This is a genomic window from Actinomadura mexicana, from assembly GCF_900188105.1.
In the GTDB taxonomy this organism is placed as follows: Bacteria; Actinomycetota; Actinomycetes; order Streptosporangiales; family Streptosporangiaceae; genus Spirillospora; species Spirillospora mexicana.
The window spans coordinates 173015-230294 of record NZ_FZNP01000001.1 but is presented as its reverse complement, the minus strand read 5'-3'; the positions used below and the strand labels follow the sequence as shown (position 1 = coordinate 230294).

The 57280-nt window shown below is 73.3% G+C and carries 50 protein-coding genes and 1 pseudogene (2 of these 51 cut by a window edge); 36 read left to right on the top strand and 15 right to left on the bottom strand.

All coding sequences use genetic code 11. The features are described from left to right. The 16 genes from CHC11_RS00985 to CHC11_RS00910 all read left to right on the top strand — a co-directional run. Positions 1-407: the 3' portion of a hypothetical protein gene (locus tag CHC11_RS00985; RefSeq protein ID WP_089309639.1), read on the top strand. It extends 73 nt beyond the left edge of the window; the window shows 407 of its 480 coding nt (coding positions 74-480); the start codon falls outside the window, past its left edge; the stop codon is at positions 405-407. A gap of 2 nt (positions 408-409) precedes the next feature. Then, positions 410-1657 carry a precorrin-6y C5,15-methyltransferase (decarboxylating) subunit CbiE gene (gene cbiE / locus CHC11_RS00980; RefSeq protein ID WP_089309638.1) on the top strand — a complete coding sequence of 416 codons (1248 nt, stop codon included), beginning with the start codon at positions 410-412 and terminating at the stop codon, positions 1655-1657. Continuing rightward, positions 1654-2250 (top strand): precorrin-8X methylmutase, encoded by a 597-nt coding sequence (locus CHC11_RS00975; protein WP_089309637.1) that lies wholly within the window; start codon positions 1654-1656, stop codon positions 2248-2250. The genes cbiE and CHC11_RS00975 overlap by 4 nt, the downstream gene beginning before the upstream one ends. Beyond that, a complete protein-coding gene (gene cobC, locus CHC11_RS00970; protein ID WP_089309636.1) occupies positions 2247-3272 on the top strand; it encodes an Rv2231c family histidinol phosphate aminotransferase CobC in 1026 nt (341 codons plus the stop codon). Before CHC11_RS00975 ends, cobC begins: the two co-directional genes overlap by 4 nt. A 16-nt stretch (positions 3273-3288) precedes the next feature. Beyond that, positions 3289-4368, top strand: a complete 1080-nt coding sequence (gene cobT, locus CHC11_RS00965) for a nicotinate-nucleotide--dimethylbenzimidazole phosphoribosyltransferase (protein ID WP_089309635.1) — start codon at positions 3289-3291, stop codon at positions 4366-4368. Between the two features lie 127 nt (positions 4369-4495). Continuing rightward, positions 4496-5734: a uroporphyrinogen-III C-methyltransferase gene (gene cobA / locus CHC11_RS00960; protein ID WP_089309634.1), complete on the top strand. Its 1239-nt coding sequence runs from the start codon at positions 4496-4498 to the stop codon at positions 5732-5734. Beyond that, entirely contained in the window at positions 5731-7791 is a 2061-nt protein-coding gene (locus CHC11_RS00955) for a GTPase family protein (protein WP_245918641.1), read from the top strand. The genes cobA and CHC11_RS00955 overlap by 4 nt, the downstream gene beginning before the upstream one ends. After that, positions 7788-9503: a GTPase family protein gene (locus tag CHC11_RS00950; RefSeq protein WP_089309633.1), complete on the top strand. Its 1716-nt coding sequence runs from the start codon at positions 7788-7790 to the stop codon at positions 9501-9503. Before CHC11_RS00955 ends, CHC11_RS00950 begins: the two co-directional genes overlap by 4 nt. Positions 9504-9587: 84 nt before the next feature. Beyond that, complete coding sequence (locus CHC11_RS00945) at positions 9588-10052, top strand: single-stranded DNA-binding protein (protein WP_089309632.1); 465 nt, start codon at positions 9588-9590, stop codon at positions 10050-10052. A gap of 467 nt (positions 10053-10519) precedes the next feature. Further along, positions 10520-11809 carry a GGDEF domain-containing protein gene (locus CHC11_RS00940; protein ID WP_089309631.1) on the top strand — a complete coding sequence of 430 codons (1290 nt, stop codon included), beginning with the start codon at positions 10520-10522 and terminating at the stop codon, positions 11807-11809. A gap of 47 nt (positions 11810-11856) precedes the next feature. Beyond that, positions 11857-13521 (top strand): energy-dependent translational throttle protein EttA, encoded by a 1665-nt coding sequence (gene ettA / locus CHC11_RS00935; RefSeq protein WP_089309630.1) that lies wholly within the window; start codon positions 11857-11859, stop codon positions 13519-13521. Positions 13522-13696: 175 nt separating this feature from the next. Then, positions 13697-15232 carry an aldehyde dehydrogenase (NADP(+)) gene (locus tag CHC11_RS00930; RefSeq protein ID WP_218825888.1) on the top strand — a complete coding sequence of 512 codons (1536 nt, stop codon included), beginning with the start codon at positions 13697-13699 and terminating at the stop codon, positions 15230-15232. Then, a complete protein-coding gene (locus CHC11_RS00925; RefSeq protein ID WP_245918640.1) occupies positions 15229-16572 on the top strand; it encodes an enolase C-terminal domain-like protein in 1344 nt (447 codons plus the stop codon). Before CHC11_RS00930 ends, CHC11_RS00925 begins: the two co-directional genes overlap by 4 nt. A gap of 40 nt (positions 16573-16612) precedes the next feature. Next, positions 16613-17044: an acyl-CoA thioesterase gene (locus tag CHC11_RS00920; RefSeq protein ID WP_089309629.1), complete on the top strand. Its 432-nt coding sequence runs from the start codon at positions 16613-16615 to the stop codon at positions 17042-17044. Beyond that, complete coding sequence (locus CHC11_RS00915; RefSeq protein ID WP_089309628.1) at positions 17041-17634, top strand: GNAT family N-acetyltransferase; 594 nt, start codon at positions 17041-17043, stop codon at positions 17632-17634. Before CHC11_RS00920 ends, CHC11_RS00915 begins: the two co-directional genes overlap by 4 nt. Positions 17635-17963: 329 nt before the next feature. Beyond that, positions 17964-19373, top strand: coding sequence for a S28 family serine protease (locus CHC11_RS00910; RefSeq protein ID WP_089309627.1), 1410 nt, complete (start codon positions 17964-17966; stop codon positions 19371-19373). A gap of 82 nt (positions 19374-19455) precedes the next feature. Here CHC11_RS00910 and CHC11_RS00905 read toward each other — a convergent pair whose 3' ends face one another. The 4 genes and pseudogenes from CHC11_RS00905 to CHC11_RS00890 all read right to left on the bottom strand — a co-directional run bounded on the left by CHC11_RS00905 (position 19456) and on the right by CHC11_RS00890 (position 23105). Next, the gene (locus CHC11_RS00905) at positions 19456-21027 is read right to left on the bottom strand and encodes a glycoside hydrolase family 13 protein (RefSeq protein ID WP_089309626.1); all 1572 of its coding nucleotides are present in this window, start codon (positions 21025-21027) and stop codon (positions 19456-19458) included. Positions 21028-21051: 24 nt separating this feature from the next. Continuing rightward, a pseudogene (locus CHC11_RS00900) lies at positions 21052-21417 on the bottom strand (globin); the annotation flags it as partial. A gap of 73 nt (positions 21418-21490) precedes the next feature. Next, on the bottom strand, positions 21491-22522 hold the full coding sequence (locus CHC11_RS00895; RefSeq protein WP_089309624.1) for a mechanosensitive ion channel family protein: 1032 nt from the start codon (positions 22520-22522) through the stop codon (positions 21491-21493). A gap of 298 nt (positions 22523-22820) precedes the next feature. Further along, the gene (locus CHC11_RS00890; RefSeq protein ID WP_089309623.1) at positions 22821-23105 is read right to left on the bottom strand and encodes a hypothetical protein; all 285 of its coding nucleotides are present in this window, start codon (positions 23103-23105) and stop codon (positions 22821-22823) included. A gap of 392 nt (positions 23106-23497) precedes the next feature. On the opposite strand from CHC11_RS00890, the gene CHC11_RS00885 reads away from it, so the two are divergent. Next, positions 23498-25147 (top strand): NsdA family TPR-like regulatory protein, encoded by a 1650-nt coding sequence (locus tag CHC11_RS00885; RefSeq protein ID WP_245918639.1) that lies wholly within the window; start codon positions 23498-23500, stop codon positions 25145-25147. A gap of 5 nt (positions 25148-25152) precedes the next feature. Then, on the top strand, positions 25153-25755 hold the full coding sequence (locus CHC11_RS00880) for a GNAT family N-acetyltransferase (protein WP_089309621.1): 603 nt from the start codon (positions 25153-25155) through the stop codon (positions 25753-25755). Positions 25756-26142: 387 nt separating this feature from the next. Here CHC11_RS00880 and CHC11_RS00875 read toward each other — a convergent pair whose 3' ends face one another. Next, on the bottom strand, positions 26143-26925 hold the full coding sequence (locus tag CHC11_RS00875; RefSeq protein ID WP_089309620.1) for a class I SAM-dependent methyltransferase: 783 nt from the start codon (positions 26923-26925) through the stop codon (positions 26143-26145). Then, a complete protein-coding gene (locus CHC11_RS00870) occupies positions 26922-29024 on the bottom strand; it encodes a prolyl oligopeptidase family serine peptidase (protein ID WP_089309619.1) in 2103 nt (700 codons plus the stop codon). The genes CHC11_RS00875 and CHC11_RS00870 overlap by 4 nt, the downstream gene beginning before the upstream one ends. 261 nt (positions 29025-29285) lie before the next feature. Between CHC11_RS00870 and CHC11_RS00865 the strand changes: the two genes are divergently transcribed. Next, positions 29286-29795, top strand: a complete 510-nt coding sequence (locus CHC11_RS00865) for an HNH endonuclease (RefSeq protein WP_089309618.1) — start codon at positions 29286-29288, stop codon at positions 29793-29795. An 18-nt stretch (positions 29796-29813) separates the two neighbouring features. After that, positions 29814-30032 (top strand): FmdB family zinc ribbon protein, encoded by a 219-nt coding sequence (locus CHC11_RS00860; RefSeq protein ID WP_089309617.1) that lies wholly within the window; start codon positions 29814-29816, stop codon positions 30030-30032. A 4-nt stretch (positions 30033-30036) separates the two neighbouring features. On the opposite strand, the gene CHC11_RS00855 is transcribed toward CHC11_RS00860, so the two are convergent. The 3 genes from CHC11_RS00855 to CHC11_RS00845 form a co-directional block, all read right to left on the bottom strand. Next, positions 30037-30384 carry a DUF1330 domain-containing protein gene (locus tag CHC11_RS00855; protein WP_089309616.1) on the bottom strand — a complete coding sequence of 116 codons (348 nt, stop codon included), beginning with the start codon at positions 30382-30384 and terminating at the stop codon, positions 30037-30039. Between the two features lie 95 nt (positions 30385-30479). Then, positions 30480-32342, bottom strand: a complete 1863-nt coding sequence (gene ilvD, locus CHC11_RS00850; RefSeq protein WP_089309615.1) for a dihydroxy-acid dehydratase — start codon at positions 32340-32342, stop codon at positions 30480-30482. Positions 32343-32593: 251 nt separating this feature from the next. Next, positions 32594-33406 carry a nuclease-related domain-containing protein gene (locus CHC11_RS00845; RefSeq protein WP_089309614.1) on the bottom strand — a complete coding sequence of 271 codons (813 nt, stop codon included), beginning with the start codon at positions 33404-33406 and terminating at the stop codon, positions 32594-32596. A 222-nt stretch (positions 33407-33628) separates the two neighbouring features. Between CHC11_RS00845 and CHC11_RS00840 the strand changes: the two genes are divergently transcribed. Both CHC11_RS00840 and malQ read left to right on the top strand, forming a co-directional pair. Then, entirely contained in the window at positions 33629-35050 is a 1422-nt protein-coding gene (locus CHC11_RS00840; protein WP_179278624.1) for an amidase, read from the top strand. Positions 35051-35078: 28 nt separating this feature from the next. Continuing rightward, positions 35079-37181 carry a 4-alpha-glucanotransferase gene (gene malQ / locus CHC11_RS00835; protein WP_089309612.1) on the top strand — a complete coding sequence of 701 codons (2103 nt, stop codon included), beginning with the start codon at positions 35079-35081 and terminating at the stop codon, positions 37179-37181. Here malQ and CHC11_RS00830 read toward each other — a convergent pair. Then, positions 37153-38154 carry a hypothetical protein gene (locus CHC11_RS00830; protein ID WP_089309611.1) on the bottom strand — a complete coding sequence of 334 codons (1002 nt, stop codon included), beginning with the start codon at positions 38152-38154 and terminating at the stop codon, positions 37153-37155. The genes malQ and CHC11_RS00830 overlap by 29 nt on opposite strands. A gap of 95 nt (positions 38155-38249) precedes the next feature. Next, positions 38250-40784: an aminopeptidase N gene (gene pepN / locus CHC11_RS00825; protein ID WP_089309610.1), complete on the bottom strand. Its 2535-nt coding sequence runs from the start codon at positions 40782-40784 to the stop codon at positions 38250-38252. Between the two features lie 165 nt (positions 40785-40949). Between pepN and CHC11_RS00820 the strand changes: the two genes are divergently transcribed. From CHC11_RS00820 to CHC11_RS00790, 8 genes are all read left to right on the top strand, one after another. Continuing rightward, on the top strand, positions 40950-41564 hold the full coding sequence (locus CHC11_RS00820; protein ID WP_089309609.1) for a mycothiol-dependent nitroreductase Rv2466c family protein: 615 nt from the start codon (positions 40950-40952) through the stop codon (positions 41562-41564). A 134-nt stretch (positions 41565-41698) separates the two neighbouring features. Next, the gene (locus CHC11_RS00815) at positions 41699-42409 is read left to right on the top strand and encodes an energy-coupling factor ABC transporter permease (RefSeq protein WP_218825887.1); all 711 of its coding nucleotides are present in this window, start codon (positions 41699-41701) and stop codon (positions 42407-42409) included. A gap of 11 nt (positions 42410-42420) precedes the next feature. Beyond that, positions 42421-42777, top strand: a complete 357-nt coding sequence (locus CHC11_RS41935) for a PDGLE domain-containing protein (protein ID WP_218825886.1) — start codon at positions 42421-42423, stop codon at positions 42775-42777. After that, the gene (gene cbiQ, locus CHC11_RS00810) at positions 42777-43541 is read left to right on the top strand and encodes a cobalt ECF transporter T component CbiQ (protein WP_089309608.1); all 765 of its coding nucleotides are present in this window, start codon (positions 42777-42779) and stop codon (positions 43539-43541) included. Before CHC11_RS41935 ends, cbiQ begins: the two co-directional genes overlap by 1 nt. Beyond that, a complete protein-coding gene (locus tag CHC11_RS00805; RefSeq protein WP_089309607.1) occupies positions 43538-44290 on the top strand; it encodes an energy-coupling factor ABC transporter ATP-binding protein in 753 nt (250 codons plus the stop codon). The genes cbiQ and CHC11_RS00805 overlap by 4 nt, the downstream gene beginning before the upstream one ends. Positions 44291-44442: 152 nt before the next feature. After that, entirely contained in the window at positions 44443-45387 is a 945-nt protein-coding gene (locus CHC11_RS00800) for an ATP-binding protein (RefSeq protein ID WP_089309606.1), read from the top strand. A 61-nt stretch (positions 45388-45448) separates the two neighbouring features. Next, positions 45449-46426, top strand: a complete 978-nt coding sequence (locus tag CHC11_RS00795; protein ID WP_089309605.1) for a hypothetical protein — start codon at positions 45449-45451, stop codon at positions 46424-46426. 43 nt (positions 46427-46469) lie between these two features. Further along, positions 46470-46946 (top strand): ribose-5-phosphate isomerase, encoded by a 477-nt coding sequence (locus tag CHC11_RS00790; protein ID WP_089309604.1) that lies wholly within the window; start codon positions 46470-46472, stop codon positions 46944-46946. A gap of 19 nt (positions 46947-46965) precedes the next feature. On the opposite strand, the gene CHC11_RS00785 is transcribed toward CHC11_RS00790, so the two are convergent. Then, positions 46966-47199 carry a hypothetical protein gene (locus tag CHC11_RS00785; RefSeq protein WP_089309603.1) on the bottom strand — a complete coding sequence of 78 codons (234 nt, stop codon included), beginning with the start codon at positions 47197-47199 and terminating at the stop codon, positions 46966-46968. Positions 47200-47331: 132 nt separating this feature from the next. Here CHC11_RS00785 and CHC11_RS00780 point away from each other — a divergent pair, with 132 nt between their 5' ends. Then, entirely contained in the window at positions 47332-48450 is a 1119-nt protein-coding gene (locus CHC11_RS00780; RefSeq protein WP_089309602.1) for a PP2C family protein-serine/threonine phosphatase, read from the top strand. A gap of 27 nt (positions 48451-48477) precedes the next feature. Here CHC11_RS00780 and CHC11_RS00775 read toward each other — a convergent pair whose 3' ends face one another. Then, the gene (locus tag CHC11_RS00775) at positions 48478-49800 is read right to left on the bottom strand and encodes a serine/threonine-protein kinase (protein ID WP_089309601.1); all 1323 of its coding nucleotides are present in this window, start codon (positions 49798-49800) and stop codon (positions 48478-48480) included. A gap of 333 nt (positions 49801-50133) precedes the next feature. On the opposite strand from CHC11_RS00775, the gene CHC11_RS00770 reads away from it, so the two are divergent. Continuing rightward, the gene (locus tag CHC11_RS00770) at positions 50134-51495 is read left to right on the top strand and encodes a sensor histidine kinase (protein WP_179278623.1); all 1362 of its coding nucleotides are present in this window, start codon (positions 50134-50136) and stop codon (positions 51493-51495) included. Here CHC11_RS00770 and CHC11_RS00765 read toward each other — a convergent pair. Further along, positions 51492-52913, bottom strand: a complete 1422-nt coding sequence (locus tag CHC11_RS00765; RefSeq protein WP_179278622.1) for an amidase — start codon at positions 52911-52913, stop codon at positions 51492-51494. The two genes, CHC11_RS00770 and CHC11_RS00765, sit on opposite strands and share 4 nt — an antisense overlap. Positions 52914-53013: 100 nt before the next feature. Between CHC11_RS00765 and CHC11_RS00760 the strand changes: the two genes are divergently transcribed. Then, positions 53014-54477 carry a carboxyl transferase domain-containing protein gene (locus tag CHC11_RS00760; protein WP_089309598.1) on the top strand — a complete coding sequence of 488 codons (1464 nt, stop codon included), beginning with the start codon at positions 53014-53016 and terminating at the stop codon, positions 54475-54477. Then, positions 54474-55088, top strand: coding sequence for a class I SAM-dependent DNA methyltransferase (locus CHC11_RS00755; protein WP_089309597.1), 615 nt, complete (start codon positions 54474-54476; stop codon positions 55086-55088). The genes CHC11_RS00760 and CHC11_RS00755 overlap by 4 nt, the downstream gene beginning before the upstream one ends. Positions 55089-55141: 53 nt before the next feature. Here CHC11_RS00755 and CHC11_RS00750 read toward each other — a convergent pair whose 3' ends face one another. Beyond that, positions 55142-55714, bottom strand: coding sequence for a MarR family winged helix-turn-helix transcriptional regulator (locus tag CHC11_RS00750; protein ID WP_218825885.1), 573 nt, complete (start codon positions 55712-55714; stop codon positions 55142-55144). Positions 55715-55909: 195 nt separating this feature from the next. Here CHC11_RS00750 and CHC11_RS00745 point away from each other — a divergent pair, with 195 nt between their 5' ends. After that, positions 55910-56530, top strand: a complete 621-nt coding sequence (locus tag CHC11_RS00745) for a hypothetical protein (RefSeq protein WP_089309596.1) — start codon at positions 55910-55912, stop codon at positions 56528-56530. Positions 56531-56691: 161 nt separating this feature from the next. Further along, positions 56692-57280 carry the 5' portion of an alpha/beta hydrolase gene (locus tag CHC11_RS00740; RefSeq protein ID WP_089309595.1) on the top strand. The gene runs 461 nt beyond the window's last position, so the window shows 589 of its 1050 coding nt (coding positions 1-589); it begins with the start codon at positions 56692-56694; its stop codon lies beyond the right edge, outside the window.

Genomic DNA, 57280 nt, shown 5'->3' with positions numbered 1-57280 from the left:
ACCTGCCGGACGCGTGCTTCGTCCCGGTCGCGGCGGAGCGGCTGCGGGAGGCGGTCAAGGCCGGGCTCGCGCAGGTCGTCATGGTCGCCCGCATGCAGGAGCAGGCGGCCTTCCTCGGCGGTGCCGCGGGCCTGCTGGAATCGATCACGCTGGACATGGACTGCGGGCCGGCCCTGGCCGGCCGGGTGGCGCAGGCCCCGGCCGTCCAGGACGTCTACGACATGTGGGACGCCGCGGGCAAGCTCGGCCCGTGCGGGCGGGAGCTGTGCCGCAGGACGGCCGGGGGCCTCGAACGCCTGGCCGCCGAGGCGGAGGGGTCGGCGGACAGTCCGGTCGCCGCCCAGGTGGTGCTCCTGGACGCGGCGGGAGAACGCATGGTCGGCATGTACGGGCGGATGGCCCGATAGCGATGCTGACGGTCGTCGGCCGCGACGGGACGCCCCTATCGGAGGGGGCCAGGGCGGCTCTGGAAAGTGCCACGCTGGTCATGGGCGCCCAAGGCCATCTGGACGGGCTGCCCATGGCATCGGATGTCCGCACGGTCGCCACCACGGCGTTCGCGGAGGCGCTCGAAGGCGTCGATGTCGCCGAAGAGGACGTCGTACTCGTCGTGGACGGCGACCCCGGCTACTTCGGCGTCGTCCGCGAACTCCTCGAAAAGGGTCACGCGCCAGAGACCTTTCCCGCGACGACCCTGGTAGCGCGTGCTTTCTCCCAAGCAGGACTGCCCTGGGACGACGCCCTCGTCGTCTCCGCCAAGGGCGGGCACCTGAGGCAGGCCGTCAACGCGTGCCGCGCCCATCCGAAGGTGGCCGTCCTGACCGAGCCGGGCGCGGGACCGTCCGAGCTGGCGCGCGCGCTGTTCCCCGTCACGCCGCGCTCCTTCGTGGTCTGCGAGGACCTGGGCGGGCCCAAGGAACGGATCGTCTACGTCCGTCCGGCGGAGGCGACGACTCGCCCGTGGAACGACCCCGAGGTCGTCCTCGTCCTGGACAACCGCCACGCGCTGGGCGAAGCGAGCTGGGTCCCCGGGCCCGTGCTCGGCCCCGCCGGATGGGCGCTCCCGGCGGAGGCCTTCGGCGACGGACCGGGCCCGCGCCCTGACGTGCGCGCCTTCGTGCTGGCCAGGCTCGGCCCCAGGGTCGGCGACATGGTGTGGGACGTGGAGTCCGGTGACGGCTCGGTCGGCATCGAGTGCGCCCGCTTCGGCGCGGCCGTCGTCGCCGTCGACCGCGACCATTCCGCGTGCGCCCGGGTGCGGGAGAACGTCCGCCTGCACGGCGTCAAGGTCGCGATGGCGTCCGGCGACATCCGGTCCAGCGCCGAGCACCTTCCCGAGCCCGACGCCGTCTTCCTCGGCCGCGGCGGGCCGGAGGCCGTCCAGGTCTGCGCGGCGCTCCGCCCGTCCCGGATCGTCGTCCTCGCCACGGCCGGCGAGGCTCAGGCCATACTGGACGAACTGGGCGGGCAGGGCTTCGCCGCCGACGCCGTCCGGCTCCAGGCCGCTCCGCTGACCCCGCGGCAGGAGGCCGCGGAGCCCGTGATCGTCGTCTGGGGCGAACGCGACGCCCGCACCCCCGCGTGGCGGCCGTCCCGGACCGGCCGCCCCATCGAGACCACTCCCGCGTTGCCCGGAGTTGTGGAGGAGCGCAGTTGACCGTCCGCCGGCCCCACCCGATCGAGGTGCGCTCGTATGAGATCCTCCGGTCCCGCGTCGACCTGTCCCCGATGCCGCCGCTGTGGCGGGCGGTGGCCGAGCGGGTGATCCACGCCACCGCCGACCTGGAGTACGCGGTGGACCTGGTGACCACGGAGGAGGCCCTCGTCCAGGGCTGGTCGGCGCTGCGCGCCGGTGCGCCGATCGTCACCGACGAGGGCATGGCCGCCGCCGGGATCAGCGCCCGCGAGGCGGTGTGCCACGCCGCCGACCCGGCCGCCGCCCGGATGGCGCGCGCCGCCGGCATCACCCGGTCGGCCGCGGCCGTCCGGCTGTCGTACTCGGAGGTGGGGCCGGGGGCGGTCTGGGTGGTCGGCTCCGCGCCCGAGGCGATCTTCGAGATCGTCGCCCGCAGGGTGAACCCCGCCCTGGTGGTCGGGATGCCGGTGGGCTTCGTCGGCGCGTGCGAGGCCAAGGAGGCCCTGCGCGCGAGCGGGCTGCCGCAGCTCAGCAACGTCTCGGAGAAGGGCGGCTCGGCGGTCGCGGCCGCCGCCGTCAACGCGCTGCTCTACTACGAGGCGGGGCGGCCGTGACCGGGCCCGCGGAGGTCGACCTGCGCCACCACGGGGACACCGAGGTCGGCGACGGCCTCGCCGACTTCGCCGTCAACGTCCGCACCGGCACGCCCCCCGAGTGGCTGGCCGAGCGGATCCGCGCGTCCGTCGGCGGCCTCGCCGCCTACCCCGACCCCCGCCCCGCCCGCAAGGCGGTCGCCGCGCGGCACGGCAGGTCCGCCGGGGAGGTGCTGCTCACCGCCGGGGCCGCGGAGGCGTTCGTGCTGCTCGCACGCGTGCTCGTCCCGCGCCGGGCGGTGGTGGTGCATCCCCAGTTCACCGAGCCGGAGGCGGCGCTGCGGGCCGCCGGGCACGAGGTGGAACGGCTGATCCTGGAGAAGGACTTCACCCTCGACCCGGGGGCCGTCCCGGACGGCGCCGACCTCGTCGTGGTCGGCAATCCGACCAACCCGACGTCGGTGCTGCACCCGGCCGAGGCGATCGTCGCGCTGGCCGCGCCCGGACGGACGGTCGTGGTCGACGAGGCGTTCATGGACTGCGTCCCGGGCGAGCCGGAGAGCCTCGCCACGCGGCTGCCCCCGGGGGTGGTGGTCATCCGCTCCCTGACCAAGACGTGGGGGCTCGCGGGGCTGCGCGCCGGGTACGTCCTGGCCGACCCCCACCTGATCGGACGGCTGGCGGAGGCGCAGCCGCTGTGGGCGGTGTCCACGCCCGCGCTCGCCGCGGTCGAGGCGTGCTCCACCCCCGGGGCGGTCGCCGAAGGCGAGGCGTGGGCCGTCGAGCTCGCCGCCGAACGCGATCGGCTGGCCGCCGAACTGTCGGCAAGGGGCCTGTACGTCGTCCCCGGAGCGCGCGCGTCGTTCCTGTGCCTCCGCGTGCAGGACGGCCTGGGCATCAGGGCCTTGCTGCGGCAGCGCGGTTACGCCGTCAGGCGTGGGGACACCTTCCCGGGCCTCGGCCCCGACTGGCTGCGGATCGCGGTGCGCGACCGCCCGTCCAACGACCGCCTGCTCGACGTGCTCGGCGAACTGGGCATCTAACCCCCGAAAGGACACCATGCACCTGATCGAGGAGACCGTCGCCTCCATCGCCCCCCTGGACGGGACGGCCATGCGCGACGCCCGCGACCTGCAGGCCCGGCTCACCAAGCCGGCCGGGTCCCTCGGCGTCCTGGAGGAGGTGTCGGTCCGGCTCGCCGGGCTCGCCGGGCAGTGCCCGCCGCCGATGCCCGAGCCCGCCGCCGTCGCCGTGTTCGCCGCCGACCACGGCGTCCACGCCCAGGGCGTCACCCCGTGGCCGCAGGAGGTCACGGCGCAGATGGTGGCCAACTTCCTGGCCGGCGGCGCCGTCGTCAACGCGTTCGCCGCCCAGGTCGGCGCCGCCGTCACGGTGGTGGACATCGGCGTCGCCGCCGAGCTGGCGGAGGCCCCCGGCCTGCTCCGCCGCAAGATCGCGCCGGGCACCGCCGACATGACGGCCGGGGCCGCGATGACCGCCGAGCAGGCCCGGCGCGCCGTCCGGACGGGCATCGAGGTCGCCCGTGATCTGCATGCGCAGGGCGCCCGGTGCCTGCTCACCGGGGACATGGGGATCGCCAACACCACCGCCTCCGCCGCGCTGGTCGCCGCCTTCACCGGCCTGCCGCCCGAGCAGGTCACCGGCCGGGGGACCGGGATCGACGACGCCACCCACGCGCACAAGGTCGAGGTGGTGCGCACCGCCCTGGACCGGCACGGGCTCCTCGGAGGGCACGCCAAGGAGCCGATGGAGGTCCTCGCGGCGGTCGGCGGGCTGGAGCACGCCGCGATCGCCGGGTTCGTCCTCGGCGCGGCGGCGCTGCGCGTCCCCGTCGTCCTGGACGGCGTGATCGCCGGCGCCGCCGCCCTCGCCGCCGCCGCGCTGTGCCCGGACGCCCTCGGCGCGTGCGTCGCCGGGCACCGCTCGGCCGAGCCCGGCCACGGCGCCGCCATCCGGTCCCTCGGCCTGCGGCCGCTGGTCGACCTCGAACTGCGGCTCGGCGAGGGAACCGGTGCCCTGCTGGCGTTGCCGCTGGTCCAGAGCGCGGTGCGGGTCCTGCACGAGGTCGCCACCTTCGACTCCGCCGGAGTGAGCGAGAAGGGCGCCGGGCGGCCGTAACAACGTGATCACGGAATGAGTCACGCTCGGCTATCGAACGGGCGAGGCCCCTCTCCACGGACTCCCCGAGCCGAGTACCTTTGTTCCACAAAGAGACTGTCCGCCACCCGCGTCCGAGAGATCCACCGTGCCCCCGTACCTGCTAGGCCTGCGACTCGGCGGGCGACGCGTCCTCGTCGTCGGCGGGGGGCGGGTCGCCCAGCGCCGCGTGCCCGCCCTGCTGGACGCGGGCGCCGAGGTGGTCCTGGTGTCCCCCTCGGTCACCGCCACCCTGGAGGGCCTCGCCGACCGCGGCCGGATCACCTGGCACCGGCGGGGCTACGAGCGCGGCGACTGCGCCGGCGCCTGGCTGGTGCAGGCCGTCACCGACGACGCCAAGGTCAACGGCGACGTGGTGGCGGAGGCCGACGCCGCGCGTATCTGGTCCGTCCGGGCCGACGACGCCGAGTCGTCCCCGGCCTGGACGCCCGCGACCGGGCACGCGGGCGACGCGACCGTCGGGGTGCTGCTCGGCGGCGACCCGCGCCGCGCCGCCGGCATCCGCGACGCGGTGGTGGAGGGTCTGCGCGACGGCGCCCTGGAGTCCCGGCACTCCCGGAGCAAGCCCGCGGGCGTCGCGCTCGTCGGCGGCGGGCCGGGCGACCCGGGCCTGATCACCGTGCGCGGGCGGCAGCTGCTCGCCATGGCCGACGTGGTCGTCACCGACCGGCTCGCCCCCGGCGGGCTGCTGGACGAGCTGGCCGCCGACGTCGAGGTCATCGACGCCGCCAAGATCCCCTACGGCCGGACGGTCACCCAGGACCGCATCAACGAGTACCTGGTCGAGCACGCGCGGCAGGGCCGCTTCGTCGTCCGGCTCAAGGGCGGGGACCCGTTCGTGTTCGGGCGCGGCGGCGAGGAGGCCCTGTACTGCGCCCGCCACGGCGTCCCCGTCACGGTCGTCCCCGGCATCACCAGCGCGGTCGCCGTGCCGTCGGCCGCGGGCATCCCGGTCACCCACCGGGGCGTCGCGCAGGAGTTCCACGTCGTCTCCGCGCACGTCCCTCCCGGGCACCCCGACTCGACCGTCGACTGGGAGTCGCTGGCCCGCGCGAACGGCACGATCGTCCTGCTCATGGCGGTGGAGCGGATGGGCCTCATCGCGGCGGCCCTCATGCGCTATGGTCGGTCGTCCGGAACGCCGGTGGCCGTGGTGCAGGACGGCACCCTCCCCGGCCAGCGGGCGCTGACGGCGACGCTGGGCACGGTGGCCGACGAGATGGCCGCCGGAGATGTCCGGCCCCCGGCGATCGTGGTCGTGGGCGACGTGGTCAACGTGGCACGAGAGATCGACATGATTCGAGCGGACTTGGGACGGGATCCGTGACACCCCCCGCAGAGCAGAGCACGGTCCACGACGAGGAGGCCGGCGCCGGCTCGGGCCGGGCCGGCGAGCCCGCCCCCGAAGAGGCCGCGGCGTCCGGCGAGACCACGGACGGCGAGGACGCGTCCGGGAAGGACACGGGAGGCCGCGCCACGGCACGCGAGAAGCAGACCCCGAAGAAGGGCGCGGCGGAGGACGCCTCCGCCCCCGAAGACGAGGCGACGGACGCCGAGGCCGCCGATACCGGTAGCGCCGAAACAGGTGGCGCCGAAACAGGTGGCGCCGAAACAGGTGGAGCCGAGACCGCCAAGAAGGCCGAGGCCAAGTCCAGGCGCGGACGGCGGCGCGCCCCGAAGGCCGGGGCGACGGTCAACCGGGGCGAGCTGGTCCGCGCCCTGACCGTGCTGCGCGAGCAGCTCGGCGCGTTCGACTTCCTGCTGGACGTCCCCGGCGTCGAGCAGGCCCGCGAGGCCCGCGACGAACTGCGCGCCCAGCTCGTCGACTACGTCCTGCCGCGCGTCCAGGCGGCCGGCGCCCCCATGCTCGTGGTGCTCGGCGGTTCCACGGGCGCGGGCAAGTCCACCCTGGTCAACACGCTCGTCGGCGCCCGCGTCAGCGCGACCGGCGTGCTGCGCCCCACCACCAGCAGCCCGATCCTCGTCTGCCACCCCGACCACCTGCGGTGGTTCATGGAGGGGCCGATGCTGCCCGGCATGGGACGGGTCCGCGGCCCCGCGCCCGACGCCATCGCGGGCGACCAGCTGGTCATCATCGCCAGCGACGTCCTGCCGCCCGGCCTCGCCCTGCTCGACAGCCCCGACTTCGACTCGGTCTTCGAAGACCACTACGAGTTCGCGACCAAGCTGATGGCCGCCGCCGACCTGTGGCTGTGCGTCACCACCGCCGCCCGGTACGCCGACGCCCAGGTCTGGCAGATGCTCCAGCGCGCCAAGGAGAACGGCGCCACGATCGGCGTCGTGCTGTCGCGCGTCCCGCAGGGCGCGGGCGCCGGCGGCGGCGAGATCGTCGAGCACTTCGCCGAGATGCTGGACGAGCACGAGGTCGGCGACGCGCGCCGCTTCACCATCCCCGAGACCCGGATCGAGGAGAGCCGCCTTCCCGAGGAGACCGTCGAGGACATCCGCGACTGGCTGACCGGCGTCGCCGAGGACGCCGAGGACCGCGAGATCGTCGTCAGCGACACCCTCGCCGCCGTCCTGGACAGCTTCCGTACCCGCGTCCCCGAACTCGCCCGGCAGGTCGAGGCGCAGGTCGAGCGGCGAGCCGAGCTGGCCAGGGAGGTCGAGGCCGGGTACGGCACCGCCCTCGCCGAACTGGACGAGGCGACCCGCAACGGCTCGCTGCTGCGCGGCGAGGTACTGGCCCGCTGGCAGGACTTCGCCGGCACCGGCGACCTGCTGCGCGCCCTGCACGTCCAGCGGCCGCGCCGCGGCCGCGCCGCGAACCGCCGCCGCCGCAGCCCGGCCCGCGTGCGCGCCCTCAAGGCGGCGCTGCGCAGCGGCCTGGAATCGCTGATCATGGCGTCCGCCGAGCACGGCGCGGAGCAGGTCATGGCCCGCTGGCGCGAGCACCCGGCGGGCGCCCAGGTGCTCGCCGGCGCCGACGCCGGCCTCGGGCACGTCTCCCCGGAGCTGTCGCGGCGCGTCACCCGGGCCGTCAGCGCCTGGCAGGACCACGTCCAGGAGCTGATCCGCACCCAGGGCGTCACCAAGCGCTCGGTCGCGAAGCTGGTCTCCTTCGACACCGAGGCGGTCTCGCTCGTCCTGATGATCGGCCTGCTCGGGTACGGGACGTCCGAGGTGGCCGTGGAGGGCGGCAACAGCGCCGTCCCGCAGCGGCTGCTGAAGGCCCTGTTCGGCGCCGAGTCCCTGCGCGGCATGGGCGCCAAGGCCCGCGCCGACCTGCGCAGCCGCATCGGGATGCTGTTCGACGAGGAGGCCATCCGGTTCGGCCAGGTGCTCGACTCCGCCGGCATCCCCGACGAGACCGTCCCCGTCCAGCTGTACCAGGCCACCTACAACCTTGAGGTTGCCCGATGACCACCTCGGCCATCCCCGCGAACTCGCCGGCGGGAACCGGCGAGATCCCGTTCCCCGGTGCTCCCGAAGCCGGCCCCCCCGCCGGCTCCGCCGACCCGCCCGGGCTGGTCGAGCGGCTCGACGGGCTGGACCGGCTCGTCCAGGCGGGCCTCGGCCGGCTCGACCAGCCCGTCCTGGACGACGCCGGCGCACTGCTGCGGCGCGCCGGGCAGCGGCTGCGGCTGTCGGGCGACCACACCGTCGTCACCCTGGCCGGCGGCACGGGCAGCGGCAAGTCCTCGCTGTTCAACGCCATCTGCGGGCTCGAACTGTCGCCGACCGGGATGCGCCGCCCGATGACCTCGAAGGCCCACGCGTGCGTCTGGGGGCTGGACGGCGCGGGCCCGCTCCTCGACTGGCTCGACGTCGACAAGCGCCACCGCTACGCCCGCGCCAGCGCCCTCGACCTGGAGCGCGCCGACGCCACCCTGCAGGGCCTGGTCCTGATCGACCTGCCCGACCACGACTCCATCCAGGCGATGCACCGCGCCGAGGTCGACCGGTTCGTCACCATCGCCGACCTGCTGGTCTGGGTCGTCGACCCGCAGAAGTACGCCGACGCGGCTCTGCACCGCAACTACATCGTCCCGTTCGCCCGGCACACCGGCGTCACCCTGATCGTGTTGAACCAGGTCGACCGGCTCGCGCCGCACGAGATCGACGAGTGCGTCGCCGACCTGCGCCGCCTGCTGGAGGCCGAGGGGCTCGCCGACCCGCGGATCGTCACCACCTCCGCCGTGGCCGAGGACGGCGTGCACGGCTTCCGCGACACCCTCGTCGACACCGTCGCCGCCCGCCGCGCCCGCACCGAGCGGCTGTCGGCCGACGTCGACCGGGCCGCCGAGCGGTTCACCGGATACCGCTTCGACGCCGAGCCGCCCGTCACGGTGGACGACGGACGCAAGGCCGAGCTCCTGCAGGCCCTCACCGACGCCGCGGGCGCGCCCGCCGTCGCCGAGGCCATGGAGAGCGCCTACGAGCTGCGCGCCGCCGACTTCATCGGCTGGCCCGTCACCGCCATGATCGGCCGGCTGCGGTCCGACCCGCTGCGCCGGATGCGCCTCACCGAGCTGCGCGAGGAGCTGCGCAACGCCTTCACCGGCCCGATCGGCGCCCAGCAGGGCGACGTGGACAACGCGCTCCAGAACGTCGCCGAGGGCGTCACCGCCGAGCTTCCGCCGCACTGGGGCCGCTCCGTCCGCACCGCGGCCCGCTCCCACGCCGCCGAGATCCCGGAGGCGCTCGGCGAGTCCCTCAAGGAGGCCCTGCCCACGTTCAACGTGGTGCCGCGCTGGTGGTGGCTGGTCAAGACCTGGCAGTACTTCCTGGTCCTGGTCGCGGCGCTCAGCGTCGTGTGGATCGGCTTCCTCGTCGCCTACGGCCTGCTCGGCCTCGGCGGCGACGACCCGGACGGCCTCATCGGCCAGGCGGGCCTGATCCCGTACGTCGCCATCCTGGTCGTCTGCACCCTCGGTATGGGCTGGCTCACCGCGTCCGCGTGCCGCAACATGGTCGCGCTGTCGTCCGCCAAACACGGCGAGAAGATGGAGCAGCACATGCGCCAGGGCATCGAGCGCGTCGCGCGCGAGAAGGTGATCGTCCCCATCGAGGAGGACCTGGAGGTCTACGCCCGCTTCCGCCGGGACGTCGACGTCGCCCTCGGCCGCGGCTGAGTTATCCACAGTTCCGCGACCTTCGACGCGGCCCTCCGCCTCTGCGCCACCGTTGTGCTCGTACGCGAGACAACGGAGGACGCGATGAACGAGGCGCACGTCACCATCACCGGCTGGGTCGCGGCCGAGCCCCGCTACGCCGTGACGAACAACGGCCACCCGTTCCTGTCGCTGCGGGTGGGCTGCACGCCCCGCCGCTTCGACCGGCAGACCGGCCAATGGCAGGACGACGATTCCCTGTACGTCACGGTGAACTGCTGGCGCGGCCTGGCCGACAACGTCAACGCGTCCGACCTCCAGCGCGGCACGCCGATCCTGGTCACCGGACGCCTGCGCATCCGCCAGTACGAGCGCGACGACCAGTGGCGCTTCTCAGCCGAGGTCGAGGCCACCACCCTGGGCCCCGACCTGACCCGCGGCACCGTCGACTACCGCCCCGCCCAGCGCAGCGGCCCCCTGACCGACGAAGACCGCCAACTGGCCCGCGACACCGCCGACCAATGGGCCCTGACCACCCCCGCAGAAGAAGACGAATCCAAAGCCGCGTGACCGAACCCCAACCGCCCCGCGCGCCCCGCCTGTCTCACGGGTCAGTCAAGGGGCCGGCCTGGTCACGGGGCCGCTCGACCTCGCGGCGCCCACTACCAGACCGCCCCCGCCCTGCGGTTGTCGGCCAGGTGCGGCCACTGCGCGTCTGCGGGGCCGGAGAGCGGGCAGGGCGCGGCCGGGGGGCGCCGGGTGGAGGTGCGGCGCAAAGAGTTTTTTGTGGGGGGAGCGGGCCGTGGGAGCAGTGTGCGCGCCCCCGCGGTTTCGGTGGCTGTTGGCTGGTCAGATCCAGGAAACGCCGCGCATGGTGGTCCCCCTCAGGATGGTCGGGCTCCGCGGATCAGCGGGCCCGGATGCGGTGATCTAGAACGGTCACCCGCATGTGCGTTCCCGAACGTACCTGTTTCACGCCCGTTCCGCACACGTTGCAACTATCGTGTTACACAACGTGAGGTGCGTAAGGGGGAAGGATGACGGCAGTGCAGTCGTCCGCCGAGGACCGTGGTGGGGAGCTGGTCCGCAGGCCGAGGCGCAGGGCGCGACTTGGGCGTCCGTCCCTGCTCGTGGTCTACGTGCCGGTGGTCGTGGCCGTCCATCTGGGGCTCATCGTCGCGGGGCTGGCGGACACCCCGTTCCGGGGCGACGATCTGATGACCTTCGGGGCCCTGCTGGCGTGCGGCGGCGTGTGCATCGAGGCGACGCGGAGGCTGGGCATGCCGGCGGGGGTCGCGCGCGACCTTCTGTCGGCCTGGTGGCTGCCGGTCGCGCTGCTGCTGCCGCCGGTGTACGCGCTGCTGATCCCGGTGCCGATGCAGGCGCTGCTGCAGTTCCGCGTCCGGCGGACGCTGGTCTACCGGAGGGCGGTCGTCTCCGCCGCGCTCGGGATCGCGGGGGCGTGCGCGTCGGTGGTGTTCCACCGGGTGGTGGCCGATCCGCTGCAGGGGGCGCCGCGGTGGGTCGTCGAGAGCTACCCGGGCATCCCCGCGGCCGTCGGCTGCGCGGCGCTGTTCACGGTGGTGAACGCGGCGATCGTCGCGGTCGCCGCGCACGCCGCCGACCCCGAGAGCCGGTGGCGCGACGTCCTGTGGACGCGCGAGAGCCTCCTGCTCGACACGGTGGAACTCTGCGTCGGCATCCTGGTGGCGATCACGAGCGCCCTGTCGCTGGGGCTGCTCCTGCTGACCCTTCCGCCGGTGATGCTCCTGCAGCGCAGCCTGATGCACCAGCAGCTCCAGGCCGCCGCGCGCACCGACGCCAAGACGGGCCTGCTGAACGCCGCCGCCTGGCAGCGCGAGGCCGACACCGAGCTCTCCCGCGCCCAGCGCACCCACGACGCCGTCGCGCTCCTCCTGATCGACATCGACCATTTCAAGCGCGTCAACGACACCCACGGCCACCTGGTCGGCGATCAGGTGCTGGTGGGGGTCGCCAGCACCCTGTGCCACCAGCTGCGCGACTACGACGTGGTGGGCCGCTTCGGAGGTGAGGAGTTCGTCGTCCTGCTGCCGGGCGCCGACACCGTGGAGGCCTGCCGTGTCGCCGAGCGCCTCCGCGGCCGGGTGCGCCGCCTCGCCGTCCCCGCCGAGGAGGGGACCGTCACGGTCACGGTCTCCGTGGGGGTGTCGCTGTTCCGCACCCACGGCCAGGACCTCCTGGAACTCATGACGGCGGCCGACCTGGCGCTCTACCGGGCGAAGTCCTCGGGGCGCGACCGGGTGTGCCTCCCCGCCCTGGAGGGCCCCAAGCCGTCCGGCCACTGAGGCGGCAACGCGATAAACAGGTTCCAGGACCCCCTACTCTTGACGATATGGCCGAGTACATCTACACGATGCAGCGTGTGCGCAAGGCACATGGCGACAAGGTCGTCCTTGACGACGTCACCCTGCATTTCCTTCCGGGCGCGAAGATCGGCGTTCTGGGGCCCAACGGCACCGGTAAGTCGACGCTGCTGCGCATGATGGCCGGTCTGGAACAGCCTTCGAACGGCGACGCGCGCCTCATGCCGGGGTTCACCGTGGGCATGCTGCAGCAGGAGCCGCCGCTGAACGAGGAGAAGGACGTCCTCGGGAACGTCGAGGAGGGCGTCGCCGAGACCAAGGCGATGCTCGACCGGTTCAACGAGATCGCCGAGCAGATGGCGACCGACTTCACCGACGAGCTGATGGACGAGATGGGCAAGCTGCAGGAGCAGCTCGACCATCGCAACGCCTGGGACCTCGACAGCCAGCTCGACCAGGCGATGGACGCGCTGCGCTGCCCGCCCGGCGACGCCGAGGTGTCCAAGCTGTCGGGTGGCGAGCGCCGGCGCGTCGCGCTGTGCAAGCTGCTGCTGCAGGCGCCCGACCTGCTGCTTCTGGACGAGCCCACCAACCACCTCGACGCCGAGAGCGTCCAGTGGCTGGAGCAGTTCCTCGCCAAGTACGAGGGCACCGTCCTGGCCGTCACGCACGACCGGTACTTCCTCGACAACGTGGCCACCTGGATCCTGGAGCTGGACCGGGGGCGCTGCTACCCCTACGAGGGCAACTACTCCGTCTACCTGGAGAAGAAGGCCGACCGGCTCAAGGTCGAGGGCAACAAGGACGCCAAGCGCAAGAAGCGCCTCGAGGACGAGCTGGAGTGGGTGCGGTCGAACCCGAAGGCGCGCCAGACCAAGAGCAAGGCCCGCCTTGAGCGGTACGAGGAGATGGCCGCGGAGGCCGCCAAGCACCGCAAGCTGGACTTCGAGGAGATCCAGATCCCGCCGGGCCCGCGTCTGGGCCAGACGGTGATCATCGCCGACAAGCTGACCAAGGGCTTCGACGACCGGCTCCTGATGGACGACCTGACGTTCAACCTGCCCCCGAACGGGATCGTCGGCGTCATCGGCCCGAACGGCGTCGGCAAGACCACGCTCTTCCGCATGATCGTCGCGGAGGAGCACCCCGACACCGGGGACCTGCGGGTCGGCGAGACCGTCAAGATCTCCTACGTCGACCAGGGCCGCGGCGGCATCGATCCGAAGAAGACGGTGTGGGAGGTCGTCTCGGACGGCCTGGACCACATCAACGTCGGCCAGGTCGAGATGCCGTCCCGCGCGTACGTCGCGGCGTTCGGCTTCAAGGGCCCTGACCAGCAGAAGCCCGCCGGTGTCCTGTCCGGCGGCGAGCGCAACCGCCTCAACCTCGCGCTGACGCTCAAGCAGGGCGGCAACGTCCTGCTGCTGGACGAGCCGACCAACGACCTGGACACCGAGACCCTGTCCAGCCTGGAGAACGCCCTCCTGGAGTTCCCCGGGTGCGCCGTGATCACCTCGCACGACCGGTGGTTCCTGGACCGCATCGCCACGCACATCCTCGCGTGGGAGGAGGGCTCGAACTGGTTCTGGTTCGAGGGCAACTTCGCCGACTACGAGAAGAACAAGATCGAGCGGCTGGGCGCCGACGCCGCCCGCCCGCACCGGGTCACCCACCGCAGGCTGACCCGCGACTGACCCCGGTCGTCCCCGTACGGCCGCGCGATCCCGATCGCGCGGCCGTTCGCGTTTCCGGCACGGCCGGTGATACGCGCGCAGCATCGAACGATGCGTTTTTCGTGTTGGACAGGTATCGATCGCGTCTCCTATCGTCCGGTTCAGGCATGCCGCCCAACCAGGGAGGACGGGGACGTTGGCCCAGCTCACCGGGCAGATGCTGATCGGGTCCGAGCGCGTCACCGGGCCGGGGAGGGCGATCACCGCCGCCGATCCCCGTACCGGGGAGCGTCTCGAACCCGAGTACCGCCACGGCGGCGACGCGGAGGTGGACCGGGCCTGCGCCCTCGCGGAGGACGCGTTCGACGCCTACCGCGCGACGGGTCCCGAGGAGCGCGCCGCGTTCCTCGACGCGATCGCCGGGAGGCTCGACGCGCGGGCCGCCGATCTCGTCCGGCGCGCCGCGGCCGAGACCGGCCTGCCCGCCGCCCGGCTGACCGGCGAGGTCGCGCGGACGTCGGGGCAGCTGCGCCTGTTCGCTGCCGACCTGCGCGCGGCGGCGACGCCCGGCATCACCGCACGCCACGGCTCGAACCCGCCGGAGGGCGCCGGTCGCGCGGGCGGGCCGGCGGTGAGCGTCGACCCGGCGGGCGAGGGGACGCCCGAGATCCGGCAGGGCCGGGTGCCGCTCGGGCCCGTCGCGGTCTTCGGCGCGAGCAACTTCCCGCTGGCGTTCTCGGTTGCGGGCGGCGACACCGCCGCCGCGCTCGCGGCGGGCTGCCCGGTGATCTTCAAGGCGCATGACGCCCACCCCGGCACGTGCGAGCTGGCCGGTGGGGCCGTCGCGGAGGCCGTCCGGGAGGCGGGGCTGCCCGAGGGCGTGTTCTCGATGCTGTACGGCGACGGGCCCACGCTCGGCACCGCGCTCGTCACCGACCCGCGGGTCCAGGCGGTCGGGTTCACCGGGTCGCGCAAGGCGGGCCTGGCGATCGCGAGGGCGGCGGCGGCCCGGCCGCGGCCGATCCCCGTCTACGCGGAGATGAGCAGCGTCAACCCGGTCTTCCTGCTGCCGGACGCGTTGGCGGAGGGCGCCGCCGAGCTGGCGGAGGAGTACGCCGGGTCGGTGACGCTCGGGGCCGGGCAGTTCTGCACCAACCCGGGACTCGTCTTCGCGGTCGACGGACCCGGTCTCGACGCCTTCCTGGACGCGGCGGCGACGGCGATCGAGGCCGACCCCGGGGCTCCCATGCTCACGCGAAGCCTGGCCCGCGCCTACGCCGAAGGCGTCGAGAAGCTCGAACGGCGTCCCGGCGTGGAGATCCTCGCGCGCGGCCGGGAACCCGACGCGGCGGCCGGATGCCGCGCCGCCCTCGCGGTCGTGGACGCCGGGGACTTCGGGCCGGACCTCCAGGACGAGATCTTCGGTGCCTGTTCGCTCGTCGTCCGCTGCGCCGATCTCGACGAGGTCGCCGGGCTGGCCCGCGGGCTGGAGGGCCAGCTGACCGCGACGATCCACGGCGGGGGCGAGGCGGCGGCGCGGCTGCTGCCCGTCCTGGAGCGGCTCGCCGGACGGATCCTGTGGGGCGGATGGCCCACCGGAGTCCGGGTCGGGCACGCCATGGTGCACGGCGGACCGTATCCCGCGACGTCCGATGCGCGGGCGACGTCCGTCGGGAGCCTCGCCGTCGAGCGGTTCCAGCGGCCGATCGCCTACCAGGGGGTGCCGCGGTGAGCACGCCGGTCGTCACGGGGATGCGGGTCGTGCCGGTCGCCGGGCGCGACAGCATGCTGCTCAACCTGGGCGGCGCCCACGGGCCGTTCTTCACGCGGAACCTGGTGCTGCTCACCGACTCGTCCGGTAGCACGGGCGTCGGAGAGGTACCGGGTGGCGAGGGCATCCGGCGGACGCTGGAGGATGCCCGGGATCTGGTGGTCGGCAGGCCCATCGGCCGCTCCGACGAGATCCTCACCACCGTCCGCGCGGCGTTCGGCCACCTGGACGCGGGCGGGCGCGGCCCGCTCACGCACGACACGAGGATCACCGTGCACGCGCTGAGCGCGATCGAGGCCGCGCTGCTCGACCTGATGGGGCGGTTCCTCGGCGTCCCGGTGGCGGCGCTGCTCGGCGACGGCGTCCAGCGCCGCACGGTCCCGGTCCTCGGCTACCTCTTCTACGTAGGCGACCGCAGCAGGACGGACCTTCCGTACGAAGCACCACCGGACGGGGCGGACGGCTGGCTGCGGGTGCGGCGCGAGGAGGCGCTGACGCCCGAGGCGATCGTCCGGCAGGCGGAGGCCGCGCGCGAGCGCTACGGGTTCGCCGACTTCAAGCTCAAGGGCGGCGTCCTGCGCGGCGAGGAGGAGGCGCGGGCCGTGCGGGCGCTCGCCGAGCGGTTCCCCGGCGCCCGCGTCACCCTGGACCCGAACGGCGCCTGGTCGCTGGAGGAGGCCGTCCGGCTCGGCACCGCGCTGCGGGACGTCCTCGCCTACGCCGAGGACCCGTGCGGCGCCGAGCGCGGCTACTCGGGCCGGGAGACGATGGCGGAGTTCCGCCGCGCGACCGGCCTGCGCACCGCCACCAACATGATCGCGGTCGACTGGCGGCAGCTCGGCCACGCGATCCGGCTGGACGCGGTGGACATCCCCCTCGCCGACCCGCACTTCTGGACGATGCGCGGCTCGGTGCGGGTCGCGCAGCTCTGCGAGGCGTGGGGGCTGACCTGGGGCTCGCACTCCAACAACCACTTCGACGTGTCCCTGGCGATGTTCACCCACGTCGCCGCGGCCGCGCCCGGCGAGATCACCGCGATCGACACGCACTGGATCTGGCAGGACGGCCAGCGCCTCACGACCGACCCGCCGCGGATCGCGGACGGCGCCATCGCGCTGCCCGAGGGCCCGGGGCTCGGCGTCGACGTCGACGAACGGCGGGTCGAGGAGGCGCACGACCTCTACGTCCGGTACGGGCTGGGCGACCGCGACGACGCCGCCGCGATGGGGTACCTGATTCCGGACTGGCGGTTCGACCCGAAGCGCCCCTGCCTTGTCAGGGACCTCGACCGCTCCGGGTAGCATCGGGCCGACCCCCGGTTCCCCGTACCCAGGCGAGGACATGCAGCAGTTGCCCGCGGCCGAGTACCGCCACGTCTACGAGTTCAAGATCCGTTTCGGTGACATCGACTCCCAGGGACACGTGAACAACGTCAAGTTCCTCGGCTACCTGGAGGACGCGCGGCTGGAGATGTTCCACGGCGACCCGGTGCGCAAGGGGGAGCCGCCCGTCCGCGGCATGGTGATCTCCCGGCACGAGATCGACTACCGGTACCCGCTGCTGCCGACCGTCTACCCGATCCGCGTGGAGACGTGGGTGACCGAGGCCCGCGCCGCGTCGTTCAAGCTGGCCTACGAGGTGCGGGACGACGACCACGTGTACGCCGAGGCGACCTCGACCCTCGTCGCGTTCGACGTGGAGGCGAACCGCCTGCGCCGCTTCACCCCGGAGGAACGGGAGTTCATCGGGCGGTACGTGGTGCCCCGCGCATGACGGCCCTCGCCGGCCCTCCGCCCGCGCTCGACGGACGCCGGGCGGGGGTGCGCCTGCGCGCCGTCCAGATGGCCGACGCGGAGGCGCTCGCGGCGCTGTACCGGGAGAACCGCGCCTACCTGCGCCCCTGGGAACCGGAACGGGGCGAGGCGTACTTCACCGTCGACGGGCAGCGCGAGAACCTGCGCGACCTGGTCGAGGCGTACGCGGCGCAGGAGATGTGGCCGGGCGTCGTCCTCGTCGACGGCGAGGTCGCCGGGCGCATCACGCTCAACAACATCCTGCGCGGGCCTCTCCAGAGCTGCTTCGTCGGCTACTGGGTGGCGCGCGCGCACGCCGGCAGGGGTGTCGCCACCGAGGCGGTCAGGCAGGCACTGGACGTGGCGTTCGGTGCGCTCCGCCTGCACCGCGTCGAGGCGTTCACGAGAGTCGACAACCTCGCCTCCCAGCGCGTGCTCGAACGCAACGGCTTCACACCCGTGGGGACGGCCCGCCGCCACATCCATCTGGACGGGCGCTGGCACGACGAGCGGCTCTTCGAACGCCTGGCCCCCTGGGACGACGGCTTCACCCTCACCCCTTCCGCCTGACCCGCCTCGCGGCCCGATCGCCGCTCCCGGACCCGGCCGGAATCCTCCGGGTCTGATCTCTGGTCGCGGCAGTGCGCCGTTCCGAACGTGATCGAAGTACACCGGGCGGGCCGGCGTTCCTCCAGCGTGAGCGCCATTGCCTGCCTGATCACGGTTTCGCCCCTCCTGGGTCTGATTTCCGGTCTGATCGGGTGACAACCGACCCGTCACGGATAGGTAACAAGCCCAACAGCGATCCGTTCTGGCAAGGTTTCTCCCTCTAGGGTCGCGACGCGAATGTGGAGAACCCACGTGAAAGGGGCACAATGCGGCGCGTCTCACGAGGAGCCATGGCACTGCTGCTCGCCGCGGGCATGACCGGGGCGGGCGCCACCGCGGCGCAGGCCGCGGGAACGGCTCAGGCGGGCACGGCGAAGGCCGGCGCCGCCCAGGCGGGCGACATCCTCGCCCAGCTGAAGGCGATCCCGGGCATGCAGGTGACGGAGAAGCCGTCCACCCTGCCCGGCTACCGCTGGTTCTGGTTGGAGTACAGGCAGCCGGTCGACCACCGCAACCCGCGCGGGCAGTGGTTCGAGCAGCGCATCATGCTGCAGCACAAGTCGGCGGACCGTCCCATGGTGCTCTACACCAGCGGGTACAACACGCCGGAGACGATGTTCACCTCCGAGCCGACGGCACTGGTCGACGGCAACCAGATCTCGGTCGAGTACCGGTACTTCACCCCGTCCCGTCCGGAGCCGACGGACTGGAAGAAGGACACGATCTGGCAGGCGGCCACCGACGAGCACCGGCTGATCGGTGCCCTGAAGACCGTCTACCAGGGCAAGTGGATCTCGACGGGGGCCAGCAAGGGCGGCATGACGGCCGTCTACCACAAGCGGTTCTACCCGCGTGACGTCGACGGCAGCGTCGTGTACGTGGCGCCGAACGACGTCGACAACAACGACGACCGCGCCTACGACGAGTTCTTCAAGACGGTCGGCACCGACCCCGAGTGCCGCACCCACGTCAAGGCGCTGGCACGCGAGTTCCTCAAGCGCCGCCCCGCGATGCTCAAGCGCTTCAAGGCGGCCGCCGACGAGAACGGCTGGACGTTCACCATCCTGCGCAGCCAGGACCGCGCGTTCGAGAACTCGGTGATGGACTACGAGTGGGGCTTCTGGCAGTACAGCCTGCAGTCCGACTGCGCGTCGCTGCCCGCGGTGAACGCCTCGGACGACGAGATCTACCAGACGCTCGACAACATCTCGGGCCTGTCGTTCTACAGCGACCAGGGCCTCGCCCCGTACATCCCGTACTACTACCAGGCGGGGACACAGCTGGGCTGGCCGACGCCGAAGTTCAAGCACCTGCGGCCGCTGCTGCGGTACGAGGACAGCTACCAGCCGCGCACCTACGTTCCGCGTGACATCCCCATGCGGTTCGACAACGGCCGCGCCATGCGCGACATCGACCGCTGGGTGCGCGGGAACGCCGACCACATGCTGTTCCTGTACGGCGCCAACGACCCGTGGGGTTCCGAGCCGTTCCGCCTCGGGCGCGGCAGCCGCGACTCCGCCGTCTACGTCGCCCCGGGGATGAACCACAGCGGCCGGCTCATCGCCAAGCTGCCCGGTGACGAGCAGTCCAAGGCGATCGCCGACGTCAAGCGCTGGGCGGGCGCCGGGACCGGCATGCAGACCCTCAAGTCGGCCCCGATGGCCGACGACCCGCTCCAGCTCCAGCGCCCGCCGCTGTAGCCGGAGGCCCCTCGGCGAAGCACCGCGGTGTGCCGGTCCGTGCGAGAGGTCGACGCACGGACCGGCGCACCGCGCCGCGCGTTCAGGGGGTGCTCAGCCAGGCGGCGGTGTTGCCGGGCAGCAACTCGCCGTAGAGGGGCGTGCTGGTCAGAAGCGGGGTGCCCGCAGGGAGGCGCACAGGGTTCTCGCCGCAGTTGAGGGCGAGGACCAGGGAACCGCGCCGGAAGAACAGGGCGGTCTCGGGGGAGTCGATCCACTCCAGGTCTTCCGGGAGGCCGCCGTGCAGACGGCGGCGCAGCGCGAGCGCCTCGCGGTACCAGCTCAGCATGGAGGACGGGTCGGACGCCTGCGCCTCGGCGGTCATGGACGCCCACCGCTCCGGCATGGGCAGCCACGGCCGGACGCCGTCGGGGGAGAAGCCGTAGGGCTCGGCGCGGCCCGACCAGGGCAGCGGTACCCGGCAGCCGTCGCGTCCGGCGGTCTGCCCGTTCGTGCGCCTGAAGACGGGGTCCTGCCGGGCGTCGTCCGGCAGATCGGTCACCTCGGGCAGCCCCAGTTCCTCCCCCTGGTACAGGTAGGCCGAACCGGGAAGCGCCAAGAGCAGCAGTAGCGCGGCCTTGGCTCTGGCGTGCCCGATGCCCTGGAAACCGCCCTGCTGCTCATAGCGGGTGACGTGGCGGACGGAGTCGTGGCTCGACAGCACCCACGTCGGAGCGGCGCCCGTGGGAGCGACGGCCTTCAGCGCGGCGTCGATCACTTCGCGGAACGCCATGGCCGACCACGGGGCCAGTTGCAGGTCGAACTGGAAGACCTGGTGCAGCTCGTCTGGACGGAGATACAGCGCGAGGTCCTCCGGGCTGTCCGTCCACACCTCGCCTATGGCCATGCGGTCGCCGTCGTACTCGTCGAGGATCTGCCGCCACCTTCGGTACACGTCGTGGACTTCGGGCCGGCTGTACATGGGGCCGTTCAGCATGCGCCGGTCCTGGCCGTTGAGGTCGCGGAACGACTCGTCCTTGAACAGGCCGGCGGCGACGTCGATGCGGAAGCCGTCCACGCCGCGGTCGAGCCAGAACCGCAGGACGTCCTCGAACTCGTGCCGCACGTCAGGGTTGCGCCAGTTGAGGTCGGGCTGCTCGGGCGCGTACAGGTGCAGGTACCACTCGCCGTCGTCCAGCCGCGTCCAGGCCGGGCCGCCGAACGCCGACGGCCAGTCGTTCGGCGGGGCCTCCTCGCCGGGACGGCCCCCTGGCCTGCCGGACCGGAAGATGTAGCGGGAGCGTGCGGGCGACCCGGGCGGCGCCGCGAGCGCCTCCCGGAACCAGCGATGCCGGTCGGAGGAGTGGTTCGGGACGATGTCGACGATCAGCCGCATCCCGTGGGCGTGCACGTCCGCGACGAGGGCGTCGAAGTCGTCCAGCGTGCCGAACCGGGGGTCGACGTCGCGGTAGTCGGCGACGTCGTAGCCGCCGTCGGCCAGCGGGGAGGTGTAGAAGGGGGTGAGCCACAGCGCGTCCACACCGAGATCGCGCAGGTGGCCGAGCCGGGACCGGATCCCCTGGAGGTCGCCTTCGCCGTTCCCGTCGGCGTCGGCGAAGCTGCGGACGTAGACCTCGTAAACGACGGCGTTGCGCCACCAAGGGGTTAGCGTCATACGGGGCCCTCTACCCGCTCACGTAGGGGCGTTCACCATGCTCTGCGCCGCCATCGTGAAGTAGGCCCAGAGCTGCCTCTCCAGATCATCGGGAAGCCCGAGCTCGTCCACCGCGACGCGCATGTGCCGCAGCCACGCGTCCCGCTCGGCAGCGCCGATGACGAAGGGCACGTGACGCATCCGCAGCCTCGGGTGCCCGCGCCGCGTGCTGTAGGTGTTGGGGCCGCCCCAGTACTGGATCAGGAAGAGCCGCAGCCTTTCCTCGGCCGGACCGAGGTCCTCCTCGGGGTAGAGGGCGCGGAGGTCGGGGTCGTCCGCGACCCCCTGGTAGAAGCGGTGGACCAGCCGGTGGAAGGTCTCCTCGCCGCCGACCGCTTCGTAGAAGGTCACCTGTTCAGCCATAGCGCTCCCACCCTATGTGAGACACGTCCTCTTCCTCACCTTGATCCACTGGGAAGGCGGGCTAGGGCGCGGGGGTGGCGACGGTGACGCCCGCCTCGTCGAAGGCCCGCTTGACGCGTTCGCGCAGCTCGCGGGCGATGTCGCCCTGCCGGCCCGGCACCGTCTTCAGCACGACGCGGATCACGATGGCGTCGCCCGCGAGGGCCTGCACGCCCCACACCGACGGCTGCTCCAGGACGACGTCGTTCCACGGCGCGTCCGCGACCAGTTCGTCGGCGGTGGCCTGCAGGATCTCCTTCACCTTCTCGGTGTCCTCGCTGATGTCGACCGGGATGTCGAGGACGGCGCGTCCCCAGTTCTGCGACTCGTTCCCGACCTTCTTGATCTCGCCGTTCGGCACGTACCAGACGACGCCGTCGACGTCCCGCATGCGGGTGACCCGCAGGGTGACGGCCTCGACCGTCCCCTTGGCGCTGCCCACGTCGATGACGTCGCCGACGCCGTACTGGTCCTCCAGCAGCATGAACAGGCCGGCGAGGAAGTCCTTGACGATGTTCTGCGCGCCGAAGCCGACCGCGACGCCGATGACGCTGGCGCTGGCCAGGATGGGGGCGAGGTTGAGGCCGAGGGAGCCGAGGATGCTGAACGCGGCCGTCCCCATGATGATGATGGACGCGATGGAGCGCAGCACCGAGCCGAGCGTCTGGGCCCGCTGGGCGCGCCGCTTGTTGAGCAGGGCGGGGCTGCCCTCGAAGACCGTCCGGGACCGCTCCCGGACCTTCTCCGACATCGTGCCCTCGGCCATCCGCAGCGTGACCTTGGTGATCATCCGGTGCGCGATGTTCTTCACGATCAGCGCGACCACGAAGGTCAGGATGATCCACAGCAGCGTGCTGAGCGGCTTGTCCAGCCAGGTGGCCCAGAACCGGGTGAAGTCGGTGTTCTTCGAGACGTTCCACACCAGCCGGCACGAGACGCTGGGGTCCGTGTTCTTGCAGGCCGCCTCGGGGGTGCCCTTCTCGGCCCAGGGCAGGAACGGCTTGGCGACCGGCGACACGGCCAGCGGCACGCCGATCGACGCGAACAGAGACATGGTGTGGCAGACCCTCCCCGGCCATTGCGGTTCCTCGCCACCTCGCCATGGACCGGCGGCGGTACGAGCCCGATCGTAGGGGACGGTTCCGACCGGTTCATACGAACGCCGAGGCGGGTGACGGGGACTGGCCGGGGAGGGGGTCTACCGGGCGAACGTGTCCCGCCTGGTCCGCGGCTGCCGCGCCCTTCGCCGCGGCCACGCGGGACACGCCCGGTCTCGCTGGACGCCCTGCCGGCGGGCGCCCGAGTCTGTGATGGAGCTCGGATCGGGGCTCAGGACCCCGGGGAGCGTCCGCTCACCTCGCGGCGAGCGGCTGGAGGACGTGCGCCAGCTTGAGGGCGGCGCCGCCGACGTCGTCGACGCGGTGCATGCGCTCGCCCCACGACCACCAGAAGTAGTGGTCCTTGGTCTCGGGGGCCGGCGCGCAGGTGACGTCCTCCGCGAGGCTTGCGGCCTCGGGGTTCACGACCCTCAGGAAGGCCGGCCCCGAGCGGGTCCTGACGACGCGCGAGACGAGGCCCCGCGTGTCCAGTTCATGCTCCAGCTCTTCGAGGTAGCCGACGCGTCTGTCGCTGACCACCTTCGCACCCCCTCCCTAGGCGGGCGGATCGCCCGCGGGCACCCTGCCCGGTCGACCGGACGGCCGACTCTCCGGATTCGCTCGATCACAACACGAGAGGTTTCCAACTCCCACACTGACCGGTCAAGGGGGCGGCGGGGCGCCGAAGAACCGGATTCCCCCACCTCAGGAGAAGTCCTCCTCCCCTCGGAGGAAAATTCTCTACCCACGGGGTGCGGGGTGCGTCCCGGCCGTCATCACTTCTCCGGAATCGCTTGGCGGGGACTGTGGCGGGGATTACGCTGCGTGCGCAAGCAATCATCTGTCGTGGCCAGATCGACCGGTCGCCGTGGCAGGGACGACCGCCCACCCCCCTGAGGGGGCGGCGTTCCGGCCCGACGGGAGGAGGCCGGATGTCGGACCCCCCTCGGAGAGAGATGGACGTGGCTCGCCGGATCCGCGCGCACGCCCTGGCACGAGGACGGGGCCCGGTGGACATCGCGCAGGAGATCCACGAGCAGTGCGGGCCGCTGTTCGGGACCAGCCGGATCAAGGCGCATCGGCTGGCCCACGGCGTCGCGCTGTCCGACATCGTGGCGCAGGTCAAGGCGCTCTACGAGGTCGAAGGCAAGCCGCTGCCGCGGCTCGGGGAGACGCTGCTGTCCGCCTACGAGAGCGGGTACAAGCGTCCCGGCCCGGAGTACCTGCACTACCTGTGCGCCGTCTACCGGGTGGAACCCGACGCCCTCGACTACCAGAGCCCCTGCATCTGCGGCCGCGGCCACGCGACCCGTGCGGGCGCCGCGAGCGTCCCGCAGCCCCGCGTGCCGGACCAGCGTCCGGTACCCGACCCCGACGCGATCGTCGGGGCGATCGTGCCCAGGAGCGAGGAGCGCCCCTGGGCGACCGTCAACGACCTGAGGGGCCATGACCGCGCCGACGGCCCCCTGACCCTTGATGTGGGAGAGGAGGACATCGTGCTTCGTAGGACCCTTCTGCAGTTACTGGCCGGAGCGGGCGTGGCGCTCGACGGTCAGTTCCTTGGGGCCGTCGACAACCTGCGCCGCAAGATGGACGACACGCTCGTCGGCGCGACCGTCTCGCCGACCATGCTCGACCAGTGGGAGGAGACGACCTACGGCTACGGCCGGCAGTACCAGGCGACCCCGTCGCTCCGGATGCTCTGCGACGTGCTGCTCGACTTCAGCGAGGTGCGGCGCATGTGCGACAAGCGCCAGCCGGTCGAGCTGCAGGAGCGCCTGTGCCGGATCGCCGCGCAGCTGTCCGGGCTGTCCGGGCTCATCATGATCAACCTGGGGGACCACCGGCTCGCCCGCTCGTTCTTCCGGACCGCGCGGACCGCCGCCGACGAGACCGGCGACCGGCAGCTGCGGGCCTGGGTGACCGTCCGCGAGTCCCTCGTGCCGATGTACTACGGCGACCCGCGCGAGGCGCTGCACCTGGCCCGCAAGGCGCAGGACCTCGCCGGCCGGACCCCCGGCGTCGCCGCCGCCATGGCCCCCGCCGTGGAGGCGCGCGCGCTCGGCATGCTGGCGATGCGCGGACGCGGGGACGCCGCCCCGAGCGCCCGCCGCGCGCTCGTGCGCGGCCGCTCGGTGTTCGACCAGCTGTCCAAGACCGACACCTCCGACCTGGTGTTCGGGTTCACCGACCGGCAGATGGCCTTCTACGAGGGCGACACGTTCACCAACCTCGGCGACCACCAGCAGGGCGACGAGGTGCTCAGCCACGCCCTCACCCTCTACTCGCCCACCGACCGCGTCGACCTGACCCTGGTGCGGCTCGACCGGGCGATGTGCAAGCTGCACGCCGGCCACCCAGAGGCCGCGCTGACGGCCGGCCGGGAGGCCATCTACGACCTGCCCGCCGACCACCGGTCCGACATCCTCGTGCACCGCGCCCGGCAGATCGGCGCTGCGGTCGCGACCAAGCACGGCCAGATTCCGGAGCTGACGGACTTCTACGAGGCCCTGTCCGGGCCCTCGGTGAAGAGCCCCACCCAGGATCCGCCCGCCGCCGTCCGCCCGGGGGACCAGGTCTGACCGGGATGAGCTCCGACAACGCCTCCTGGCAAGGCCACCCCACGCTCGTCCGGCTCAAGGACGAGCCCCCCGAATGGCGCTACGGCGACCTGCGGATCCGCCGGTACCACGCGGCCGACCACGGCGTCGTCCTGGCCCTGCACCAGGAGGGCCTGGCCCAGGTCGGGCTGCGCCCCGGCGACGGCGTCTACTACGACCACGACTTCTTCCAGATGGAGAACATCTATCTCCGCAACAACGGTGAGTTCCTCGTCGGCGAACTCGACCGCCGGATAGTCGCGATGGGCGGCCTGCGCCGGGCCGACCTCATCCCCGGCGGCCACGCCCGCGCCTACGGCGGCTACGCCCCCGGCAACCCGACCCTCGACACCGCCGAGATGGTGCGCCTGCGCGTCCTGCCGGCGGTCCAGCGCCGCGGCTACGGCACCGCGCTGGTCCAGGCCCTGGAGGAACGCGCGACGGAGTACGGCTACCGCATCCTGCGCGCCGACACCACCGAGTTCCAGACCCCCGCCCTGGCCCTCTACAGCAAGTTCGGCTGGACGGAGACCCGCCGCGAAACCATAGGCGGCATCGTCAACATCTACATCGAGAAACCGCTGCGCTAAGCGGTGCCTATTGCAGTGCCCTCCTCCTTCGGGCCTGGCGGCCCTCCATCGTCGGGCAATGCGGGCGATCGCCGGCATCGCTCCGGCTCGCCTTGCGGCTCGCTGCGCGATCAGGTTCTTGCTTCGCTCGGACCTGCCTTCGGACGCGATCGCAACCGGGAGGTCGTCACGGGGTTGCGGAGCGGGCCGAGGTTGTTGCGGTGGTGGTTTCACTCATCCCGCACGTGCATGGCCCGAGGAGGAGGAAGGCGACAAAAACGAACAACCCCCTCCTGGAGGCTTCCCAACCCCAGGAGGGGGTCGATCATGGGCACGGTTGGCCGTGCGTGTTCCCGTGGAAGCGTAGCGCGATCTTCGAGCGACTCCCAGCGGAGGCGCACCAGGGCATCAGATAACCCCTCCGGCCACCTGCATGAGGGGGTAGCGGCGCCTGCGGACGGCGGTGTAGCCGCGGTCGGTGAGGGCGCGGGTGATCTCGCGGTCGCCGAAGGCGGTGAAGCCTGTGGCGCGGCGGAGGAGTTCGGCGCCGAGGCGAGGGGTGGTGAGCGGGCGCCGGGAGGTGAGGATGATCAGGTTCCCGCCGGGTCTGAGGACGCGGGTCATGCCGTCCAGGGCCGTCCAGGGGTCGTCGAAGAGGTAGAGGGCGCCGAAGCAGCAGACGGCGTCGAACGCGCCGTCGCGGAACGGCAGGTCGACGGCGTCGCCGCGAACGTAGGTCACGGGGTCGCCGGGGGCGGTGTCGGCGACCGCGCGGGCCAGCATGGTCTCGGACGCGTCGAGGCCGACGACCAGGCCGGCCGGATCGACGCCCGCGGCGAGGGCGCGGGTGACGTTGCCGGGGCCGCACGCCACATCCAGGACGGTCGCGGGCGGCCGGGCGGCGTGGCCGGGTTGCGCCAGGCCGAGCCAGTCGCGCGCCATGGCGTGCTCCTCGGCGGTGTCCGGACCGAGCGGCCAGCCCTTCGCCAGGTTGAAGCCGACAGGCCGCCACGCCTTCTCGTAGATCCGCGGAAGGAGCGTCGACTCCATCACCGACTGGGCGAGGGAGGGCGGCTTCTTCGCGGACGCCCCGAGCAGGTCGAGGTACCCGGCCGACACGTCGGGCTCGCCCGGCGGCTCCCGGAGCAGTTCCAGCAGCCTTCCGGCCGGCTCGTGCGGTGTCGTGCTCATCCGCCTATTAGACCACGCGTCAATTCGTCTTTCAGGGCCAGGCCGGTCTGTGACGCCAGGAACGTGAGGGTGTCGGCCGTGAGGTCGGCCGAGCGGGTCACCGAGCGGGCGGCGTGGCCAACCTCGGGCTCGTCGCGTAGCAGGACGGGGGCCTCGGAGGATGTCGCGTGCTGGAGGGCGGCGCACATCTTGCGGGCGTGCAGGGGGTCCACGCGGGTGTCGCTGCCGAACGTCGTGAACAGGACGGCCGGGTAGGCGGTGCCGGGGCGGACGTGGTGGTACGGCGAGTAGCTGATGAGCCAGCCGAACTCCTCGGGGTCGTCGGCCGTCCCGTACTCGTCGTTCCATGTCTGGCCGAGGCCGAACCGCTCGTAGCGGACCATGTCCAGGAGCGGTGCGGAGCACACCACCGCCCGGTACAGGTCGGGGCGCTGGGTGAGGGCCGCGCCGACCAGGAGGCCGCCGTTGGAGCCGCCGGAGATCGCCAGCTGGGAGGGCGTGGTGAGGCCGTCCGCGATCAGCTTCTCGGCGGCGGCGTGGAAGTCGTCGAAGACGTTCTGCTTGCGGTCCCGCATCCCGGCGCGGTGCCACTGCTCGCCCTCCTCGGAGCCGCCGCGCAGGTTGGCGACGGCGTAGACGCCGCCGGCCTCGACCCACGCGAGGATGCTCGCCGAGTAGGACGGGGTGAGCGAGATGTTGAACCCGCCGTAGCCGTAGAGGATCGCGGGGCGCGGCCCGGTGAGGCCCGGACGGGACGCGACGAGCATGCGCACCTCGGTTCCGTCCCGGGAGGTGTAGGCGACCTGGCGCGTCTCGATCTCGGGGACGTCGACCGTGCCCGGCGCGGACGCCCACAGGGTCGTCTCCCCGGTGCGCGCGTCGTAGCGCAGGACCGACGAGGGGGTCACGTCGTCGGTGTAGCCGAACCAGGCCTCGTGCCCGCCCTCGGGCCGCTCGACGATGCCGCCGATGGAACCGAGCCCGGGGGTCGGTACGGCGCCGAGCCGCTCCCCGGACGCCAGGTCGTGCACGGTGATCTCGCTGATCGCGTGGCGCGTCCAGCCGGCGAGCAGGACCGGGCGCTCCAGGTCGTCCAGGATCGCGAAGTCGGTGAGCACGGCCTCGGGGTCCTGGGGGAGGAGGTCCCGCCAGGTCCCGTAGGAGAGGTCGGACGGGTCGGCGACGCACAGGCGGGACCGGGGCGCGTCGCGGTCGGTGAAGACGTAGGCCCGGCCGTCGCGGCCCATGTGGACGCCGGTGGAGGCGTCGACGCCCTCCTGCACGGCCCGTAGCGCGGGCGCCTCGGGGGAGGACGCGGTCAGGTCGGCGATCCACAGGTCGTTGCGGGGCGCGGTGCCCTGCGACGCGGAGATCGTGAGCCACCGGCCGTCGCGGCTGACGCCGACCCCGTAGTAGTTGGTCTTGTCCAGGCCCGCGCCGAAGACCAGCACGTCGTCGGTGTCGGGTTCGGTGCCGACGCGGTGCAGGTAGACGCGCCGGTGGTACTGCTCCTCACCCGCCGGGACGTCCCGCGCGGGCAGCCGGCGCGTGTAGTAGTAGGCCTCGCCGCCCGGCAGCCAGGCCACCGAGGAGTACCGGGCCCGGTCGATCGGCCCTTCCACCCGGTCGCCCGTCGCGACGTCGACGACGTACAGCAGCGACTCCTCGTCGCCGCCGGTCGACACCTTGTACGCCAGGAGGCGGCCCTCCTTGTCGGGCTGCCAGCCGTCCAGCGTGGTCGTCCCGGCGGGGTCGAGGGCCGTCGGGTCGACCAGGACGCGCTCGGACCCGTCCGGGTCCGCGGTGTAGAGCACCGGGTGCTCCTGGTCGGCGGAGCGGCGGGTGAAGAAGCGCCGCTCGCCCCGCCACACCGGGGCACCGACGCTCCCCGCGCCGAGCAGCTCGCGGAGGCGGGCCCGCAGCGCGTCCCGGCCGGGCAGGGCGTCCATGAACGTGTGGAAGAGCCGGTCCTGCGCGGCACGCCACTCGCCGGTCTCGGCGCTGCCAGGGTCCTCCAGCCAGCGGTAGGGGTCGGCGACCCGGTGGCCGTGGATGTCCTCGACGATGTCCTGGCGCTGCGCGGACGGATACGGCGTCATGGATGCACTTTATTGGCCGTTAAGCGCTGCCCGTCCCAGTACTCCGCGCGGGGTTCGTGTTCGAGTGGTGTGCGGCTGGGGATTATTGGGGTAGCGGACGGCCTCCCTCAGACGCCACACTGATTCTGGTCGGTTCGCCCCTGGGGAGGCCCTCATGGCGAGTGCGCAAGTACCGGAGACGATAATCGGGCCCCGGTGGGTGGCGCGCTGCGCCGCGACCATCGGGGCGAACGGACATCACGGCCCGGCGGAGGGCGTCTGATGCGACAGGTCCTCCTCCTGAACGCGACGTACGAACCCCTCACCACGCTGCCTCTGCGGAGGGCGGTCTGCCTCGTGCTTCGCGAGAAGGCGGAGATCGTCCACCACGACACCTCGGGTGCCGTGCTCCACTCGGCCACGATGATGGTCGAGGTGCCGTCCGTCATCCGGCTCCGCCGCTACGTCCGCATCCCTTTTCGCACCCGCGTGCCCCTGACCCGCGCGGCGCTGATGCGCCGCGACAACTTCCGCTGCGTCTACTGCGGCCGTCGCGCGGAGACGATCGACCACGTCCATCCGCGCAGCCGCGGCGGCAAGCACGTCTGGGAGAACTGCGTGGCCTCCTGCATGACGTGCAACCACAGCAAGGCCGACCGCCTGCTGTCGGAGCTGGGCTGGACGCTCCCCGTCACCCCGGCCGTTCCGAGGGGCGCGCACTGGCGGCTCATCGGCCTCGTCCATGACGGCGACCCCCAGTGGGCCGCCTATGTCACCGAGCCCGCCGCCTGACGCGCGTATCCTGGGGGCGTGCCTCGCTATGACTACCGCTGCCGCGCGTGCGGGTCGACCTTCGAGGTCTCCCGCCCGATGATCAATGCGTCCGACCCGGCCCCGTGCCCGGCCGGCCACGACGACACCGTCAAACTCCTGTCCACGGTCGCCGTCACCGGCACCTCCCGCGGCGGGGCGCCCCAGCCCCCGCCGAGCGCGGGTGGGGGCTGCTGCGGCGGAGGATGCTGCTCCTGACCGGTCAGCCGGCCTGGGCCGCGCGCAGGGCCCTGCCGGTGGCGGCGACGTCGTAGGCCGGCGGGACGCCCTGGAGCAGCACGAGGTGCCCGGGAATGTGGTCGCTGCGCATCGCCTGGATCGCCTGGTAGGCGTCTGACGCGTACCAGGCGCGCGCCCGGTCCATGTCCGGGAACTCGATGATCACGTAGGCGCCCTCGAACGGGCCCTCGGCGACCTCGGTTTCGCTGGCGTGCACGATGAAACGGCCGCCGAACGGGTCCATGGTCTCCTGGATGCGCTCCATGTAGACGAAGACGTCGTCGTGCAACGGCGGCTGAGGGGTCATGTAAGCGAGGGCGTAGGCGGTCATTGCAGGCTCCCTTGGTGGTGGGGCCGGGCTTTCGCCCGGCACCCACCACTCTGCCCCGGGCGGGGGAATGCAGGCGATTACCCGCCGGGTAATGCTCAGCCGTTCAGGCGGTCGAGCTGGGAGACGTCGCGCGCGGCGCCGGTCGAGGCGGACGTGGCCATCGCGGCGTAGGCGCGCAGGGCGGCGCTGACCGGGCGGTAGCGGTCGCGGGGACGGTAGCCGCCGAGGTCGGCGAGCAGCTTCTCGCGGCGGATCTCCAGCTCGTCGGCCGGGACGTCCAGCTCCAGCGTGCGGTTCGGGATGTCGATCACGACGCGGTCGCCGTCCTCGACGAGGGCGATGATCCCGCCGCCCGCGGCCTCGGGGGAGGCGTGCCCGATGGACAGCCCGGACGTGCCGCCGGAGAACCGGCCGTCGGTGACCAGCGCGCACGCCTTGCCGAGCCCGCGGCCCTTGAGGAAGCTCGTCGGGTACAGCATCTCCTGCATGCCGGGCCCGCCCTTCGGGCCCTCGTAGCGGATCACGACGACGTCGCCGGCCTTGACCTTCCCGCCGAGGATGCCCTCGACGGCCTGGTCCTGCGACTCGAAGACGACGGCGGGGCCGGTGAAGGTCCACAGCTCCTCGTCCACCCCGGCGGTCTTGACGATCGCGCCGTCGGGGGCGATGTTGCCGCGCAGGACGGCGAGGCCGCCGTCGGCGGTGTAGGCGTGCTCGGCGGAGCGGATGCAGCCGTTCTCGCGGTCGAGGTCGAGCGACTCCCAGCGGGCGCTCTGCGAGAACGCCGAGGTGCTGCGGACGCCGCCGGGCGCCGCGTGGAACATCTCGACGGCCTCCGGCAGGACATCGGGGGAGCGGACGTCCCACTTGGCGAGGAACTCGTCGAGGGAGGCGGAGTGGACCGAGTGCGCCGACGCGTTCAGCAGGCCGGCGCGGTTCAGTTCGCCCAGCAGAGCCGGGACGCCGCCTGCGCGGTGGCAGTCCTCGACGTGGTACTTGCCGGTGGCGGGGGCGAGCTTGCAGACGCACGGGACGCGGCGGGACACCGCGTCGATGTCGGCGAGCCCGAAGTCGACGCCGCCCTCGGTGGCGGCGGCGAGCAGGTGCAGGATCGTGTTGGTGGACCCGCCCATCGCGACGTCGAGGACCATGGCGTTCTCGAAGGCCTCGCGGGTGGCGATGCTCAGCGGCAGGACGGACGCGTCGTCGCCGTCGTAGTAGCGCTTGGCGACCTCGACCACGGTGCGGCCGGCGTCCTCGTAGAGGCGGCGGCGGGCGGTGTGGGTGGCGAGGACGGTGCCGTTGCCGGGCAGCGCCAGCCCGATCGCCTCGGTGAGGCAGTTCATCGAGTTGGCGGTGAACATGCCCGAGCACGACCCGCAGGTCGGGCAGGCGCTCTCCTCCATCTCCAGCAGCTTGTCCTCCGGCATGGAGGAGTCGGCGGAGGCGATGATCGGGTCGATCAGGTCGAGCTTGTTGCCGTCCATCACGCCCTCGACGGGCTTGCCTGCCTCCATCGGGCCGCCGGAGACGAACACGGTCGGGATGTTCAGGCGCATCGCGGCCAGCAGCATCCCCGGGGTGATCTTGTCGCAGTTTGAGACGCAGACCAGGGCGTCGGCGCAGTGCGCGTTGACCATGTACTCGATCGCGTCGGCGATCACCTCGCGGGACGGCAGCGAGTACAGCATGCCGTCGTGGCCCATCGCGATGCCGTCGTCGACGGCGATGGTGTTGAACTCGCGGGGCACGCCGCCGGCCTCCCGGACGGCGCCGGCGACGACCTTGCCGACCTCGTCCAGGTGGACGTGGCCGGGCACGAACTGGGTGAAGCTGTTGGCCACCGCGACGATCGGCTTGCCGAAGTCCTCGCGTTCGACGCCGCTGGCCCGCATGAGCGCGCGGGCGCCCGCCATGTTCCTGCCATGGGTGACCGTGCGTGACCTGAGCGGTGGCATTTCGACCTCTCCAAACCTGTGGCGTGCGGGGGGCGACGGGCCGCGCATGATTCGGCGTGGGCGGGCGGGTCGCCTGGAAGGTGTACGGGCAGCGGCGGGTCGCGGCGCTGCCGCCGGCTCAGCGGAGGTTCGCGCCCGGGCCGGCCTGTGGCCTCCGATGCTACCAACCGCCGGAGGGCAGGAAAAAAGCCGGGACGGCGGTGTCCCGGCTTTGCGGCGGGCGGCCCGGGAAAGCGGGGCCGCCCTCGTCCTCAGTCGGGGTACTTCGGCGGCAGGGCGTCCTCGGCCGCCTGGAAGATGCGCTGGACGTCGCTCTCGGTGAGGATCTTCGGGCGGCGGCGCAGGTACGAGCGCGCCCGGTTGCCCGCGTAGACGTCGACGTCCCGCACCCGCATGACCTTCCAGGGGATGGACGGGCCGTAGATCGCCACCGACGGCTGCACCGGCACGTCGAAGCCGACCCGCTCGGCGAGGATGATGCTCGCCATCTGGGCCTCCCAGCGCGCCTCGTCCAGCCGGTCCTTCTTGTTGAAGGGGCCGTGGAAGAGCTTGAGGTGGGACATGGTGCGCACGGGGAGGCGCTTGTCCCACTTCTCCGAGTCGATGGCGTAGACGCCGCTCGGCCCGATGACCAGGTGGTCGATCCGCCCGTCGCTGACGCCCTCGTCGTCGCGGGGGACGGCCCGCGCGTGCAGCACGAGGTATCCGTTGCGCCGCAGGGACTTCAGTTGCTTCTCGGTGCGCCGTTCCGCCGCCGAGGACTTCTGCCAGGCGGTCACGGTGGAGCTCCTGCGGGACTGCCGCACGTAGTCGCCGATGACGACGAGCACCGCGACGGTCAGGCCGAGCCGCCAGCCGGCCGAGACGAGCACGGCGGCGCCGGCGACGACGGCCGCGCCGATCCGGTACGCCCAGCGGCGGATCTTGGGATCGTCGAGCATCGCCGCGGCGGCGCTCCCCTCGAACCGCTCCTTCACCGGTGTCGGGTCATCGTGTTCACGCGTCTCCTCCGACTCGGGTCGCGCCCTGGCATTCTGCGTGTTGCCCCGTTCCATGGTCGCCATGGTGACGCTCCGTATTCCTTTTCCATCGGGGGCATGATCCTCCGTGCGCAGAGTAATCATCGGGAGGGTGGGCGACCAGTCATGCCGGGTTAATGTTTTGTCGCCCCACGTCAGTGATTCTCTTACGGCGCGGTCGGGTAGGCCAGTACTAATCTCCTTCCGCCCTGCTGTCGTGTGTGCCCTCATTGATGCCCGCGCACACGGCGTCTAGCGTTCCGGATCGTGACACAGATTCATGACCTCAGCGCCACCCGCATGGCCGCCGCCGTCCGCGCCCGGGAAGTCTCCCCGGTCGAGCTCGCCGACCATTACCTGGCCCGCATCGAACGGTTGGACGAGCAGGTGGGCGCCTACGTGACGGTCACCGCCGAGCGCGCCCGCGAGGAGGCGCGCCGCGCCGAGAAGGCGGTGCTGGACGGGGACCCGGTGGAGCTGCCGCCGCTGCACGGCGTCCCGGTGCCGATCAAGGACCTGAACATGGTGGACGGCGTCCGGATGACGTTCGGCTCGGCGGTCTACGCCGAGCTGACCGGGTTCGCCGACGACCACGTGGCGGCCAGGCTCGCGGCGGCCGGGACGGTGCTCCTCGGCAAGACCGCGACCCCCGAGTTCGGCCTGCCCTGCTACACCGAGGGCGCCGTGTCGCCCCCGGCCCGCACGCCGTGGGACCCGTCCCGGTCGGCCGGCGGTTCGAGCGGCGGCGCCGCGGCGGCGGTCGCGTCCGGGCTGGCGCCGGTCGCGCAGGGCAGCGACGGCGGCGGCTCGATCCGGATCCCGAGCAGCGTGTGCGGGCTGTTCGGGATCAAGCCGACCCGCGGCCGGATCTCCCAGGGGCCGGTCATCCCCGACCTGTTCGGGCTCTCCACCAACGGGCCGATCGCGCGGACCGTCCGCGACGCCGCCCTCATGCTGGACGTCATGTCGGGCCACATGCCGGGCGACCTGTACCGGGCGCCGCAGGCGGACGGGCCCTTCCTCGACCGCGCCGACCGCGCGCCGGGCCGGCTGCGGATCGCGCGGAGCCTCCGGCCGCCGGTGCCGGACGTCGAGGTCCACCCCGACTGCGTCGCCGCCTACGAGGACGCGTCGGCCCTGATCGAGGAGCTGGGCCACGAGGTCGTCGAGCTTCCGCAGGTGCTCGGCTCCGACCTCGTCCCGCACTTCGCGACGCTGTGGGGGGTGATGGCGACGATGACGCCCGTCCCCGAGGGGAGCGAGGACCTGCTCCAGCCGCTGACCCGCTGGCTGCGCGGGTACGGCGAGAAGACGACGGCGCCCCAGCTGTTCCAGGCCCACGCGGCGCTGCAGGGGGCGCTGCGCGCGGCGTTCCCGGTGATGGACGGGTTCGACGCGATCCTGCACCCCACCCTCGCCATGCCGCCCGTGCCGGTCGGGTACTTCCACGACCAGGACCCGGAGGAGAACTTCCGGCGGCAGACGCACTTCACCCCGTTCTGCGCCATGTACAACATCTCCGGGCAGCCCGCGGTGAACGTCCCGCTGCACTGGAACGGCGAGGGCCTGCCCATCGGGGTCATGCTCGCCGGACGGCTGGGCGGGGAGGGCACGCTGATCTCGCTGTCCGCGCAGCTGGAGGAGGCCCGTCCCTGGATCGGCCGCAAGCCCCCGGTCTGGACGGCGTGACGGGGCCCGCACCGGGCATGGTGCAGGCGTGGGTGACGACGAACTGATCAGATTGGCCGGGCACCACGGCGTCGCGACGCGCTACCAGGACTGGCGGGGACGGGAGGCGGCGGTCTCGCGCGACACGCTCGTCGCCGTCCTCGCGGCGCTCGGGGTGGACGCCTCCTCGCCCTCCTCGGTCCGGGCGGAGCTCGGCCGCCGCCTGGAGCGGGCGCGGGAGCTGCCGCCGACCGTCGTCGTCCGCCGGGCCGGCGGCGGCACGGCCGGCCGGATCCGCGCGGCGCTCGGCGGTCACCTGGACGGCGGCGCCGAGGTGGAGATCGAGACCGGCACGGACGAGGTCCTGGCGCCGCCGCGCGCCCCCGTGCCGCCCGCCGAGCGCTCCTTCGAGCCCTTGGACGGGCTCGCGGACGTCCCGCCCGGCTGGCGCGGCCTGCGCGTCCGGAACGGGGCGCGGACGCAGTACGCGCAGCTGCTGGTGGCCCCCGGCGCGCTGCGGCCGCCGCCCAGGATGTGGGGGTTCACGGCGCAGCTGTACTCGGTGCGGTCCGCCGCGTCGTGGGGTCTCGGCGACCTGCGCGACCTGGCGGACCTCGCGGACTGGAGCGGGCGGGACCTCGGCGCGGGCTTCGTGCTGGTCAATCCGCTGCACGCGACCGAGCCGGTCCCGCCGGTCGGAGCGTCCCCGTACTCGCCGATGAGCCGCCGCTTCCCCTCGCCGCTCTATCTGCGGATCGAGGACATGCCCGAGTACGCGGAGCTGCCCGCCGCGGACCGGGAGCGGTTCGAGATGCTCGCCGCCGAGCTGCGCGCCCGGGCGGGCCTGCTGGACAGGGACGCGGTATGGGCCGCGAAGCTGGAGGCTTTGGAGGCGATGTACCGCCTCCGCAGGGACCGCGACCCGCGGTTCGAGGAGTTCCGGCGGAGGGAGGGCGCCGCGCTCGCCGGCTTCTCGACGTGGTGCGCCATCAGCGAGGAGCAGGGGGCCGCGGACTGGCGGCGCTGGCCGTCCCGGCTGCGGGGCGCCCGCGACCACGGCGCGGTGGACGCCCCCGAGCACCGTGCCCGCGCCGGCTTCCACGCGTGGCTCCAGTGGCGGCTGGACGGGCAGCTCGCGGCGGCCCAGCGCGCGGCCCGGGACGCCGGGATGCCCCTCGGGATCGTCCACGACCTGGCGGTCGGGGTGCCGCACGGCAGTGCCGACGCCTGGATGTACCGCGACTCCTGCGCGGCCGGGATGAGCGTCGGGGCGCCCCCGGACGAGTTCAACCAGCGCGGGCAGGACTGGGGGCAGCAGCCGTGGCGGCCGGGCGCGCTCGCCCTCGCCGGCTACCGGCCGTTCCGCGAGATGGCCGCCGCCGCGCTGCGGCACGCCGGCGGGATCCGCCTGGACCACGCGATGCAGGTGTCGCGCCTGTGGTGGGTGCCCGAGGGGGCGTCCCCCGCCGACGGCACCTACGTCCGCTACGACCGCGACGCCCTGCTCGGCTCGCTGTCCTGGGAGGCCGAGCGCTTCGGCGCCGTGGTCGTCGGAGAGGATCTCGGCACCGTCGAGCCCGAGGTGCGGGAGGCGCTGGCCGGCAGCGGTGTCCTCGGCACGTCCCTGCTCTGGTTCGAACGGGACGAGCGCGGCCGCCCCAAGCCGCCGGGCCGGTGGCGGGAGCTGTCCCTGGCGACCGTCGGCACCCACGACATGCCGCCGATCACCGGGTTCGTGCACGGCGACCACATCGACCTGCGCGACCGCCTCGGGCTGCTCACCCGTCCCCGCGCCGAGGAGGAGGACGACCACCGCCGCCAGCTGACCGACTGGCTCGCCGTGCTGCACGCCGAGGGCCTGCTCTCCGGCAAGCCGGCCGAGGTCGTGCGGGCGCTGGCGGACGGCTCCGCCGCCTACGACGAAGAGATCGTCACCGCCCTGCAGGAGTTCCTGACCCGGACCCCCGCCCGTCTCATCGGCATCTCCCTGGCCGACGCCGTGGGGGAGCGCCGCACCCAGAACCAGCCGGGGACCGTCGACGAGTACCCGAACTGGCGGGTTCCGCTGGGGGACGCGGAGGGCCGCCCCGTCCTCCTGGACGACCTGAGGACCGGCGACGCGCTCAGGCTGTTCCGGCGAGCGTCGACGTGATGCGCTCCGTGACGTCGTGGAGGAGCGTGTCGGGGCGCAGGTCGGTGGCGGCGACCGCCGAGAAGACGGCCGGCAGGCCCGGCAGGGGATAGGAGTCGTCGTCCGCCAGCGCGGACTTGCCCAGCGGGTGCCGGGACAGGGACCTGCGGGCGCGGGTCCATGCCGCCTGGACCTCCTCGGGCGAGGGGACGCCGAAGCCGTGGCCGACGGGCGCGGCGTGCCGCAGCTTCACCAGGGCGCCGTCGGCGAAGTCGGCGGCGAGCCGGCAGCGGTCGCTGAGATCGGCGCGGACGAGGTCGTCCAGGCGGGTCATGACCGTGCAGGGGGTGCGGCAGCGGGCGGCGCAGTCGCCGAGCGCCGCCGCGACCTGGCTGTGCTGGCGGTCGAGGTAGGCGCGCCAGCCGGACGGCGGCTCCTTGGCGACCCGCAGGGTGCGCTCGCACGCGGATCGCTCCGGCCGGGTGTGGTCGCACATGCGGGCCGACCCCGGCTCGACTGGGACGCCGAAGCGGCTGCCCTCGCCGCGCACGGCGGCCCCGATCAGGGCCGGGTCGCCCGCGTGGCCGAGGACGGGCTCCCAGGCCAGCATCGGCAGGTACTCCCCGGCGATGTGGACGGCGGCGACGAGCGCGGCCATGTCGCGGCGGTGCCAGCGGACCGCGATGACCTCCAGCAGGAGGCGGTAGGCGGGGCGGAGGCTGGCGAGCGCCCCGCGGGGGTGCTCCCGCGGGGCCTGCGGCATGCGGCTGGCGCGGGCCCGGTCGAGGAGGTCCCGCGGGACCTCGCCGGCCTCCTCCGGCATGCCGAAGTCCTCGGCGTCCAGGTCGAGGACGCGCTGCCCGAACGCGCACAGCGCCGCGACCGGCGCCGAGCGGCCGTCCGCGGCCAGGGCGCCCTGGCCGATCAGCGCCCCCAGGTCGCCGAAGGCGTGGCGCCGCGCCAGTGCCGTCAGAACGTCGCGAGCCGTCTCCACCTCGTCCCCTCCCCGTGACCATGCAACGATCGCATGGCCACGGGGCCTTCGGGCGGGTTCGGAGGGTCGGGTTCGGAGTGCCGGGTGCGGGCGGGTCAGGCGGAGGCGGCGTCCTTCGCGCGGGCGCGCAGGGCGCGCGAGACGCCGTCGCGCCCCTCCGACAGCAGCCGCCGCAGTGCCGCCGGGGGGTCGTTCTCGGCGATGTAGGCGTCGGTGCGGTCGACCGTGGACTGCTCGATCACCAGGAAGGGGTAGGCGACCTCGGCGAACGTCTGGGACATGTCGCTGGTCCACTCCTTCCACACGCGCCCCACCTCGGCGAAGTACCTGTCGAGGTAGGGGACGAGCAGGGCGGCCTGGTCCGGCTCGACGAAACCGCCGAGCGTCGCCCGGTAGACGGCGTTCGGCAGGTCGCCCGCCACGATCCGCTCCCAGGCGGCCGCCTTGGCCTCGGGGGTCGGGATCGCGGCCTTGCAGGCGGCGGCGTGCCGCTCCCCGGCGGCGGTCCGGTCCCGCTCGTGCTCGGCGTCGATCTCGGCCTCGCCCGCCTTGCCGGTGGTGACGAGGCGGCGCAGCAGCGCCCAGCGCAGGTCGGTGTCGACGGTGAGACCGTCGAGGACCTGCGAGCCGTCCAGCAGGCCCTGGACGAACGCCAGGTGCTCGCCGGTGACGGCCGACGCGCTGAACGCCAGGGTGTAGGCGAGCTGGAGGTCCGAGCCGGGCTCGGCCTCGCGGGCCAGCTCCGAGAGGGTGTCGGCCATCAGGGCGAGGCCCTCCTCGCGCCACATCGGGTCGGCGTACTGCTGGACGGCGGTGCGCGCCTGCCGCAGCAGCGTCTGCGTGACCGAGATGTCGGTGACGCCGCGGATCCCCTTCACCACGAGCCGGACGTAGTCGCGCGTCGCCATCTCGGCGTCGCGGGTCATGTCCCACGCCGCCGACCAGCACAGGGCGCGCGGCAGGCTGTCCCTGACCTCGCCGATGTCCTCGATCAGCGTCTTCAGGGAGTGCTCGTCCAGGCGGACCTTGGCGTAGGTCAGGTCGTCGTCGTTGACCAGGACCAGGTCGGGCCGCTTCTTGCCGACGAGCTGCGGGACCTCGGTGCGGGCGCCGACCACGTCCAGTTCGACCCGGTCGCGCCGCACGAGCCCGTCGGCGGTCCTGTCGTACAGGCCGATGGCCAGGCGGTGCGCCCGCAGCGTCGGGTAGTCGGCCTTGGCCTCCTGCAGGACGGTGAACGAGGAGAAGTTGCCCTCAGCGTCGACCTCGTACTCGGGCCGCATCGTGTTGGCGCCGGCGGTCTCCAGCCACTCCTTCGACCAGGACGCCAGGTCGCGGCCGGACGTCTCCTCCAGCGCTCCGAGCAGGTCGGTCAGGACGGTGTTGCCCCACGCGTGCCGGTCGAAGTAGCGCCGCACGCCCTCCAGGAAGTTGTCGAGGCCGACGTAGGCCACGAGCTGCTTCAGCACGGACGCGCCCTTGGCGTAGGTGATCCCGTCGAAGTTCACCTCGACCGCGCGGATGTCGGGGATGTCGGCGGAGATCGGGTGCGTGGACGGCAGCTGGTCCTGCCGGTACGCCCACGCCTTCTCCAGGTTCGCGAACGTCGTCCACGAGCCCTTCCACTTGGTGGCCTCGGCCTGGCACAGGACGCTCATGTACGTGGCGAACGACTCGTTCAGCCACAGGTCGTCCCACCAGCGCATGGTGACGAGGTCGCCGAACCACATGTGCGCCATCTCGTGCAGGATCGTCTCGGCGCGCCGCTCGTAGGCCGCGTCGGTCACCCGGGACCTGAAGACGTAGTCCTCCAGGAACGTCACGCAGCCCGCGTTCTCCATGGCGCCCGCGTTGAACTCGGGCACGAAGAGCTGGTCGTACTTCGAGAACGGGTACGGGCGGCCGAAGACCTTCTCGAAGTAGCCGAAGCCCTGGCGGGTCACGTCCACGATCGCGTCGGCGTCGAGGTGCTCGGCCAGCGAGGCGCGGCAGTACACGCCGAGCGGGATGACGGTGCCGTCCTCGCGGCGGTACTCGTCCCGGACGACGTGGTACGGCCCGGCGACGAGCGCGGTGATGTAGGTGGAGATCTGCGGCGTGGGCAGGAAGCGCCACGTTCCGCCCTCGGCCGTGTCGGCGGCCTCGTTGGTGACGACCTCCCAGTCCTGCGGCGCCTTCACGGTCAGCTCGAAGGTGGCCTTCAGGTCGGGCTGGTCGAAGCAGGTGAACATGCGGTGCGCGTCGGCCGTCTCGAACTGCGAGTACAGGTACACGCTGTCGTCGACCGGGTCGACGAACCGGTGCAGGCCCTCACCCGAGCGGGAGTACGCGCAGTCGGCCACCACCCGCAGCTCGTTGTCGGCCGCCAGGCCGGGGAGCGGGATCCGGCCCTTCCCGGTGTCGTAGGACCCGGGATCCAGGGCCTCGCCGTTCAGGGTCACCTCCCGCACGACGGCGCCGTGCAGGTCGATGAAGGTGGACGCGCCGGGCTCGGCGCTCCCGAACCTGACCACGGTGGTGGAACCGAACCGCTCCTCGCCCGTCGTGAGGTCCAGGTCGACCGTGTACGACGCGACGCTGAGCAGCCGGGCCCGTTCCCGCGCCTCGTCGCGCGTGAGGTTGCCTGCCACATGAACTCCTTGGTCGGCTTAAAGGCTTGGTGTCCCCATGTCTACCAACCGGACGACCCTACGGCCCGTCCGCCACGGCCTTCGGTGACCTCTCGCCAACGGGAATCGGGACGGTCGCACCCGGGTTGTCGCTAGTTGGACATGCACACTCTCTAGGAGGCGACGTTGCCCGAGGACGCTCCCACACCCGTGGATTTCTGGTTCGACCCCCTGTGCCCCTGGGCGTGGATCACCTCCCGCTGGATCCTGGAAGTACAGGAGCAGCGCCCGATCGACGTGCGCTGGCATGTGATGAGCCTCGCCGTCCTCAACGAGGACAAGGACATCCCGGAGGGCTACCGGCGGATGCTCGCCGACGCCTGGGGCCCCGTCCGCGTGTGCGCGGCCGCCGAGCAGAAGTACGGCCCCGAGGTGCTCGGGCGGCTCTACACCGAGATGGGCACCCGCAGGCACCACGAGCGGCAGAAGTTCGACCGCGCGTTCTTCGAGGAGTCGCTGACCGCCGCGGGACTCGACCCGGCCCTCGCGGACGCCGCCGAGTCCACCGACCACGACGAGGCCGTGCGCGCCTCCCACAAGGACGGCATCGACCGCGTCGGCCAGGAGGTCGGCACCCCGGTGATCGAGGTCGAGGGCCACGCCTTCTTCGGCCCCGTCGTCACCCCCATCCCGCGCGGCGAGGCCGCCGTCAAGCTCTTCGACGGCGTCCTGGCGGTCGCGAGCACGCCCGGTTTCTTCGAATTGAAGCGCACGAGGACGGAGGACCCGAGTTTCGACTGAGCGCGGACCGCGGCCGTCCCCGCACTCTTTCCGGCACGCCACACATGGGTTGCTATTGCAAGGATGTTGCAACTACGAGGGGGATGCCGACAAACTAGTCCTGCTAGCTGCAAAGAGGTGGGGGTGGTTGAGTCGTGCACGTACCGGACGGATTCATCGATGCGCCGGTCTCGCTCGGGGCGGGCGTCGTCGCGGTGGCCGGGGTCGGGGTCGCGCTGCGCGGCGCCCGGCGGGAGCTGGACGACCGCACCGCGCCGCTCGCCGGGCTGACGGCCGCGTTCGTGTTCGCCGCCCAGATGCTCAACTTCCCGGTCGCGTCCGGGACGAGCGGGCACCTGCTCGGCGGGACGCTCGCCGCGATCCTCGTCGGGCCCTATACCGGCGTGCTGTGCGTGTCGGTCGTCCTGCTCATGCAGGCGCTGCTGTTCGCGGACGGGGGCCTGACCGCGCTGGGCGTCAACATCACCACGATGGCGCTGGTCACCGTGGTCACCGGTTACGGGTTGTTCCGGCTGCTGCTGCGGGTGCTGCCCAAGACGCGCGCCTCGGTGTCGGGGGCGTCGTTCACCGCGGCCGTCGTCTCGGTGCCCGCCGCGGCCGTCGCCTTCACGCTGATCTACGCGGCCGGGGGGACGACCGACGTTTCGATCGGCAAGGTCGCCGCCGCGATGATCGGCGTGCACGTGCTGATCGGCATCGGCGAGGCGCTGATCACCGCGGTGACCGTGTCGAGCGTGCTCGCCGTCCGGCCCGACCTGGTGTACGGGGCGCGCGGGCTGATGAAGCCTCTGGAGCTGCGCACGGGCGGGCGGAACGCCGCCGGACCGAAGCCGTCCCGGGCCTGAGGAGGACCACGATGACCACCAAGCGCTTCTTCGCCGGGTTCCTGCTCGTCTCCCTCGTCCTGGCCGGGATCGTCAGCTACTACGCCAGCGCGAACCCCGACGGCCTGGAGAAGGTCGCCGAGGACAAGGGCATCAGCGCCGGGGAGAAGGACCACTCGCTCAAGGACTCGCCGCTCGGCGACTACGGCGTCAAGGGCGTCGACGACGCGAGGCTGTCCGGCGGGCTGTCCGGCGTGATCGGCGTGGGCCTCGTCCTCCTCGTGGGCGGCGGGCTGTTCTGGACGGTCCGGCGGCGCGGTCCGGCCGCCGCGCCGACGGCTCCGGAGCGGGGCGGGCACGAGCCGTCCGAGCCGTCCCGGAAGGGCTGATGGGCGCGGGCCACGCGCACCGGCTCTACGTGGCGGGCGCCTCTCCGGTGCACCGGCTGCCGCCGCAGTGCAAGCTCGTCGCCGTCCTGGCGTTCGTGCTGCTGGTCGTCGCCACGCCGCGCGAGCGGATCTGGGCGTTCGGGGTGTACGCACTGCTGCTCGCGGCGGTCACGGCGGCGGGCCTGATCCCGTTCGGGACGGTCGCCCGGCGGATCGTCATCGAGGTGCCGTTCGTCGCGTTCGCCTTCCTCATGCCGTTCGTCGCCAACGGCGAGAAGATCACCGTGCTGGGGCTGCGGCTGAGCGAGAGCGGGCTGTGGGGCGCCTGGAACATCCTCGCCAAGGGCACCCTCGGCGTCGCCGCGTCGATCCTGCTGGCCGCGACGACCGAGCCGCGGCTGCTGCTGCTCGGCATCGAGCGGCTGCGGATGCCGCAGCTCATCACGCAGATCGCCACGTTCATGCTGCGGTACGGCGACGTCGTCGCCGCGGAGCTCGGCCGGATGAGGGTCGCGCGGGCGGCCCGCGGTTTCGAGGCCCGCGACATCCGCGCGACGGGGGTGCTCGCCAGGTCCGTGGGCGCCCTGTTCCTGCGCTCCTACGAGCGCGGCGAGCGGGTGCACCTGGCCATGGTGAGCCGCGGGTACGAGGGCCGGATGCCCGTCGTCGACAGCGCGGGCGCGACCGCCGCGCAGTGGACGGCCGCCGCCGCGCTGCCCTCGGCCGCGGCGCTCGTCACGCTGGCTGCTTGGATGGCCTCATGACCCCGTCGCTGGAGGTGAAGGGCCTCGCCTATGCGTATCCCGACGGCACGCAGGCGCTGTACGGCGTCGACCTGACGGTCGGGCGCGGGGAGCGCGTCGCCCTGCTCGGACCGAACGGCGCCGGGAAGACCACGCTCGTCCTGCACCTGAACGGCATCCTGCACGGCGGCCTGGGCGAGGTCCGGGTGGGCGGTCTCGCCGTCGACCCGAAGGACAGGAAGGCGCTGCGGGAGATCCGCCGCCGCGTCGGGATCGTCTTCCAGGACCCCGACGACCAGCTGTTCATGCCGACCGTCCGGGAGGACGTCGCGTTCGGCCCCGCCAACCTCGGCCTGCGCGGCGCCGACCTGGACCGCCGGGTGCGGGACGCGCTGGCCCGCGTCGGCATGCTGGACGCCGCCGGCCGTCCGCCGCAGCACCTCAGCTTCGGCCAGCGCCGCCGCGTCGCCGTCGCCACCGTCCTGGCGATGGAGCCGGAGATCCTCGTGCTGGACGAGCCGTCCTCCAACCTGGACCCGGCCAGCCGCCGCGAGCTCGCCGAGATCCTGCTGAGCCTGGACGTGACGGTCCTGATGGTCACGCACGACCTGCCGTACGCGGCGGAGCTGTGCCCGCGGTCGGTGATCCTCTCCGGGGGCGTCATCGCGGCCGACCGCCCCACCCGCGACCTGCTCACCGACGCCGAACTGCTCGCGGCGCACCGCCTGGAACTGCCCTTCGGGTTCGACCCGGCCGCGGCCCTGCGCTGACCCTCCCCGCCCCGCGCTGACCCGCCCCGCCCCGCCCCGCCCCGCGCCGGATCGCCGGCACTTCGGCCGTTCCGCTTGCCCGCCCGGCTCCGCTCCGGGAGACTCGTTACCTGACAGTGGTAACGGTTTTCATATCCAGAATGGGGGCATTCATGAAGGTTGCGTTCGTCGGCAAGGGCGGCAGCGGCAAGACCACCCTGTCGGCGCTGTTCGTCCGCCATCTGGCCGGACGCGGGCTGCCCGTGGTCGCCATCGACGCCGACATCAACCAGCACCTCGGCGTGGCGCTCGGGCTCGACGAGGGCCGTGCCGCCAAGATCCCCGCGCTGGGCGACCGGCTCACCGGGCTCAAGGAGCACCTGCGCGGCGCCAACCCGCGCATCTCCTCCGCGGCCGCGATGGTCAAGACCACCCCGCCCGGCTCCGGGTCGCGGCTGCTGCGGTTCCGCGGCGACGACCCCTTCCACGAGGCGGGCCAGGAGGTCGACGGCGTCACGCTGCTCGCCACCGGCCCGTTCAACGACGACGACCTCGGCGTGGCCTGCTACCACTCCAAGACCGGCGCGGTGGAGCTCTACCTCAACCACCTGGTGGACGGGCCCGGCGAGTACGTCGTCGTCGACATGACCGCCGGCGCCGACACGTTCGCCTCCGGCCTGTTCACGCGGTTCGACCTGATGTTCCTGGTCGCCGAGCCCACCCGCAAGGGCGTCGGCGTCTACCGGCAGTACACCGAGTACGCCCGCGACTACGACGTCGCCATCCGCGTCGTCGGCAACAAGGTGCAGTCCGAGGAGGACGTCGCCTACCTGCGCGAGCACGTCGGCGACGACCTTCTGACGTGGGTCGGCCAGTCCGCCGCCGTCCGGGCGCTGGAGCAGGGCCGGGACGGCGTCGCGCTGGAGGACGGCAACCTCGCCGCCCTCGACCGCATGCGCGCCGAGGTGGACGGCCGGGTCAAGGACTGGGACGAGTTCCAGCGGCAGGCCGTGGAGTTCCACGTCAAGAACGCGCGCAGCTGGGCGAGCCGGGCCGCGGGGGAGGACCTCGAAGCGCAGGTCGACCCCGGGTTCCGCTTCCCCGTCCCCACCCGCTAGCCCCTACTGCGGGTAGTCCGGGCCCTACCGGCGGAGACGGAACGGCACTACTCTGCCCGCCATGACGATGCGGCGGATGCTCGCGATGACGGGCGGCGCGGTGGTTCCCATGGCCCTCCTCGCGCTGCTCTTCGGCAACCAGTGGGTCGTCGACGAGATCAACAAGAGCGACATCAGGTACGACGAGGGCATCGGGCCGGTGGTGTCGTGGCTGCTCACGCTAGCCTGGCGGATCACTCCGGCGGGAAGCCTCGGCGTCAAGCAGGTGGTCGCGGAGGACTTCGGCCTGCTCGTCTTCTTCGGCGTCCTGGTGGGCCTGGTGCTGGCGGGCGCCCGGCTGGCGGACCCCGAGCGCGGCCCGTTCGGCGCGCTGGTCATCGGCTGGTGGGCGGCGGTCGTCGCGGGCGGCGTCGCCGGGATCGTGGCCGCGCCGCTGACCCGCTGGGCGTTCGAGTTCCACGACGGGTCGTTCGGCCGGACCTTCAGCTCCACGGTCGGCCAGGGCGCCTCCTTCGGCTTCGCGTTCGGGTGGCTGGCCGGGCTCGGCGCGCTGGCCGGGTTCTTCCTCGCCCGCACCCACGCGTCCGGGCCCCGGCCGCGGCAGCCCTACGCCCCGGCCCAGCCCTACCTGGCCCCGCAGGGCGCGCCGATGCGGCAGCAGCCCTATCCGCAGCAGATGCAGCCGCACCCCTCCGCCGTCCCCTACGTCCCGCCGCAGGGGCAGCCGCAGCAGCCCGCCTGGGGCGCCGCGCCCGTCGCGCATCCCCCGCAGCCGGGGCAGTTCGGCGTGCCGGCCGTGCCGCCGCAGGCGCCCGCGCCGCCGCAGGAGCAGCCGGCCCCCGAGGCGCCCGAAGAGCCGGAGGGGACGCCGGACGGGCGGCAGGAGGGGAGCCCGGAAGAGGCGCCGGAGGGACCGCGGGAGCCGGCGGAGGGCTCCGAGGACGGCCCGGAGGAAGGCTCCGAGGGCGAGGCCCCCGAGGACGACGACCTCGACCTCGACGACCGGACGATGATCGACCGCAAGCGGGACGGCGCCTGACCCCCGCGCGCGGGCCGGGCGCGGGCCTGCGACAATCGGGCGCATGCGCGTGTTTCTTGGATCCGACCATGCCGGCTTCGAGCTGAAGGAGCACCTGGTCTCCTGGCTGGGGCGGAACGGGCACGAGGCCGTCGACTGCGGCGCGTTCGTGTACGACGCCGTGGACGACTACCCGCCGTTCGTCCTGCGGGCGGCCGAGCGGACGGCGGCCGAGCCGGGAGCGCTCGGCGTGGTGATCGGCGGCTCCGGCAACGGCGAGGCGATCGCGGCGAACAAGGTCAAGGGCGTGCGAGCCGCCCTGGTCTGGAACGAGGACACCGCCACGCTCGCCCGCGAGCACAACGACGCGAACGTCATCGCGCTCGGGGCGCGGCAGCACGACCTGGACACCGCGGCCCGTTTCCTGGAGCTGTTCCTCGCGACGTCCTACTCCAAGGAGCCGCGCCACACCCGGCGGATCAGGATGCTCGGCGCCTACGAGCACACCGGCGAGCTGCCCCCGCTGCCGCGCGAGGGCTGACCGGCCGGCGCCGCCCCGGCTAGCGCCCGTTCTCGGGGGGCCGGCGGGCGCCGCGCTTGTCGAGGCGGCGCCGCTCGTTCTTCTCGGCCTTGGTCCGCCTGCCGTTGTCACCGGACTTGTTCGGGTTCGCTCCGGAGGCGGCCGCGGGTCCCGGGCCGGCGCCGGGCGGTTCCCCGCCCCCGGCGCCCGGCCGTGAGACGTCGCGGGCCCGCATCGCCGCGTCCACCGTGATCCGCATGCCCGACTGGACCATGTGCCGCTCCCTGCCGCGTTGGTTGCAAGGCCACATTTACCCAGATTTCGCGTAGCACGATCGTTACAGTGCGTCACTGGTGCTCTCGGATACTGACCGACCGGGCGCATTGCTCGATACAGTGCCGGAGTCATGCTTCAACGTCTGGTGCAGCTGCTCCCGCCGCGTGTGCGTGCCGTGCTGCGCAGGATTCCGTTCCTGGTCGTGCTCTACCGGTGGCTGAGGCGGGGCACGCTGACCCGGGACCGGTACGTCTTCGCGGCCCTGGCGGTCCTCGCGGTCGCGATCGGCATCGCCACGTCCGGTGACTCGCGCGGGCTGGCCCCCTCCGGGGCGCTGGTGCTGATCGTGGTGGTCGGCGGGCTGCTGCTGAAGGTGCGGAGCCTGGCCGCCCTCCTGGCGATCGTGGCCGCGATGGCCGCCTACAACGTCTGGAAGGACGTCGCCGCGTTCGGCCTCGGCATGATCGCCACGCTGGGCATCACGGCGGTGCTCGCCATCACCCTCGCCCGGACCCGCCAGCAGCTCGGCGTGCAGGGCCTGCGCGGCGACTCGATGCTGCTGGAGCTGCGCGACCGGCTCCGGCGGCACGGCGAGATGCCCGAGCTGCCGGACGGCTGGAGCTCGCAGGTCGTGATGCTGCAGGCGGGGGGCTCCTCGTTCGGCGGCGACTTCGTGGTCTCGGCCTCCGACGGCGCGACGCTGGAGGTCGCGCTGGTCGACGTGTCCGGCAAGGGCACCGACGCCGGAACGAGAGCGCTGATGCTGTCGGGTGCCTTCGGGGGCCTGCTTGGATCGGTCCAGCCCGAGAACTTCCTGCCGGCCTGCAACGTCTACCTGCAGCGCCAGCGGTGGGACGAGGGCTTCGTGACGGCCGTGCACGTCGTCGTCGACCTGCGCACGGGGGAGTACACGGTCGAGTCGGCGGGGCACCCGCCCGCCGTCCAGTTCGACGCGGGCAGCGGCGCCTGGCGGGTCAGCTCCGCCAAGGGCGTGGTGCTGGGCGTGGTGCCCGACCTGAACTGCGTGCCCGAACGCGGGCAGCTGCGTCCGGGCGACGCGCTGCTCCTGTACACCGACGGCCTGGTGGAGTCGCCCGGCAGCGACCTCGACGCCGGGATCGACCGGCTGCTCGGCGAGGCGGAGCGGCTCGTCCCGCAGGGCTTCGGCCGCGGCGCGCGGGAGCTGGTGGAGACGATGGCCGCGACCCGCGACGACGACTGCGCTCTGGTCCTGGTCTGGCGCACCTGACGGGCGCGGCGGCGCGGCGGGCCGGCCTCAGTGCTTGGACCTGCCCTTGGCCTTGCCGTGCTTCGCGGCGTGCTTGGCCCTCGACTTCGGCTTCCCCTCCTGCGGCTTCTGCTTCGGCCTCTGCCTGCCGGTCTTCGCCGGCGGCCGCTTGGACGTTCCGGCCCTGACGGCGCCCGCCTTCTTCGTCGGCGCGGCGGAGACCGCCGGCGCGGACGGGCCGGGCGCGTCCGGCGAGGAGGGCGGAGCGGCCCTGGCCCCGGTGATCCCGAGGACGACCGCCCCGACCAGGAGGGTGCCGGCCGCGGCGCCGGCACCCGCCAGCAGCCGCGTGCGGGTGGACGTCGTGGCGCCCGCCACGCCGAGCGGCGTGAACGCCCTGGTGTCGGTGTCCTCGGCGCTGGACTTGCACTTGCGGGACCGGAACGGCGTCGGGGGGCCCGGTACGGGGCGTCGCTGCCGGGAGCGCGGCGGAAGGGAGCGCCGGGGCGCGTCGCCCGGCGGGACGGGGCGCGGTGCGAGGCGGTCCGCGGCGTGCGGCTGCGGCTGCTCGACAAGGGCGAGCAGCAGGTCGGTCGCGGTGGGCCGGTCCGCCGGGTCCTCCGCCAGCGCCCACCGGACGAGCGGGACCAGCGCGTCCGGAAGGCCGGACAGGTCGGCGTCCCCGGCCGCGGTGCGCAGCGTCGCGGGATCGCCGCCGATCGGCATCTGCCCCGTCCCGGCGTGGGCGATGAGGCAGCCCCAGGAGAAGATGTCGGCCGCCTGGGACGAGGGGCCCCCGACGAGCACCTCCGGGGCGATCCATCCCGGGGTGCCGAACACCTGGCCGGTCGTGGCGGGGTCGTCCGGCGCGTCCTGGCTGCCCGCGATGCCGAAGTCGATGACGCGGCATCCGGACAGGGTGAGCATTACGTTGGCGGGCTTGAGGTCGCGGTGCACGAGCCCCGCCGCGTGGATCGCGGCGAGCGCCGAGGCGACGCCCACGGCGACGCCGTGCAGGTCGGCGGGCGGCAGCGGGCCGCCGGCGGTGAGCCGGTCGTGCAGGGACACGCCCCCGACGTAGTCGGTGACGAGGTAGGGCAGGCCGTCCTGCTCGCCCTGCGCGAGGACCCGCGCGGTGCAGAAGGAGGCGACCCGGCTCGCGAGGTGCGCCTCGTCGCGGAAGCGCCGCCGGTAGGACGGGTCGTCGGCGAGGTGCGGGTGGATCGTCTTCACCGCGACGCGCCCGCCCGAGACCGGGTCGGCCCCGAGGAAGACCGTCCCCATGCCGCCGGATCCGAGCCTGCCCAGCAGCCGGTGGCCGCCGACCTCGCGGGGGTCGGCGGGTTCGAGTGGCCTGAAGTCAGTGTCCATACGGTGCCTCAGCACCCCCCTTCCGTCTCTCCCGCCCACCCCTCCCCTTTCGGCGGCGAATTATGGCGGGTTTTTCCGAAGAAGGGCGGAAACGTGATCGTCACGTCGATGTAGCACCCCGTGCACCCGGGGCGTGCACAGTGGCAGGAGCGGTGCCCGCGTGGGCGGCTCCCCAGGGGTGGGAGGCGCCGCCCGCGCGGGCACCGGTCCGGTATGCGGCGATGTTTCGCCGGGCGACGGCCCGGTAAGAACCGTCCTGCGCTCTCCCCCCGGCGCGTCGGCGCGGCGCGGCGCCGGCCACCGCGTGCGAGCCGGAAGGGGGAGGGGCGCCGGGTGCGCATACTCGGGGACCTGCTGTCGCCGTCGTGCTGGTCGGTGCGGACCCGCGTGACCGCGGCCGCGACTCTGATCGTCGCGCTCCTGCTCATCGCCGGCGTCACGCTCTTCTACCAGGCCCTCCGCGGCACCGTCTACCGCGGGCTGCACGAGCGCGGCACCCTGGTCGTCACCGAACTCGCCACGCTCGTGCGCGAGACCGACCTGCGCGGGACGCTCCGCGTCGAGGATCCCGGCTTCCCGCTGCTCCAGGTCCTGGACGGCGACGGCAACGTGCTCGCGGCCAGCGAGACCCTGCACGGCCGCGGCCCGGTGCGGGCTCCGGTCTCGCCGGTGGCGGGCCGCCCCGAGTACCACACCCTGCAACTCCGGGGGCTGGCCGATTTCTACTTCGTCACCGAGCGGGTGGACACCCGCTACGGCACCCGTACGGTCGCCGTCGGCGCGCCCATCACGACGTTCACCCGCTACAGGCCGGCGTTCCTCGCCCTGCTCGGCGGGGCGGTGCTGGTCGCGACCGCCGCGGTGGGCTGGATCGTGTCGCTGTCGGTGCGCCGGGCGCTGCGGCCGGTGCGGGTGATGAGCGCCGAGATGACGGAGATCACCGGCGGCGCCGACCGCCGGGTGACCGTGCCGGATCCGAACGACGAGATGTCCGAGCTGGCCGAGTCGGTGAACGTCATGCTGAACCGGCTGGAGGACGTCCTCACGCGGCAGCGCGCGTTCGTCGCGGACGTCTCGCACGAGCTGCGCAGCCCGCTGACGGGGCTGCGCACCCAGCTGGAGGCGGCGCTGGAGCAGCCGGAGGACGAGGACTGGCCCGCGGTCGCCCGGGCGGTCCTCGCCGACGCCGACCGGCTGCAGGGCATCGTCGGCGACCTGCTCATCCTGGCGAAGCTCGGCGCGGGCGTGCACGTCGCGCGGGATCGGGTCGACCTAGGCGAGCTGGTCCGGGCGGAGGTGGGCCGGCGGTCGCGCCGGGTCCCGGTCGAGGTCGCGGCGGACGAGGGCGTCACGGCCCGGGTCACCGAGGCCCAGCTGGTCCGGCTGCTGACGAACCTGCTGGACAACGCCGAGCGGCACGCGCGGTCGCGGATCTGGGTGAGGGTGACCGCGGACGGGCCGGAGGCGGTGCTGGAGGTCCGCGACGACGGATCCGGGATCGCGCCGGAGGACCGCGAGCGGATCTTCTGGCGGTTCCACCGGCTCGCCGAGGGCCGCGACCGCGACCGCGGCGGCACCGGTCTCGGGCTGACGATCTCCCGCGACATCGCCCGCGCGCACGGCGGCACGCTCGTGGCCGCCGACAGCGACCAGGGCGCCCATTTCGTCCTGCGCATCCCCCGCGAGGACCTCTAGGGAAGGGCCAGGGGCGGGCGCCGCACGCCGTGCCGGGTCGCCCGCTCGAACGCGTGACCGATCTGCAGGACGGCGAGGTCCGCGTGGTGGGGGCCGACGATCTGCAGCCCGACCGGCAGCCCGTCCGAGGTGAACCCGGCGGGCACCGACAGCGCGGGGGATCCGGTCGCCGAGATGAGGAAGCAGGACCGCATCCACTCCAGGTAGTCGCGCATCGGCCGGCCGGCGACCTCGCCCGGGTACTCGGCGCCGGCGTCGAAGGGCGGGACCTGGCTGACCGGCAGCAGCAGCGCGTCGTAGCGCTCGAAGAACTCCCGGACGCGGTGGAACAGCGCCGTGTGGAGCGTCTCGGCGCGGCCGAGGTCGGCGCCGGTGAGGGAGCGGCCGGCGTCGATGTTCTCGGCGAGGGAGGGCTTGAAGTCGGCGCGGCGCTCGTCCAGCAGGGGGCGCAGGGTGATGTCCCAGTGCCAGGCCCGCAGGGTCCGGAAGACCTCGTCGGCGCCGGTCAGGTCGGGGGAGGCCTCCTCGACCGCGCAGCCCATCTCCTCGAACACCTCGGCGGCGGGTCGCAGGACGGCGGTGACGGCCGGGTCGACGGGGATCGTCCCGCCGAGGTCGGGGGCCCAGGCGAGGCGCAGGCCGGCGAGGTCGCGGTCCAGCGGCGCGGCGAACGCCCGCCCGGGCGTCTCCAGCGCGATCGGGCTGCGCGGGTCGGGGCCGGCGAGCACCGACAGCAGCAGCGCGGCGTCCGCGACGTCCCGGGCCATCGGGCCCTGCACGCCCAGCGTCGACCAGCCCGCGAGGACCGGCCAGGACGGCACCCGGCCCGGCGACGGGCGCAGCCCGACGACATTGCAGAACGACGCGGGGTTGCGCAGCGAGCCGCCCATGTCGCCGCCGTCCGCGAGCGGCTGCATCCCGCACGCCAGTGCGGCCGCGGCGCCGCCGCTGCTGCCGCCCGCCGAGCGGGACGGGTCGTAGGGGTTGCGGGTCAGGCCGAACACCGGGTTGAAGGTGTGGGAACCGGCGGCGAACTCCGGCGTGTTCGTCTTGCCGAGCGTGACGGCGCCCGCGGCGCGGATCCGCTCGATGACGAGTTCGTCGCGGTCCGGGACATGGTCGGCGAAGATCGGCGACCCGGACGTGGTGCGGATGCCGGCGGTGGCGTGGGTGTCCTTGTGCGCCACGGGCAGGCCGTGCAGCGGGCCCGGCCGCTCCCCGGCGGCCAGCCGCTCGTCGGCCTCCCGCGCCTGCCGCCACGCCCGCTCGGCGACCAGCGTGACAATGGCGTTGACCTGCGGGTTCGTCCGCTCGATCTGGTCGAGATGCGCCTGCAGGACCTCGCGCGCCGACAGTTCGCGGGCGCGGATCCGGCGCGCCAGGTCGCGGGCGGACGCGAAACAGATCTCCTCGGACACATGCCCTCCTCGTGCGCGGGGTCCCACCAGTGTCCACCCCGCGCGCCCGGCGGTCCCGGGGTGAGGTCATCATGCAGGGGAGACCGGCGGGAGGTGATTCGTGACGGAACGTGTCGGGGCGCGCGAACTGCTGCGCCGCGTGCTGGACGAGGACGCCTGGACGTCCTGGGACACCCCGCCCGCAGGGGAGCCGCCCCCTTCCCCCGCCTACGCCGAGGATCTCGCCGCCGCCCGCGAGCGCAGCGGCTGCGACGAGGCCGTCCTGACGGGGGAGGGCCTGCTGCGCGGGCGCCGCGTCGCGTTCGTCGTGTCGGAGTTCCGGTTCCTCGCGGGCTCGATCGGCCTCGCCACCGCCGACCGGATCGTCGCGGCCGTCGAGCGCGCCACCGCCGCGGGCCTGCCGCTGCTCGCCGCGCCGTCCTCCGGCGGCACCCGCATGCAGGAGGGGACGGCCGCGTTCGTGCAGATGGCCCGCATCACCGCCGCCGTCATGGCGCACCGGGCCGCCGGACTGCCCTACCTGGTCTACCTGAGGCATCCGACGACCGGCGGGGTGTTCGCCTCGTGGGGGTCGCTCGGGCACGTGACGGCCGCCGAGCCCGGCGCGCTGATCGGGTTCCTCGGGCCGCGCGTCTACGAGGGCCTGTACGGGGAGCCGTTCCCGCCGGGGGTGCAGGTCGCCGAGAACCTGGCGGCCAAGGGCCTGCTCGACGCCGTCGTGGCCATCGACGATCTCGCCGGGGCGGCGTCCGCCGCGCTGGACGTCCTGTGCGGGCGGCCGCCCACGGCTCCCTCGCCCCTGCCCGAGAGCGTCCCGCCGGAGGGGACGGCGTGGGACTCGATCGAGCGGTCGCGCCGTCCGGACCGTCCGGGCGTCCGCGAACTGCTGCGCCACGGCGCCGCGGACGTGACGCCCCTCTCGGGTACCGGCCAGGGGGAGGCGGAGCCCGGCCTGCTGCTCGCCCTGGCCCGTTTCGGCGCGGCGCCGTGCGTCCTGGTGGGCCAGGACCGGCGCGGCGGCCACCCGCTGGGCCCGGCCGGGCTGCGCGTCGCGCGGCGCGGGATGCGGCTGGCCGCCGAGCTGGGCCTGCCGCTGGTCACCGTGGTCGACACGCCCGGCGCCGTCCTGTCGGCCGCCGCGGAGGAGGGCGGGCTCGCGGGCGAGATCGCCCGCTGCCTCGCGGACCTGATCACCCTCCCGGCGCCGACGCTCTGCCTGCTGCTGGGCGAGGGCACGGGCGGCGCCGCGCTGGCGCTGCTGCCCGCCGACCGCGTCCTGGTGGCCCGGCACGCCTGGCTCTCGCCGCTGCCGCCCGAAGGCGCCTCGCTGATCGTCCACCGGACCCCGGCGCGGGCCGGCGAGATGGCCGAGGCGCAGGGCGTCCGGTCGGCGGACCTGCTGCGCGGCGGGTCGGCGGACGTGCTCGTCGACGAGCGCCCGGACGCCGCCGACGAGCCGGAGGCGTTCTGCCGCCGCGCCGCCGCGGCGGTGGAGCGGGGGCTGTCGGGCCTCGCGCCCGGCGCCCCTGCCGCCCGCCAGGCGCGCTACCGTCGGGGATCATGACCGAGACCGTGTCCCGCGCCTACGACGCCATCGCCGACCTCTACGCCGACCTCTTCCGCGACGCGCTCGACGAGCTCCATCTGGACCGGGCGATGATCGGCGCGTTCGCGGCGATGGTCCCGGCCGGGCCGGTCGCCGACCTCGGCTGCGGCCCCGGCCGCGGGACGGCGCTGCTGCACGGCCTCGGCCTGGACGCGTTCGGACTCGACCTGTCGCCCGCCATGATCGCCCGGGCCCGCGCCGACCACCCGCACCTGCGCTTCGACGAGGGCGACATCACGGCCCTCGACCTTCCGGACGGCGGCCTGGCGGGCGTCCTGTCGTGGTATTCGACCATCCACCTGGGACCGGCGGAGATCGCGCGCGCCTTCGCCGAGTTCCACCGGGTGCTGGCCCCCGGCGGCCTGGTACTGCTCGGGTTCCAGTCGACCGACGAGGGCGAGGCGGAGGCGTTCGACCACAAGGTCGCCCTCGCCTACCGCAGGCCCGTCGACGACATCGCCGAGATGGCCGCCCGGGCCGGGCTGGTGGAGGTGGCGCGGCTCCTGCGCCGGCCTGCGGAGAACGAGCGCCCCCTCCCCGCCGGCGCCCTCCTGGCCCGCAAACCCTGAGGGCCGCCGCGGCCACCGCCCAACGGACGCCTGGACCAGGGCGGTGGAGGGCGTCAGCCGCGGGCGCGGCGGCCCGAGCGCCGGGGCGGTGGCGGTGACTGCTCCCGCAGCGCCGCCCGCCGCCCCTCGCCCTCCTCCTCCAGGTGCTCGACCACCGACCGGAGCGTCTGGGCGAGCGCGCGGTTCTCCTCGCCGCTCAGCCTCTCCACCACGAACGCCTCCTCGGCGTTGAACGCCGGGAACAGCCGCCGCATCAACTCGTGCCCCCCGCCGGTCAGCCGCAGCAGGACCAGCCGCCCGTCCGTCGCGTGCGCGCGGCGCTCGATCAGGCCGCGCCCCTCCAGCGTCTTCACGACCCCGGTGAGCGTGCCCTTGGAGATGCCCGCCTCCTCGGCGACGTGCCGCGTCTCCATCTCGTCCCAGATCCACACCACCCACAGGACGACGAACGACGTCCACGTCAGGTCGGCGCTGCGCAGGACCGAGCCCTCCAAGTGCTGCCGGATCGCCGCGGCGGCGCGGTAGACGTTGGACACCGCCATCATCGCGTCGTGCCGCAGCGGCACGTCCCCGAGCCGCCGCTGGATGGCCCGCTCGGTCTCCTGCGGGGTGTGATGCCTGGTCACGTACGTCCTCCCGTGGGGTCCGGCGCCGGTGAACCGCTCGCGCGCCGCTGGCGGACCGAAGGCGAATCTACCCCCGGCGAAGGTCGTTCGGTTCCGTACGATCCCGGTGACCCGGCCCGGGTTTCCCCCGTACGGGGGAGGGGGATGCCGCCCGCGGGTGATCAGCGCGGGCGGGGCGGGCGCGAGGGTTGGGCCATGACCTTTGCGAGCACATCCTCGGTTCCGTTCGCGCGGCTGCGCGCCGGCTGGGGCGCCGCGCACGCGCCGGTGGCGGGCGTCCCGCGATGGGCGCGGATCGCGGCCATGGCCGTCCCGTTCACCGTCCTGCCGTCCGGGCTGTGGCGGATCGCCGCCTTCGCCCTCCACCTGCCGATCCTCAGCGGCAGCGCCCTGGACTCGGAGACCGCGGGAGGCGATCTTCCCGGCTGGGTGCCGCTGGAGGCGTACGTGGTGCTCCTGTCGATCGTGTCGGAGGTGGTGGCCTTCACCGCGATCGGCCTGGTCGCCGGCTGGGGCGAGGTGTTCCCGCGGTGGCTGCCGGGCCTGCGGGGACGGCGCGTGCCGGTCATGGCCGCCGTGGTGCCGGGCCTCGCGGGCGCCGCGATCCTGACCCCGATGTGGACGGCCTCCGTCGTGAACTGCCTGGTGTTCCAGGAGACCGTCCAGGGGCGTCCGCTGCCCGACGACTTCCCGATCCACTTCCACGACTGGCAGGGCGTGCTCGGTGCCGTCGCCTACGCGCCGCTGGTGGCGTGGGGGCCCCTGCTCGCCGCCGTCACGCTCGCCTACTGGCACCGCCGAACGCGCGCTTCCTGACCGGCATGCGCGCGGCCTGATGGGCGACGCGTGCGGCCCGCCGGACCCAGACGGGACGACATGGTCGAGCCGGATCGGTGCGGCGGTCACCGGAGCGCTGGGGCTGTGGCGCCGGGCTACTGGGGAGTACGGTGTGCGGGACCCGAGGGCTGGAGGCTGGTGTGGCGTCGTTGACCGAGAAGGTGCCGGCGGGGGTGACCGGGGCCGTGCTCCGCGCCGTGTTCGCGCTGCCGGGGCCGGTGAAGCGGCTCATCGCCGGGGCGCCGGTGCGGCGGGACGGGCAGCAGCTGGCGCTGGACGCGCAGCTCCTGCTGACGATGATGCGGCTGGAGGGCGAGCGGAGGCTGGCCGGAGGCACGGTCGAGGACGCGCGGCGGGGGATCGCCCGCGGGCAGTCGTACCTGCCGAAGGTGCCGGCGCGGCCGGTCCGGACGCGGAAGGTGGACGCGGGCGGCGTGCCGGCGCGGCTCTACACGCCGAAGGGCCTGGCCGAGGGATCCCCGCTCCTCGTCTTCTACCACGGCGGCGGCTGGGTCATCGGGAGCCTCGACACGCACGACACGGTGTGCCGGTACCTCGCCGTGCACGCGGAGGTGCGGGTGCTGTCGGTGGACTACCGGCTCGCGCCCGAGCACCCGTACCCGGCGGCGACCGACGACGCGCTGGCCGCCTACGAGTACGCGGCGGCCCACGCCGGCGACCTCGGCGCCGACCCGGGGGCCGTCGCCGTCGGAGGCGACAGCGCCGGCG

Bases quoted from the DNA above. Each gene is read 5' to 3' on its own strand.
- CHC11_RS00745 (WP_089309596.1), top strand. From the start codon at position 55,910: ATGACCTTTGCGAGCACATCCTCGGTTCCGTTCGCGCGGCTGCGCGCC.
- CHC11_RS00800 (WP_089309606.1), top strand. From the start codon at position 44,443: ATGAAGGTTGCGTTCGTCGGCAAGGGCGGCAGCGGCAAGACCACCCTG.
- CHC11_RS00795 (WP_089309605.1), top strand. From the start codon at position 45,449: ATGACGATGCGGCGGATGCTCGCGATGACGGGCGGCGCGGTGGTTCCC.
- CHC11_RS00755 (WP_089309597.1), top strand. From the start codon at position 54,474: ATGACCGAGACCGTGTCCCGCGCCTACGACGCCATCGCCGACCTCTAC.
- CHC11_RS00870 (WP_089309619.1), bottom strand. From the start codon at position 29,024: ATGACGCCGTATCCGTCCGCGCAGCGCCAGGACATCGTCGAGGACATC.
- CHC11_RS41935 (WP_218825886.1), top strand. From the start codon at position 42,421: ATGACCACCAAGCGCTTCTTCGCCGGGTTCCTGCTCGTCTCCCTCGTC.
- ettA (WP_089309630.1), top strand. From the start codon at position 11,857: ATGGCCGAGTACATCTACACGATGCAGCGTGTGCGCAAGGCACATGGC.
- CHC11_RS00790 (WP_089309604.1), top strand. From the start codon at position 46,470: ATGCGCGTGTTTCTTGGATCCGACCATGCCGGCTTCGAGCTGAAGGAG.
- CHC11_RS00775 (WP_089309601.1), bottom strand. From the start codon at position 49,800: ATGGACACTGACTTCAGGCCACTCGAACCCGCCGACCCCCGCGAGGTC.
- CHC11_RS00910 (WP_089309627.1), top strand. From the start codon at position 17,964: ATGGCACTGCTGCTCGCCGCGGGCATGACCGGGGCGGGCGCCACCGCG.
- CHC11_RS00865 (WP_089309618.1), top strand. From the start codon at position 29,286: ATGCGACAGGTCCTCCTCCTGAACGCGACGTACGAACCCCTCACCACG.
- cbiQ (WP_089309608.1), top strand. From the start codon at position 42,777: ATGGGCGCGGGCCACGCGCACCGGCTCTACGTGGCGGGCGCCTCTCCG.
- cbiE (WP_089309638.1), top strand. From the start codon at position 410: ATGCTGACGGTCGTCGGCCGCGACGGGACGCCCCTATCGGAGGGGGCC.
- CHC11_RS00940 (WP_089309631.1), top strand. From the start codon at position 10,520: ATGACGGCAGTGCAGTCGTCCGCCGAGGACCGTGGTGGGGAGCTGGTC.
- CHC11_RS00950 (WP_089309633.1), top strand. From the start codon at position 7,788: ATGACCACCTCGGCCATCCCCGCGAACTCGCCGGCGGGAACCGGCGAG.
- CHC11_RS00785 (WP_089309603.1), bottom strand. From the start codon at position 47,199: ATGGTCCAGTCGGGCATGCGGATCACGGTGGACGCGGCGATGCGGGCC.
- CHC11_RS00780 (WP_089309602.1), top strand. From the start codon at position 47,332: ATGCTTCAACGTCTGGTGCAGCTGCTCCCGCCGCGTGTGCGTGCCGTG.
- CHC11_RS00845 (WP_089309614.1), bottom strand. From the start codon at position 33,406: ATGGCGACCATGGAACGGGGCAACACGCAGAATGCCAGGGCGCGACCC.
- CHC11_RS00895 (WP_089309624.1), bottom strand. From the start codon at position 22,522: ATGTCTCTGTTCGCGTCGATCGGCGTGCCGCTGGCCGTGTCGCCGGTC.
- CHC11_RS00945 (WP_089309632.1), top strand. From the start codon at position 9,588: ATGAACGAGGCGCACGTCACCATCACCGGCTGGGTCGCGGCCGAGCCC.
- CHC11_RS00855 (WP_089309616.1), bottom strand. From the start codon at position 30,384: ATGACCGCCTACGCCCTCGCTTACATGACCCCTCAGCCGCCGTTGCAC.
- CHC11_RS00805 (WP_089309607.1), top strand. From the start codon at position 43,538: ATGACCCCGTCGCTGGAGGTGAAGGGCCTCGCCTATGCGTATCCCGAC.
- CHC11_RS00880 (WP_089309621.1), top strand. From the start codon at position 25,153: ATGAGCTCCGACAACGCCTCCTGGCAAGGCCACCCCACGCTCGTCCGG.
- ilvD (WP_089309615.1), bottom strand. From the start codon at position 32,342: ATGCCACCGCTCAGGTCACGCACGGTCACCCATGGCAGGAACATGGCG.
- CHC11_RS00915 (WP_089309628.1), top strand. From the start codon at position 17,041: ATGACGGCCCTCGCCGGCCCTCCGCCCGCGCTCGACGGACGCCGGGCG.
- CHC11_RS00920 (WP_089309629.1), top strand. From the start codon at position 16,613: ATGCAGCAGTTGCCCGCGGCCGAGTACCGCCACGTCTACGAGTTCAAG.
- CHC11_RS00875 (WP_089309620.1), bottom strand. From the start codon at position 26,925: ATGAGCACGACACCGCACGAGCCGGCCGGAAGGCTGCTGGAACTGCTC.
- cobT (WP_089309635.1), top strand. From the start codon at position 3,289: ATGCACCTGATCGAGGAGACCGTCGCCTCCATCGCCCCCCTGGACGGG.
- CHC11_RS00885 (WP_245918639.1), top strand. From the start codon at position 23,498: ATGTCGGACCCCCCTCGGAGAGAGATGGACGTGGCTCGCCGGATCCGC.
- CHC11_RS00905 (WP_089309626.1), bottom strand. From the start codon at position 21,027: ATGACGCTAACCCCTTGGTGGCGCAACGCCGTCGTTTACGAGGTCTAC.